The sequence below is a fragment of the Pseudofrankia saprophytica genome (assembly GCF_000235425.2).
GTDB lineage: Bacteria > Actinomycetota > Actinomycetes > Frankiales > Frankiaceae > Pseudofrankia > Pseudofrankia saprophytica.
Window position 1 is genome coordinate 3,088,357 of record NZ_KI912266.1, and the last position, 55,380, is coordinate 3,143,736.

Sequence of the window (55,380 nt, forward strand, 5' to 3'; positions counted from 1 at the left end):
GGTCGGTGAGCACGGACATCCAAAACTTGGCGCCCTCGCCCCCGGTCCCGGCCCACAGGCCCAGGACGTCCTTGTGGCCGTCGATGGTGACCCCGATCGCGGCGTAGACGGGCCGGTTGCCGACCTGCCCGTCCCGGATCTTCACGACGACAGCGTCGATGAAGATCGCCACGTAGACGCGATCGAGTGGACGAGAGGCCCATTCATTCATCTCGGCGAGCACCGTGTCGGTGATCCGTGAGATGGTCTCCCTCGACACCGACGCCCCGTAGATCTCCTCGAAATGCGCCGAGATCTCCCCTGTCGTCAGCCCCTTCGCATACAGCGACAGCACGATCTCGTCGACACCCGAGAGACGCCGCTGCCGCTTCTTCACGATCTGCGGCTCGAACGTCCCTTCCCGGTCCCGCGGAACGGCGATCTCCACCTCGCCAGCCGCCTCGGAAACCACTGTCTTCGACCGGCTGCCGTTCCGCACGTTCGTCGATTCCCGCTCGACCGGGGCGCGGTTCTTCTCATGGCCGAGGTGCTCGGTCATCTCCTCGGCCAACGCCGTTTCCAACACACTCTTGGTAAACAGCTTCAACAGACCGTCCGGCCCGGTCAGCGCCAGCCCCCGCGCCTTCGCGTCCGCGATCATCGCCGCGGCGGCCGCCTGCTCCGGCGACAGCTGCCGCCCCACATCCCGATCTTTCCTGCGAGGGGTCATATCACCCGATGTCATCACTCACAGTGCCCATCCCGCCGGACCCGAGGCCCGGCGTGTCGGGCCGGAAACACCGATCTTGAAGCACTCCCCGCGGCGACCAATTTCGCCGAGTGAGGACCAGCGGAGCGACCATCACGACACGGCGGTCCCGACAGTCCCTCCCGCTGCCTGGCGAGAGCGCCAGGGGGAGTGTCCGGGTCCGGCCCGATGTCCAGGTCGCCAGTGACGTGGGAGTGTCCTGGATGCGTGTGTCGGCTCCTCCGACGATGGCGTGGTGGACCTGGTGTTCGGCGGGCATGCCGTGCATCCCGGAGAGCTGGAGGCGGGGGCGGGGCGGGTTTTGTCCGTCACTCGGTGATCAGGTGGGCGTTGGTGAAGACGGCGGGCTCGTCCATGAGCATCTCGAGGCGTTCGGTGGGTGGCGGTGCGAGGATCGCCTTGACCTGGCTGCGGATTGCCGGGTCCGATTGGTTGGTGGTCCGGCTGATCGTCGTCGTCAGTCTTTGCGTGCGTAGGTGTGCGAGCTCGGCTCGCTGCCGGAGGTAGGCGGAGCGTGCGGCGGGATCCGTCGGTGGGTCGAGGGGATCGTCGATGTTCATGGCAGGCCTCTCTGAGTAGCCTTGAACAGCTGGGCATCCGAGGACCCACGTGGTACGGCGGTGGCAGGCCTGGATCCGCAACCCGCAGGTGAGGTCTGACAGGTCTGACCAGGCCAGCCGCATTGACCGAGGTCCGTTGACCGCGGTGCCGTGTCCGGGCGCTAGATCATCGATCACGCGTGGGGTGGTGCGCGGAGCAGTCGCTGCTCGCCGGGTCTGGAGGGCGGGGTTGATGGGTCGTCGGTTTAACACGGCTGGGCCGTGTCTGCCGGCGGACCATTTCATGATCCCGGCGTTGTCCCGGTTGCCGGAGGCGCCTCGGCTTGTGGATCTCAAGGCGTACTTCGTCGTGCATGCGCCTCGTCAGACGGGAAGACGACTGCGCTGCGTGCACTCGCGAGCGAGTTGACGGCCCAGGGCCGCTATGCGGCGGTGATGTTCTCGTGTGAGGCTGCCAGGGCGGCCGGTGACGACTACGGTGCCCCACCCTCGGCATTCTTGAGCGGATCAAGGAAGCTGCGCGGTGGCAGCTGCCGGAGGAGCTGCGGCCGCCGGCGTGGCCGGACGCGCCGGCGGCGACCCGGCTTGGTACGGGGCTGACCGCGTGGGCGCAGGTGTGTCCTCGCCCGTTGGTTCTGTTTTTTGATGAGATTGACGCATTGCGCGGCCAGTCGCTCATCAGCGTTCTAAGTCAGCTCCGTGACGGTTACAACAGCCGGTCGGCCCCGCTGGTGTTCGACCGTCATCGACAGTGCTGGGAGCTGCCAGGAGGGAGCATCGACCCAGGTGAAACAGCGCGGCAGGCGGCGGTACGCGAGCTACACGAGGAATCCGGCTGTCGGGTCGAGCAGCTGATCTTCGCCGGCTTCGCGCAGTTCCTCCTGGGGCCCGAGCAGCGCGTCGAGTATGCGGCGGTGTACGCCGGACACGCCGCATCGAGCGACCGATTCACCCCTAACGACGAGATAGCCGCGATCACCTGGTGGGACGGCACCGAGCCGCTCGCGGGTCGCATGCAGCCTCTTGACGTGTGCTTGGGACGGCTGGCGCGAGCTGTGATCGTCCGCGGCTGAGAACTGGCTGGGGGACTGGCCGTACGGCCGTTGGCGGTAGCGATGATCTAGGCGCCACCCGGCCGGCTTCCCGCCGCCGCGCCCTATCCGCGTCCTGGTGGCTACGCTCCGTCTACCAGTGCTGGTCGGCGAGTAGCAGTGTGGCGAGCGGTTCGAGGGTGGTCACGAGCTCGTCGAGCTCGTCGGGCCCGAGGCTCTCGTACGGTTTCGCGGCGAGGTCGTCGGTGAGCGCCTCGACCCGCTGCTTGATGGCGCGGCCCGTTTCGCTCAGCCAACCGTCATCTCCGATCAGGTTGCGAGCGCGCATCCCGTCGATCACGGCGGCGAGCTGCGCTGGGGGGAGGTGGTGGATCCGTCCGAACTTCTCCGCGGGCATGCCTATGCCGAGGGCGTGGAGGACGTGAGCCTCCAGGCCGCCGACACCTTCGATCATCAGGGCGGCGATGTGCCCGTCGCCACGGTGCTCGCGCAGCATGGAAGCTGCATGGAAGAGACGAGCCACCACGTCATCGGGGATCGGGATCGCGCGCAGCGCGGCGTACATGGGCCGGCCCTCGAACGGTGCGCTGGTCGCAGCCCGCAGCAACAGTTCGGCGGCCCGTGCGAAGGCGGGCGAGTCGACGTGATCGCCGAGGATCCGCCGCAACGCCTTCACGCAACCCATCTGACGAGCGGCGATCGCCGCTTCGGGCGTGGTCGTGTCCCACACCTTCGGGATGTGGCGGGCGACCTCGCCGGGAGCGAAGTTGTAGAAGAGCGCGTCCACCACCTCCGCCGGGACGAGACCCAGAGGCGCCGCCCGTCCGGCGAAGTAGGTATCCCAGTAGTTGGTGAACCCCAGGGCGAACATCGCCTCATTGGGTTCGTCGGCTGCGTAGGGGATGACACCGATCGGCTCGACCAGCTCGAACATCCGGCGTGCCATCGAGTTCATGGTCCTGATCCTCCTGCTGCCCAGCGCATCGTGCGGACACTCACGATCACTTAGACGTTTGACCCCCGCGAAACTCATCGATGGGCGTGTGGCTTCGTAAGTGGCAACGGGATCTGGCGCCGATCTTGTGGTTGAAGCGACGCCAGGTTGATCAAAAGTTGACGGCTGACTGCGATCATCGGGCTGGTGTGACCTCCTTGGCCTTGGGTCGTGCTGCCGCACCTCGCGGACGTCGTCGTCGAGGGCGTCGAGCGTGCAGTCAGGGGAAAGTAGCTCAGCGTAGCCGCTTGATCCCGGGATCTTGTCGGTAAACGGTCGTCTGTCGACACCGGCGGGCGGCCACCCATAGAGCCTTCGCGCGGCGTCGATAACCCGCGTCGAAATTCAATGTCGACAAACGCCCTGGCCGGTGGCTGTCGGCGCCGGGTTGATCGACTACGCGTGATCGCGGACCAGAATCTCGACCACTAGGTTGACGCGCTGCTGCCTACCAGTGTGACTGGCAGACGAGAGGGCGGGCGGCTTGTGAGCTCGCGGGTGACGATGGCCGGTTACGAGCGAGGCTCGAGGTCATAGGGCGCCGAGCGCGGTGAGGACCAGGATCTTCAACGCGAGAGCGCCGGCGAACGCGGTCCCGCCGCGCAGGACCGCGTTCGCCGGGTGGGCGCCGGCGCGCCGCTCCAGGTAGCCGGCGACCAGCGCCACGCAGACGGACGCGGTGACGCACAACGCCGCTACGAGGATCTTGGCTGTCATCGGGTCGGTGTACATCCGGCGCTCCTTCAGTCCAGTCGCTCGGATCGGCGACAGTCCTGACGGTGGGGCGTCCAAACTGGGGTTTTCGTTGTGCCGGAATGTGACCGGAACGATCGGCTTTGTTCACCATTGGGGCAGACTGTCCGGTGGTTCCGGTACCGGAAGTGCACCGGAACAGGAACGGGGGTTCCTATGGCGGCGAGTGAGCCGAGTCTGGCTGTCAGGGAGATGTGCGCGATCCTGGGTCGGCTGCGCAACAGCGCGGGTCTAACCGATCCGCAGCTCGCTGAGCGGTGCGGGTACAGCGTCAGCCAGCTCAACGCGATCCGCAACGCCAAGATCGTTAATCCTCCGCCGGATGAGAAGATCGAGCGGTGGGTGCGGCCTGCACCGCCAACGAGGGCGCGGCGGATTTCGCCTTGGCGGAGATCCGAGAGCTGATCGCCGTTCATGAGCGCCACCGCGATCTGGCAAAGATCACCGTCGGCTTGCGGCTCCCCACCGACAGGAAGCCTCTAGGCATGGATCGACCCGGGCCGGCGCGGCTGATCGGGCTGTGGCGGCATGGCCGGGCCGCGTCGATCAACAGCGGCGTGAACCGCTGCACCCACCGGAAGATCGTGACGTGATCGACGTCGAGGCCGCGTTCGGCCAGCAGTTCCTCGACGTCGCGGTACGACAGGGCGAACGGTAGGTACCAGCGGACACCCAGAACGATCACGTCGGGCGGGAAGCGGAACCCGGCAAACTCCGAGGCCGGAACCACAGGTCGTACACGCCGACGATGCACTACTCGATCATGCCTGAGCGGATGGCCCGACCGCTGTGCCCCGCCACGCAACAAAGCCGTGCGAGGTCACCAGCCCAGCGCGCTCCTCCGAAACTTCCCTTCTACAGGAGCAGATTGAAAATCCGGCTGGCTCGGGCCCACTCCTCGGTACCAGGGTTGCGCACGTCCGGCTCCAGGATCGTGAAGGCCTCGGCGAGCGCGAGGCTCAGCCCACCGGCGATGAGAGGCAGCCGGGCGGATGTGTCCTCGCTCAGGGCGATCTCGAGCGGAGGCCGGGCGGCGATCTGCTCCAGGATGGGGCTCAGCTCGATCTCCTCATCGAGACTCCGGAAGCGGTGGATGCTCTCCTGAAGGCCCTTGGTGATCGGTAGATCCCATGGCTCGATAACATCACGAAGATTCGCCTTCGCCGTCGCCCGCGCGATCACCAGCAGGTCGTACAACTTGTCGTTGACGAACTCGTTGTGCCGCTTCAGGTCGTTCTTGTCGACGTCCAGTCCCGCGGCGGTCCGGAAAAACCGTTCGAACCTACTGACGCCCATGACCGGCATGTTTAGCATCCCCCGATCTTCCCGTGATGCGAGGCCGGTACGCGGTGACCCGCACCGCCGTCTCGCATCCGCTTCAGCGTGGACATACCTCTATCTAGAATCGGCATTGCCCGCCGAGTGATCCGTACACGTCCCAGACGCCGGCCGCTCCGGGTCCACGGGACGGAGGGGTTCGTTCCGGAAGCCCGGCAATGTACGACCAAGGGCATCGGTGCCCGCTACCTGCGCAGACGGAGCCTCGATTCTCTCCGCTCCCGGACAACGCAAATCCATTTGACCAGGTCAGAGGTTTGTGCGCGGTGGACCCTGTGTGCCAGCATCCGAACCGCTTCGGCGACGCGCAGCCCACCAACCAGTCGGCGAGATCAGAACGGGACAACCGCCGCGCGCCCCAGAGACGGACAAGTCGAACGACAAGCTCAGGCGGCGAGGCCGTGGCGGGCGGGGGCCTTCTCGTAGTTCACGACCAGCTCCCCGTCGTGGGCGTCGATGCGCACGACACCGCCTTCGGAGACCTCGCCGCGGATGAGCGCACGCCCGACCTGGGTTTCGACCTCGTGGGAGATGTATCGGCGTAGCGGGCGGGCGCCGAACACCGGATCGAATCCCTTCTCGGCGATCAGCCGGCGGCCGGCCTCGGCCAGCTCCAGGCTGATCTGCCGTTCGGCGAGCCGGTGGCGCAGCTCCTCGAACTGCAGGCCGACGATCCGCTCGATCTGCGGCAGGGCCAGCGGCCGGAACAGGACGATGTCGTCGATCCGGTTGAGGAACTCCGGGCGGAAGTGCCCCCGCAGCTCCGCCATCACCCGGGCCTCGGCCTCGGGCCTGATCTGGCCGTTCGCGTCCACCCCGTCGAGCAGGTACTGCGAGCCGATGTTCGAGGTCATGATGATGACGGTGTTGCGGAAGTCGACCCGATGCCCCTGGGCGTCGGTGATCCGGCCGTCATCCAGGATCTGCAGCAGGACGTTGAACACATCCGCGTGCGCCTTCTCGATCTCGTCGAAGAGCACCACCGAGTAGGGCTTGCGCCGGACGGCCTCGGTGAGCTGGCCGCCTTCCTCGTATCCCACGTAGCCGGGGGGAGCGCCGACCAGCCGGCTGACGGTGTGCCGCTCCTGGTATTCGCTCATGTCGAGGCGGATCATGTGCTCCTCGGTGTCGAAGAGCGCCACTGCCAGGGTCTTCGCCAGCTCCGTCTTCCCGACACCGGTCGGGCCGAGGAACACGAAGGAGCCGATGGGCCGGCGGGGGTCCCGGATCCCGGACCGGGCCCGGATGATCGCGTCGGCGACGAGCGTGACGGCCTCGTCCTGGCCGACGACTCGTTCCCGGAGGATCTCGTCCAGCCGCAGCAGCTTGTCCCGCTCGGTTTCCTTGAGCCGGGTGACCGGGATACCGGTCCAGACCGCGACGATCTCGGCGATCTCGTCCTCGGTGACGACCTCGCGCAGCAGCCGGTGCTCGCCCTGCTTGGCGGCGAGCTGTTCCTCCTCGGTGGCAAGGCGCCGTTCCAGCTCGCCCAGCCGGCCGTAGCGCAGTTCGGCGGCCCGCTCGAGGTCGTAGGCCCGTTCGGCCTCCTCGGCTTCGCGGCGGACGCGTTCGAGCTCCCCGCGCAGCTCCTGGACTCGGCGGATCGCCTGGCGTTCGGCCTCCCATTGGGCGCGCATCGCGTCCGCCTCGGCGCGCACGTCGGCGAGCTCCCGGCGCAGCTGATCCAGTCGCGCCTGGCTGGCCGGGTCGGTCTCCTTGGCCAGGGCCGCCTCCTCGATCTCCAGCCGGGTCACCCGGCGGCTGGTCTCGTCCAGCTCGGCGGGCATCGAGTCGATCTCGGTCCGTAGCCGGGCGCAGGCCTCGTCGACCAGGTCGATCGCCTTGTCGGGCAGGAACCGGTCGGTGATGTAGCGGTGGCTCAACGTCGCCGCGGCGACGAGCGCGCGGTCCTGGATCTTCACTCCGTGGAAGACCTCGAACCGCTCGCGCAGTCCGCGCAGGATCGAGATGGTGTCCTCCACGCTCGGCTCGTCCACCATCACCGGTTGGAATCGCCGTTCCAACGCGGCGTCGGACTCGACGCGCTTGCGGTACTCGTCCAGCGTGGTCGCGCCGATCATGTGCAGCTCGCCGCGGGCGAGCATCGGCTTGAGCATGTTCCCGGCGTCCATGGCCCCCTCGGCGGCGCCGGCGCCGACCACGGTGTGCAGCTCGTCGACGAACAGCAGGACCCGCCCCTCGGCGGCCTTCACCTCGGTCAGCACGGCCTTGAGCCGTTCCTCGAACTCGCCGCGGTACTTCGCTCCCGCCACCAGCGAGCTCAGGTCCAACGCGAAGACGGTCTTGTCGCGCAGGCCCTCCGGCACGTCCCGGCGGACGATCCGCTGAGCCAGGCCCTCCACGATCGCGGTCTTCCCGACGCCCGGATCCCCCAGCAGCACCGGGTTGTTCTTCGACTTGCGGCTGAGGATCTGGATCACTCGGCGGATCTCCGTGTCCCGGCCGATGACCGGGTCGAGACTGCCGGTCCGGGCCAGCTCGACGAGGTCCCGGCCGTACTTCTCCAGCGCCTCGTAGGCGGCCTCCGGGGTTGCGGAGGTGACCCGCTGGTGGCCGCGGATCCGGGTGAGCGCGGCCAGGAAGGACTCTCTGGTGACGCCATGCTCATGCAGCCGCTGGCCGGCGGCGGTGGCGGTGCCCTCCTCGGTCAACGCGAGCAGCAGGTGCTCCACCGACACGTACTCGTCCTTCAGCCGCCCCGCCTCGCGTTCGGCCGCGTCCAGCAGCCGGGCCAACCGCTGGGTCACGAACACCTGCCCGGGCGCGGCTCCTGGACCGGTCACCTTCGGGCGCCGGGCCAGGTCGGCCTCCAGCTGCGTGCTGAGGGCGGCGACATCGGCCCCGGCCTCGTTGAGCAGCCGTGGAATCAGCCCGTCGGGCGCCGCCAGCAGGGCGGCCAGCAGGTGCTCGCCGTCGACCTCGGTGTGCCCGAGCGCGGTCGCCTTGGCCTGGGCCGCGGCCAGCGCCTCCTGGGACTTCTGGGTCAGGCGGTTCATGTCCATAGTCGTCCGCTCCTCGCGTTGCTGGCTTCCCGGCTGGCTTCCAGCGCCGACCGCACCCGCGGGGCCGTGCTGCCCCCGAGGGCGGATTCCAGCGCGTCGATGCGGTCGAGCAGATCGAGCACGAGGCCGATGGCGGCGTAGTTCAGGCAGAGACCGGCCCGTAGCCGCTGGATCCGGGCGATCGTCGCCGGAGTGTCCGGCGGGAACCACAGCGTGCCGGCGGCGTCGCGGGACGTGTCCAGCAGGCTGAGCGCGGCGAACCGGCGGACCAGTTCGGGATGCAGCCCGGCCCGGTCGGCGACCGTCTCCAGGGTGAGCCAGGTGGCGACGCCGAACCGTGGGGCCTCGCTTCTCGCGCCTACGGTGCCGCGGCGCGGGCGGCGGACCGGCGTCAGTGGGTAGCGGCGGGAGGCCTCGGGCCGGGACGCCCCACCCTGCGGCTGGGAACGGGTGCTCATCTTCGCCTCCTTACCGTTGCCCGGACCAGGTCCCGCCGTGGGTCACCGCCGTGGTCGCGTCCGGCCACCGGGTCTCGATCGCGTTCTGGTCATGTCCTGCGTCTACGTCCTCGGGTCGAACGTGGAGATCGCCGCCAGTTCTTCGAACAGCGCGCGTTCGCGGTCGGTCAGCTTCGCCGGGACCATCACGCTGACCTCGGCATAGAGGTCACCAGGGGAGCCCCTCGGGTTGGGCATGCCCTCACCGCGCAGGCGCAGCCGCCGGCCGGACGACGAGCCTGCCGGGACGTGCACCTTGACCTCGCCGCCCGGAGTGGCGACGGGGACGGTCGCACCGAGCGCCGCCTCCCAGGGCGAGACAGCCACGGTGAGGTGGATGTCCCGCCCGGACAGCCGATATCGCGGGTGCGGCACGATTCGCACCCGCAGGTACAGATCCCCGGCCGGGCCATCGCCGGTGGCACGCCCGCCCTGCCCGACCAGCCGGATCCGCTGCCCGTCCATCACTCCGGGCGGGATGGTCACGGTGTAGCCCCGCGCGCCCTCGGGGCCAGCGAGGGTGACCTGACGGCGGCCGCCCCGGTACGCCTCCTCGACGCTCAGCGCCAGCTCGGCCTCCTGATCGGCGCCGGGAATCGGACCGGTCGCCCCACGTGCGCCGCGACCCGCCCCGAAGAGGTCTCCGAACAGGTCCTCGAAGCCGCCGCCACCGCCGAAGCCCGCCTCGAAGCCCGGCGTCACCCGGACCCGCTGACCCGAGCCCCCGCGCCCGGCACCGGCGCCCCCGAAGCCGGCACCGACGCCCGCGGCCATCCGTTCCTCGTAGTCCTCGGGTATGCGCCGGAAGTCCGGCCCGAACCGGTCGTACCGGCCACGGGTCTTCGGGTCCGACAGCACCTGATAGGCGTCGTTGATCTCCTTGAAGCGCTCCTCAGCCGCCGGATCCTTGTTCACGTCCGGGTGGTAGCGGCGGGCGAGCTTCCGGTAGGCCTGCTGGATCTCCTCCGTGGTCGCCGCGCGGCTGACGCCGAGAGCCTCGTAGTAGTCCCGGGCCACGGCGTCACTCCGTGGGCTTGCTGACGGCCACGCCTACCGGGCGCAGCTGCCGTCCGGCGTCGCCGTAGCCGGGCCGGACGACGGCGACCACCGTGCCCGGCGGCTTGCCCGGCTCGTCGACGACGCTCACCACGTCATGCCTGGCCGGGTCGAAGGGCACGCCTACCTCGTCATGGCGGGGGTAGCCGAGCCGGGCCAGCACGTCGACCGCCTGGTCGCGCACGGCCCGGACGCCGGTCAGGATCGAGTCCGGATCGGCCCCGGCATGCGCCAGCGCGAGCTCGAGGTGGTCGAGCACCGGTAGCCAGGCCGTGGCCGCCCCCGTGCGCGCGGCCTCCCGTTCCCGTTCCACCTCCCGGGCGCACCACTTGCGCTGGTTGTCGAGGTCCGCGAGGGCCTGGCGCCAGCGGGCCGTGAGCTCCTCGATCCGCGCGGCGAGCGCCGCCGGCTCGTCTCGCGGGTCGGCTCCGGCCGGCTGCTCCACCCTGGCCGGCTGCTCGCCGCGACCAGGCCGCGTCTCGCTTACCGGCCGATCGGTGGCCGCCGCCGACTGGTCCGCGCCCACGGGCCGGTTCCCACGCGGATGATCATCCCCGGTTTCTGGTGATGGCCGACGGGCAGACGTCATCGCTCAGTCCTCCGCTCGCTCGCTCACCGCTCCCGTTCGCCCGTTCGCCTCGCGGGACCGCTCTGCTCGCCCGCTCCGACGCTCAGCTCCGGTCGAAATCGGCGTCGATGACGTCATCCGGGCCGCTCGACGGCGGCTGCCCGCCGCCGGCCGGGCCGTCGGGACCCGGCTGGCCACCTCCGCCCGGCTGGACGCTCGCCAACGCGTGGTAGAGCTGCTGGAGATCCGAGCTGAGTGACCGGACCCGGTCGAGCGGCGCTTCGTCCTTGACGGCCTGCCGAGCGTCGGTGATGAGCATCTCGGCGCGGGCCTTCTCGTGCGCCGGCGCGGCGTCACCGAGGTCCGCCAACCGGCGCTCGACCTGATAGGCGACCGAGTCGAGTTCGTTGCGGGCGTCGATCGCGGCGCGCAGCGCCTCGTCCTCATTCCGGTGCCGTTCGGCCTCGCTGATCATCTGCTCGACCTCGCTCTTGTCGAGTGTCGAGCTTTCCGTGATGGTGATCTTCTGCTCGGCTCCGGTGTCCTTGTCCCGCGCGGTGACGTTGAGGATGCCATTGGCATCGATGTCGAAGGTGACCTCGATCTGGGGCTCGCCGCGCGGGGCCGGCCGGATGTTCTCCAGCCGGAAGCGGCCAAGCACCCGGTTGTCCGCGGCGCGTTCCCGCTCGCCCTGCAGCACGACCACGTCGACAGCGGACTGGTTGTCCTCCGCGGTGGTGAACACCTCCGATCGCCGAACCGGGATCGTGGTGTTCCGCTCGACGATCTTCGTCATCACGCCACCGCGGGTTTCCAGGCCGAGCGACAGCGGGGTGACGTCGAGCAGCAGCACGTCCTTGACCTCGCCCTTGAGTACCCCTGCCTGGATCGAGGCCCCGAGCGCCACCACCTCGTCCGGGTTGACGCTCATGTTCGGTTCCTTGCCGCCGGTCAGCCGCCGGACCAGCGTCTGCACCGCCGGCATCCGGGTGGCGCCGCCGACCAGGATCACCTCGTCCAGGTCGTCCGGGGTGACCTTGGCGTCCTCCGTTGCCTGGTTCACCGGTCCCATGGTCCGATCCAGCAGATCGGCGGTGATCTGCTCGAACGTCGAGCGCATGACCGTGGTCGTCAGGTGCGTCGGCCCGGACGCGTCCGCGGTGATGAACGGCAGGTTGACCTGGGTCTGGGTCACCGAGCTCAGCTCGACCTTCGCCTTCTCTGCGGCTTCGAAGAGTCGCTGCAGCGCCTGTGGATCCGCACGCAGGTCGATGCCCCGGTCACGCTGGAAGTCGTCGGCCAGGTGGTCGACCAGCCGGCGGTCGAAGTCGTCCCCGCCCAGGTGGCTGTCGCCGGCGGTCGAGCGCACCTCGACCACCCCGTCGCCGACGTCGAGGACGCTCACGTCGAACGTGCCGCCGCCGAGGTCGAACACGAGCACGGTCTCGTGCTGCTTCTTGTCCAGCCCGTAGGCCAGCGCGGCCGCGGTCGGCTCGTTGATGATCCGCAGCACCTCCAGGCCGGCGATGCGGCCAGCGTCCCGGGTGGCGGTGCGCTGCGCGTCGTTGAAGTAGGCGGGCACCGTGATGACCGCTTCGGTGACCTTCTCGCCGAGCTGCTTGGCGGCGTCGTCGGCGAGCTTGCGCAGCACCAGCGCGCTGATCTCCTCCGGCGAATAGAGCTTGTCCCGTACCTTGAAGCGGACGGAGCCGCTGGGGCCGGGCACGACGTCGAAGGCGACCGCCTTACTTTCCTCGCTGATCTCGTCGTAGTGCCGCCCGACGAACCGCTTCGCCGAGGAGATCGTGCCCTTCGGGTTGAGGATCGACTGCCGCCTGGCTAACTGACCGACGAGCCGCTCCCCGCTCTCCGTGAACGCGACCACGGACGGAGTCGTCCGCGATCCCTCGGAGTTCGGGATGACCCTGGCTTCACCACCCTCCCACGCGGCGATCACCGAGTTGGTCGTGCCCAGGTCGATACCTACTGCCTTGGCCATGAACCTGCTCCTAAGCTAGGAGCGAGCGGAAACGGTCAGAAGTCGAACGAGCCACCACGGGCCGTCCAAACCATCCCGGCTAGAGATGTCCTGGCTGAGCCAGTCAGACGAAGCCGGCCACGCCGCCCGATATCGGCCCAACGGGTGCTACCCGCGGGTTCACCGCTGGCTGCCCTTCCCTACCGGTGACACCCCAAACTTTGGGCAGGATCGCGCCCCGCCGATAAACATGACGCGAATCATTATCGCGTGACGGCTCACCTGTACGGGCATGACGCCGAGATGTCTGGCTTCACCATATTCTTCGGGCGAGGAAGGTGTGAAGCATCGACCGCCCGTCTCCGCCTCGCGCCATGGGGCCGCCGGGTCGATCGGAGCCGCCACGTTTTGTGGACGGTAGGCACGGGATCCCAATGTGGGACCGCCCACACGCACGCGGCCCGGGGTGAGAACGCCACGTCCAGGCCGCGAGGTCGCAACGGCGAACGCCCTCGTTCCCGACCCGGACGCCGCTCAACATGGGCGAAGATCTGCACGGTCCGGTTTCGCTTCGCGTTAAAGCGCCCACCGCGGGATGAACATTCACCAGCGAGCGCTCCAACCGGATGCCCCACGGGCCCGGTGCGGTGCGTCGGGCCGGCGCGATCGGCGTGCACACGCTCCGCTCCCCGGCGGGGGAGCAGCCCTTGGCGAGGCGGCACGTTCCGCCGGACGTCACCGGGACGTAGGCAGGCCCCTGACGCCGGCCAGACAGGCAGGAGAGATCATGAGTACTCGGCTGCCGCACGACGACGGGCGATCCAGGCGGTTCGGCCCGGTCGAGCGGCCCGGCGACAGCGAGCGCCGCGAGCCTGGCGAACGGCTCAGCCGGGTTGGACGGCCCGGTGCGGAGTTCCTCCGCACCGCCCTCGGTTGGTTCAGTCTGGGTCTCGGCGCCACCGAGATCGGCGCTCCGCACTCGCTGGCCAGAACGCTTGGCGTCGACGACTCGGCCACGAACCGGTCTGTTCTGCGGTTGTTCGGGGTTCGGGAGGTCTCGGCCGGGGTCGGGGTTTTCGTGAGCAGATGCCCGGAACGCGCGCTGTGGGGTCGGGTCGCGGGAGACGTGCTGGATCTCTCGGCGCTCGGGCTCGCGTTGAGCCGGTACCGCTTCCATCCTCGGAGCGCGACCCGGCTGAGCGTCGCCACCGCGGCGGTCGTCGGCTGCACGGCGCTGGATGTGATCGCCGCCAGAAAGCAGGCCGCCATGACCGAGGCGGAACGCAGGACAGCCGGGTCCAGGCACCCGGTGCATGCGACGGCGAACGCCACCATCCGGCGGTCTCCGACGGAGCTCTACGAGGCTTGGCATGACTTCGAGCGGCTGCCGAGATTCATGTACCACCTGGACTCGGTGCGGGTTGTCGACGGGCATTCGCACTGGAAGGCCAAGGGTCCGGCGGGGACTCACGTCGAGTGGGACGCCGAGGTCGTCGAGGACGGCCCGGCGAGGAAAGCGACCGCCCCTTCGCGCTGCGGCAGGCGATCCGCAACTGCCGCAACGGCGGAACGGTCTCCGTCATCGGCGTGTACGGCGGCTTCGTCGACAAGTTCCCGATGGGGTCACTGATGAATCGTGGGCTGACCCTGCGGGCGGGGCAGTGCCACGTTCAGCGGTACACCAAGCCGCTACTCGAACGCATCCAGGCCGATCAGCTCGACCCGAGCTTCGTCATCACCCATCGCATGGGCCTTGACGATGCGCCCTCCGCCTTCGAGACCTTCCTCAACAAGGAGGACGAGTGCGTCAAGGCCGTCCTGACGCCCTGACCGCCGCCAGCCGGCGTGTCCCGCCAGGCGCCGCGGGAACTCTTCGACGCTGGCCCACCCCACATGAGACACGCTCCCAAGGGATCTGCCATGGCCACGACGCGGTCGCCGACCACCGCGCCGGACCCGGTCGTCCTGGCCTGTGACCCGGGATCATCGAGCCTGCGGCTGGTCCTGGCCGGGCCCGGAGATCGGGTCGTAGCCAGCCGCCACCTCGAGCAGCCGCCCGGATCGCCGGCAGCGGCCGCGGCGGTCGACGCATTTCTCAGCGAGGTCGTATCGCGGCCGGTGCGCGCCGTGGGCTACCGGCTGGTGCACGGTGGTCCGGCCCTGACCAGGCCTTCTCTGGTGGACGACGAGGTGCTGCGCGAGGTCAGGGCGGTCGCCGGTCTGGCGCCCCTTCACCTGCCGCCCACGCTCGACCTGCTGGACAACCTGCGGCGCAGGCTGCCGGACGTGCCGCACGTGGTCTGCCCGGACTCCGCGTTCCACCGGGGGCTGCCGGTGGTCGCGGCCACCCTGGCGCTGCCCGCCCCGTGGCGGGAGAAGTATCACCTGCGCCGTTTCGGTTTCCACGGGCTCTCCTACGCCTGGGCGCTGCGGCGCACCGGGGACCTGCTGGGTCGGCGGCCGGATGGACTGCATCTCGTCATGGCCCACCTGGGGGGTGGCGCGTCGGTGACCGCGGTCCGGGACGGCCTCAGTGTCGACACGTCGATGTCGATGACGCCGTTGGATGGCGTGCCGATGTGTACCCGGTCGGGTGCGATCGACCCGGGTGTGCTGCTGTGGCTGCTCGAGGGCGACCGGCTGACCCTGCGGGAGGTCACCGACGGCCTCTACCATCGGTCGGGCCTGCTCGGCCTGTCCGGCCTCTCGGACGACACCCGGGACCTGGTCGTCGCCGCGGACTCCGGCGACGAGGCGGCGCGCCTGGCGCTCGATCACTACAGCCACCGGCTCTGTCGCGAGATCGCGGCGGCGAGCGCCAGTCTCGACCGCCTCGACGCTCTTGTCCTGACCGGCGAGATCGGCTGGGACCAGCCCGAGATCCGCACCGCTGTGTGCGCGGGCCTGGGCATCCTCGGTGTCCGGCCTCCCATCCGCGACCGGCTCGACGCCGATGGACCGGTAAGCGCGCCGGACGCCCCCGTCCCCGTGCTGGTCATCGAACCCCGCGAGGACCTCGAGCTCGCCCGCGAGACCCTCGCCGCGCTCGCCGCCCTTGACGACCGGAGTCTTTGAGCCCATGCGTAGAGCGCACCACAGCAAAGAGCTGCCCGAGCCCATGGGCCGCCGGGGGATCGCCGGCCGGCGGGGTCGGTGCGCTGCTGGGCCGCCGGCATCCGCCTGGAGACCTGTCGTCAGCGCGCCGCGCTTCCGGTCCGCTGGAGGTGGTCGTGGAGCATCTGAATGGCGGCGGCACCGTCGCCGACGGCGGAGCCGACCCTTCGGGTGGCGCCGTGTCGGACGTCTCCGGCGGCGAACACCCCCGGTCGGCTGGTTTCCAGAGGGTGTGGCGGGCGGCCGAGACGCCGCGAGTGGTCGCCCCGGGGGGCCGAGACGGCGTCGGTTCCGGTCAGGACGAATCCGTCGGCGTCCAGCGCGACGATGTCGCCCAGCCAGTCGGTGTGGGGCCGCGCGCCGATGAACACGAAGAGCATGTGGACGGCTATCGACTCGTGCTCGCCGGTGTGGAGGTCCTCCAGGACGAGCGCTTCCAGGCAGCCGTCTCCCTCTGCGCGCTGCAGGCCGGTATGAGTGCGGACAACGATCCGCGGATGACGGCTGATCCGGTCCACCAGGTACTTCGACATCTTCTGATGGAGATCGTATTCGCGGGCCAGCAGGTACACGCGCGGCGCAACCCCCGCGAGAAAGACGGCGGCCTGCCCGGCCGAGTTGCCGCCGCCCACGACGGCGACGGGGTGACGGGCGCACTGTCGGGCTTCCATGAAGGTGGCCGCGTAGCACACGCTGGTTGCTGCGAGCTCGCTGATACCGGGCACGTCCAGTTCGCGGTAGCGGGCGCCGGTGGCGATAACGACGGTCCGGCTGACGATCTCAACCCGCTGGCCGTCGAGATCCAGCGACGCGGCCTGCAGCTCGCCGTCCGGTACCAGCGACACGGCCTCGGCCGGTAGGTTGATCTCGGCACCGAACCGGCGTGCCTGGATAGCGGCCCGCTCGGCGAGTTCCGCCCCCGAGATCCCGGCGGGAAACCCGAGGTAGTTCTCGATCCGGGAGGACGTCGCCGCCTGGCCTCCGGTGGCGGTCGCGTCGAACGCGGTGGTGGTCAGGCCGTCCGCGGCGCCATAGACGGCGGCGGCGAGCCCGGCTGGTCCCGCTCCGATCACGAGCAGATCCCGAACCCCACTGTCCGGGCGCGGGGTCGTCAGCCCGATCGCCTGCGCCAGCCGCGCGTTGCTCGGGTTGCGCAGGACTTTTCCATCCCGCCAGATCACGACTGGTGTGTCCTCGGGAGTCAGGCCGAGAGAGCGCAGGGCCTCCTCCGCGTCGGTGTCCTCCTCGAGGTCGACGTACCGGTGTGGCAGGCGGTTTCGGGCCGCGAACTCGCGCAGCCGTCGCGTGTCCGCGCTGTAGCGGGAGCCAATAATCCGGAAACCCGCATCGAGGCCGACGAGTATCTCTCGCCGGATGAAGAAGGCCCGCACGATCAGGTCACCGAGCCGGGTGTCGCACTGCAGGAGCTCCGCGAGCTGCTCCACGGGCACGACGAGGACCCTGGTGCCCCCGCCGGCGACGGCGGTGTAGAAGGACGCCTGCCCGGCCAGGAGGCCGAGCTCCCCGAGGAAACGCCCAGCTCCGTGGACAAGGAGCCGCCGGGGCTCGTCGCTGCCATAGCCCGTGATCACCTGCACCGAACCCCGCAGGATGACCACGAACCGATCGCTCGGTTCGCCCTCCCGGATCAACACTTCGCCGGGCGCGACGTCCCGATGGTCGCCCCGGGTCGCGAGGGTCTCGATCTGGCCGGCCGACAGCCGCGGATACGCGCCGTAGCTATCCGGAGACTCGGTGACTCCGACTGTGTCCGTAATCGTCATGGGCTTCTCCGATGCGGGTGTGCCGCGGGGCGGTCTCGGGAGCCGGCAACCGCGGCCGTCCTTGGTCCCTGTCGCTGTGCCGCTACCGGACTTCGGCAGTTCGCGACATCCAGCACCGCATCTCGGCAGCAATCCGAAACCCGGCCAGATGACATACGTTGCCAATGACGGACATCCGTCTCGTGTTAGACCGAACGCACCAGGCTCGAAGCCCCGAATATTGGCCGATGCTACCCACTTCATCGACCCGTACACGTCGACTGGCCACGTCCTGTCCGACTACCACCAAGACCACCGGGTAAACCAAGCTAGGTCGCGCCGAGGGTACACATTCGGCTTTTTTCCGTGCTAGCCGTAAGTGCGCATGTGTTCGGAACGTCGAGGAGGCCGAGAGCGGCAGCGACCCGTTCATCGTGCTCGATGACAACAACCTCGACCGCACCGTCGAAGCGGCCCTGGTCGGCCGCCTGCACAACATGGGGCAAAGCTGCGTCAGCGCCAAGCGGGTGATCGTGGTATCCGAGGTATTCGACCGGTTCGTGACCGCGCTGGCCGAACGGATGCTCAAGCTGGTTCCGGGCGACCCCGTTGACGAGGCCACCACGCTGGCACCAGTGTGCTCCGAGCAGGCCGCCCAGACGCTGGTGGACCAGGTCCGCGACGCGCTGGACAAGGGAGCGACCGCGGTCGTCGGCGGCGGGCACGCCGACCACCCCGGAGCGTTCGTGCAACCCACGGTCCTCGTCGGCGTGACGCCGAAGATGCGCGCCTTTCGCGAAGAGCTGTTTGGACCGATCGCGGTCGTCTATCGGGTACAAGACGATGACGAGGCGGTCTCCTTGGCGAACGACTCGCCTTACGGTCTCGGCGGTGCGGTATTCAGCAGCGACATCTCCCGGGCGCGTGCAGTCGCCAGCCGGATCGAGAGCGGGATGGTGTGGATCAACCATCCGACGTCCTCCGAGCCGGAACTGCCCTTCGGCGGCATCAAGCGGTCCGGCTATGGCCGAGAGCTGTCTCACCTCGGCATCAAGGAGTTCGCCAACCGGAAGCTGATCGTGACGATGGGGACGGACGCGCCGATCACCGACGCTTTGGGCTGACGCCTGCTCGGACGATGTGCCCCAACTACCCCGGCCCAGCGTCTCCTCGTCTCGCAAGCTTGGTCTGACGTCGACGACCGCGCACGCACGGTACACGTCGTCGTAGGGGTTCCCCCGCGCCGTCTGCGAGCATGGTGGGTGTGCGTTTGTTGGAGGACTCGACGGGCCGCGCGCGATGACGCACCCCATACCAAGGCCTGAACGAGATCGCGACGACGGCGGCCGGGCGCGGAACGCGCGGCCGCGCGACGGGCTGGGCAGACCGCTGCCACGAGGCGCCGAGGGGGTCGTGTGGCAGTCCGAAGTCGTGGGGTACTCGCCGGATGAGGCCTTGACGGCGGCGCAGCGGCTGCTCGATGCGGGAATGCCGTTCCACGCCCACGAGGTCCTGGAAAACACCTGGAAGACCGCGCCACCCGACGAGCGCGCATTGTGGCGGGGATTGGCTCAGTTCGCGGTCGGCCTCACCCACGCGGCGCGCGGCAACGCTAGGAGCGCGGTGGCGCTGCTGTCGCGGTCGGTTGACGCCATCGCCCCGTACGCGGCCGCCGCGCCGCATGGCATCGACGTCGTCGGGCTGGTTGCGTGGGCGCGCGCGCGAACCGGGGATCTCGCTTCGGACGCGGCCCAGGCTCTCCGGCCGCCGCCGCTGCGCCGGCACCCCCCTCGCCCCGCCCTTCCCGGGTGAGCGTCCGGGCGGCCAGCTCGGCGCGGAAGCCAGGGCGCGCCGCCCCCGGCAGTGACGAGGACACGGTCACCGCCGCGTCGGATCTGGCGGCGACGTTGCGGGCGCAGGGGGATCATCCGGCTGCTCGGGCGCTGGATGAGGACGTGCTCTCGTGGCGGCAGCGGGTGCTTGGTGAGGATCACCCGCACACGATTGGTGCTGTGGCGAACCTCGCGGTGACTCTCTCTCGCCTGGGCGACGCTGCGGCCGCGCGGGTGCTGCGAGCGGAGGTGGTCGCGCGTCGGCGGAGGGTGCTTGGCGAGAACCATCCCGCCACGATCCAGGCCGAAGCGGCGTTAGTCGATCTTGATGGCAGTTGATCGCGTGCCGACGGGCGCTACGGGGCGAACCTCGGGGCGATGCTCCCTGGAGCACTAGCGATTTCTTGCGATGAGGCGAGGAACCGAAATTGCTCATCTAGTTGGACTGATCGATTGTGATGCTCGTCACTGCGTCGTAGAGATCCGTGTGCACTGCCTGGGGTGCGCGGCCGTCGTTCCGTTCCGGTGGGATGATGTTCATTTGGGTCACTGGTCTGCCACGGCTGGTGGCTGGTCGGTGACGGGGGTGGCTGCCGGTGGGTGGCTTGTCGGCGGGTGGGGTCGCGGAGTTCGCGAGGGTGTTCCCGGATGCGGGTTCGGCTGGGCGGGTTCTGGCGGCTGCGGGTGTGCCGGTGGAGTGGTTTCCGGGAGACCGGCGCGGCGGCCTCATCCACGAATACCTGCAGGCAGCCTGACCGGACCCGATTTCGGGCACCCACCGGCGCGCCCGAACCCGCACCACTCGTCGTCCAGAAGATCGAACACGTTTCTCGACGATCCTCGCCTGATCGATTTTCGATCTTTGTTTTCTTGTTCCTGAACAGATGGCCCCGGCCGGTGCAACAGACTCGCCGGCCCGTACCACGCCTCGGTCCGCTTCGACGCAACAACGTCGCCACGAGGTCCTCCTCCCGGGAGCCTGATTCAGCACAACTGCAGGAATCGTTCCAGGATGGCGACTCCGGCGCGGATCGCGTCGACCGGCACACGCTCGTCCACGCCGTGGAAGGCCGCGGGGAAGTCGAAACCGTCGGGCAATTGCAGTGGAGCGAATCCGAAACAGTTGATGCCGAGCTGGCTGAAGTGCTTGGCGTCGCTGCCCGCGGGCAGGAGGTAGGGAACGGTGATTGCGCCGGGATCGGTGGCGATGACTGCCTGCGTGATCGCCTCGCTGACAGGCCCGCTGAATTCGGTCTCCACCGCGATGGCGCGGTAGACGATCTGGTGGTCGACGCCCGGCCCGATCAGCTCGCGCATGCGCGCCGCGCAGGCTTCTTCGGAGCCGGGCAGGAACCGGCAGTCAAACCGCGCTGTGGCGTGCGGCGGTATGACGTTCGTCTTTCCGCCCGCGGCCAACTCGGTCGGCGAGGCGACGTCGCGCAGTGACGAAGCGATCATGCGGGCGGCCGGGCCGAGGTGGTGCAGCAACGCTTCTGGGTCAACCGGATCGAACGGTTCGCCGACGCAGTCGGCGACGGTCTGCAGCAGGGCGCGCGTGGTCGGGGTGAGGCGATACGGGAACTCGTGCCGGCCGATGCGGGCGACGACCTCGGCTAGGTTCACCACGCTGTTACCGTCATTGATCATCGATGCGTGCCCGGCGGGACCGCGCGCGGTGACCTCGAACCAGAGGACGCCCTTCTGCGCGGTCTCGATGAAATACAGTCGTTGCCCGGTGGGCAGCCGCGCCGAGTACCCGCCGACCTCTCCGATGGCCTCGGTGCAGTCGTCCAGTAGGTCGCGATGATGCTCGACCAGCCACCGCGCGCCCAGTCGGCCGCCGTTCTCCTCGTCGGCGACGAAGGCGAGCACGACGTCACGGGCCGGCCGCTGCCCGCTGCCTGACCAGGCCCGGATCACCGCAAGCACCTGGGCCACGAAGTACTTCATGTCGACCGCACCGCGACCCCACAGGCATCCGTCCGCCAGCTCGGCGCCGAACGGGTGCCTGCTCCAGATGGCCGGTTCCGCCGGGACGACGTCGGTGTGGGCGTGGATGAGGAGCGGTGGCCGTGTTCGGTCCAGTCCGGGCCAACGCGCCATGACCGTGGTGCGTCGGGGGCGGGGTTCGATGATCTCGACAGGCAGGCCCGCGTCGGCCAGAACGGTCGCGCAGTATTCCGCGGCGGTGCGCTCGCCCGGGCCGTCGTCGGTGCCGTAGTTGGAGGTGTCGATCCGCAGCAGGTCGGCGCAGATGGCCACGGCGACGTCGGCCGCGGAACGGGGGGCGCGCTCGCCCGCGGCGACCGCGGCGATCCCGGCGGCCGCGACCGGGGCTGCCGGGGTCGCGCCGTCAGGCATGCCGCGGCCCACCGGGCTGGTCCAGTTCCAGGGCCGGTGTCAGTTCGCGCGCGGTGGGTGCTGGCGCTGGCCGCCGTTGGGGCAGAGCGGCGGCCTGGTCCACCGGCAGTCCCGTGGTGCGTGGCCCGAGCGCGAGGACGTCGAGGGCCAGGATGACCAGGGCGGCGGCGACCACGGTGAACACGGCTCCCGACCCGGCGTGGTCGAGGACGGGGATGAGGACGAAGGGCAGCGCGGCGGTGACGAGCCGGCTCAGCGCGTACGCCGCGCCGACCGCCGTGGCACGCACCGCGGTCGGGTACAGCTCGGCCGTAAAGACGTGGTAACCATTGGAGTAGACGTTGCTGATCAATGTAAACAGCGTTCCCCACAAAACCACGGTGGTGCCGGAGCCGGCGAACCCGAACAGCAGCCCGGTGACGGCCATTCCACTGGCCGAGACCGCCACGACGGCACGGCGCTCGAAGCGTTCGATCACTGGCAGCGACAGCAGTGAGCCGAGCGGATAGCCAACATAGGTGAGGGCGAGGAAGCTCAGCGAGGTAAGCACCGTGTAGCCCTTCGCGACCAGCACCAGGGTCGCGATCGTGCCGAATCCGTAGTAGCCGATCGCCGACATCACATTCATGATCCAAGCCATCACGGTGCGCCGCAGGAACGGCCCGGTGAACAACACACGGAACGGCGGGCGCCGCAGTGCTGTCTCGGGAGGCGCCGTCGGGGCCGGGACGGGGACCGGTTCGGAAAGGGCGTGCCCACGCCGGACGGCGTCGGTCTCCCACGCGGTGACGATGCGGTCGGCCTCCTCATGCCGCCCGACCGACTCCAGCCAGCGCGGCGACTCGGGCAGCACCCGCCGCAGCGCCCACACCAGCACGGCGCCGAGAGCGCCGAGGAAGAACATCCAGCGCCATCCGTCGACGCCGACCGGACTGCGCGCCACGAGCCCGCGGCCGAGAAACCCGGCGGCCGGGACGCCAAGGAAGCCGATCGTGTACGCGACGGCAATGAGCCGGCCGCGCACCCGCGGTGGCAGCAGATCGGACAGGTAGGAGTCGCCGAGCGTGAGCTCAGCCCCCAGCCCCATCCCGGCCAGGAACCGTGCGCCGACGAGGACCTCGACGTTCGGCGCCAGTCCGCCGACCAGCGAGAACACCGAGTAGATGAGCAGGTTCAGCAAGAACGAGTTGCGGCGGCCGATGCGGTCGGCCAGCCGGCCGAGTACCAGCGCGCCGGCAAACTGGCCCACGAAGGCACTGGCCAGCAGAAGCTTGAGCGCATCCCCTCCGAATCCGAATCTCTCCTTCAGCACGACCGACAACGTGCCGGCCAGAAACACCTCGTAGGTGTCGAAGAAGAACCCGAGCCCGACGCAGATGACCGCGACGAGGTGGATCCTGCCAACCGGCAGGCGATCGAGCCGAGCCGCCAGGGATGGTTTGCCGACGTCGATAGAAGATGTCATGGCCTTTTCTCCAGGTCGCTATAGCCGCGTTTCCGCGGCAAGGAAATGGGCTCTGCTAGCCCAGCGGCGTCGGCGACGCTGGCGTGTCAGTTAACGCGGGAAAGGCGCTATTCGCGGATAGCCGAGGAGGCTCGAGCGGAACGGTGTTGTCCGCTCCGTGGCTGCCGCAATGAACAGCACGCGGTTTCGGCTCCGGGCGGCGCCTAGGACGACATGGTGGCGTCGGCTGCCGCCGCCCGAGCCCGGTCCAGCTCGGCGTCGAGCAGCCCGGGTGGGTCCTCGGGAACCATCTGTCGCATGGGATGGACGACGACGGACTCGAACACCCCGGCCCGGTGGTAGGGCTCGCCCGCGAGGAACCGCGAGGCTTCGGACGTAGTGGCCACTCGCAGGGCGAACACCGCACCGATGGCGAGCCCGTCCTCGGCGGTCAGCGGGCCACCGAAGACCAGCCTCGACCGGGCGGCCATCATGTACTCGAGGTGCGCGGGCCTGATCGCGCGGCGGAGTTCCTGGGTGCCGGTCCGGTCGCGGCACAGAACTAGCACGATCATGGCTGCTGCCTTCCGTGATGACCGTCGCTACCACCGGGGCTCGGGACGTGCGCGGGGCCGCCCCGAACGGGGGCCGGGCGCCGCAGGGTCGAAGCCGCGAGGGCGGCCGCGACGGTATAGGCGGCCGCCACCGCGATGAGCGCTCGGCCGATACCCGCCCGCTCACTTCCCGCGCCCGCGACTACTCCGCCGAGCAGCGCGATGCCGAGGGTTCCGCCGATCTGGCGGGCGGTGTTGTTCAGCCCGGACCCTAGGCCGGCCCGCGCTCCCGGGACGGCCGCGACCGCGGTCGACACCACCGCCGGCAGCGCCAGCCCGATGCCCACGCCCGCGAGCACCAGACCGGCGGTGGCAGCGACTCCCGACGCCCGGTCGGCTGCGACGAGCGCGACACCCGTACCGGCGGCCAAGCCGCCAAGCGTCCCCGGGACGCGTTGGCCGAACCGGTCGGCGATCCGCCCGGCGAGCATGCTGACGGCGGCATAGGCCGCGAACAGCGGAGCGATGCGGACGCCCGTAGCGGTGGCTGACCGGCCGTCCACATGCTCGAAATCGAGGCTGAGCAGGTAAAGCAGGCCGAGAGTCGCGAAGTTGACCAGCAGCGAGGCGAGGTTGGCGCCCCGGAAGGTTCGCGAACGGAACACCGACAGTGGCACGAGTGGCGTCGCGCACCGGCGCTCCACCGCGACGAATCCCGCCGCGAGCAGGACCGAGGCGCCGAGCGCCAGCCATCCGATGACCGACCCGGGCTCCGCGGCTGCCTCGGACAGCCCCCAGGCCAGGGCGCCCAGCATGAGCACGGCGAGGATCTGGCCGCCGCGGTCGAGGTGGCGGTCGTGGCCGCCGCGACGCGACTCGCGCAGCACCCTGCGCCCGGCCGCGATGCTCACGAACGAGATCGGCACGTTGATCCAGAAGATCCACCGCCACCCCAGTCCGTCCACGACCAGACCACCGACGAGTGGACCGACGACCAGGGCGATGCCGGCCACGGCCGACCACACGCCGATCGCGCGGGTGCGGTCGGTCCCGTCGAAGGCGTCAGTGAGGATGGCGAGCGAAGACACGAGGACGGCAGCGCCGGCGACGCCCTGCAAGGTGCGGAACAGGATCAGCCAGCCGACTCCGGGCGCGGCCGCGCAACCAGTCGACGCGGCCGCGAAGCCGGCCAGCCCGGCCAGGAAGACCCGCCTGCGCCCGAACAGGTCGCCGACGTCGCCAAAACCGATCATGAACGCGGCGAACGTCACGAAATACCCGTCGACCACCCAGGTGACCGCGCCGGTGGACGCGTGCAGCCGGCGACCGATCGCGCCGACCGCCACGTTGACGACGGTCAGATCCAGCTGGGTGACGAACAGCCCGACGCAGGTGACGAGCAGCACCGACCAGTCCCGGCGGCTCCAGCGTCCAGCCACGGACTGGTTGGCGCCAGCGTTCCCGCCCACGGCGGTCGCCGCCGCTGTGCTGGGCGTCCGCAGGCTCACCGGCTGACCGACCATGGCCGGCGTGGCACCGTTCGGGCCGGCGCGATCTCCCCGGTGTTGCGTCCATCCCGGCCATCCCAGCGGCGAGCGCGGCACGGACGGTGCGACCGGGTGGCAAGCCATCTGATCATCATCGCGCCTAGTCATGTTCGGTGGACGGACGGACGTCGACCGACGGGGCCGGTCCCCGGCACAGCAGAAGCAACGCCACCGCGACCTCGCTGCCGGCTGGGCCGAGCGCGTCCAGGAATCTGCGGGTGACCTCGTACTCGCGGGTCATCTCGATCCGCCCTCCGCCGGCGGTCATCCGCAGCTTCTGTATCCGCCAGGCCACCCGACGCCGCAGCACGATCACGTCGCGGATCAGGTCGTCGAGCTCGTCGATGATCTCGCGACCCTCAGTCACCGAGTCGATCGTGGAGATGTCCGGGGTCTCGGGGCCGAGCAGGTCGAGGCCGGTCGGCCAAGACCGGCTAGGTGCCGGGTGCGGTCGCGCGTCGAGTTCGCCGGCGGTCACCGCGGCACGTCCCGAGAGCAGGTGCGGCCGGTCTTCAAGCGCATGGTGTGTCTCCTTCGTCGTCGTTCGTGACTGCCGGTCTCGGCGGGGCCAGCCGGCCTGGCAGCGCCCCGCAGACCAGCGCGGCCAGCAGGTAGGCGGCCGCGGCCACGGCCAGTCCGACCCGCGTGCCCGCGGCGACCGAGTGGGAGCCGGCGACGATGCCGCCGAGCAACGCGACGCCGCGGGCCGGCGTGCGGGGGCCGAACCGTTCGACGAGTCGCCCGGAGAGAAGGCTGATGATCAGCAGCACGCCCCAGGCGCCGCGGTCCCAACGAGCCCGGGGATGCGTCCACCTTGGTCACCCGGCCTTCCTGGGCCGGCTGGGCGTGGGCCGGCTGGGCGTGGGGCGGCTCGGGGCGGGCTCGTCGAAGGTGCCGAGGACGCGGACCCGGACGCCGTGCTCGGCCAGCTCGCGCAGCACGGCCCGTGGCGGCGGGTCGTCGGGATGGCCGTGCCACTCGATGAGGAAGTAGAAGCGGCCCAGCCCGTCGCGGGTCGGCCGGGATTCGATCCGGAGCAGGTCGATGCCGGCGCGGGCGAACGGTTCGAGGACGGTCATCAGCGATCCGGGCCGGTCGCGCCGCTGGAAGCAGGCGATGACCGTCCGCTCGCGTCCGGTGCGGGCCGGCTCGTCGCGGCCGAGGACGACGAACCGGGTCTCCGCTGTGGCGGTCTCCCCAATGTCGTCGGCCAGAACGCTGAGCCGCGGGGCGGCGAGGCCCGCCTTTGGCGTGACCGCGGCGGTTCGGCCGGTCGGGTCGCCCAGGGCGAGCTCGAGCGCGGCCGTCGTGGACGGGGTCGGGACCAGGCTGGACCGCGGGGCGTGCTCGGCCAGCCAGGCACGGCATTGGTCGAGCGCGTGCGGATGTGAGGAGACCGTGCGCAGTGCCTCGGGGCTGGCACCGTGCCGGCCGACGAGCTGGAACCGGACCGGGATGACGACGTCGCGGTGCAGGCGGACCTGGCTTCGTTCGGACGGGTCCACGGCCTTTCCGGTGCCCAGGCCGGCGAGCAGGTCGGCCGTCGGCCCGACCAGGCCGGCGACCGAGTTCTCCCAGGCCAGCACGCCGTAGGTGACCGAGCCGTCGCTGAGCCGGGCCATGAGTTCGTCGGGGTCGGCGCAGGGGACGTGCCGCAGCGCGGCCAGGGCCGGATCGGCCAGCACGGTGCGGTGGGTGAAGGTACCCGCCGGTCCGAGGTAGGCGACGGACGCGGCTGGGGCGGGATCGAGTGTGGTGGTCACGGCCGACTCCTGGAGGTCTCCACGCGCGGGACGGGTCGACGCCGCCGGTGCCGCCGGGGGCGGCCCCGGCTATTGGGTGAGGCCTTCGGGCGACTAGCGGGCCGCCAGCGCGTCCGACAGCAGGTCGGGCCCGACGACCTTCCCTGGATTGAGCACGTTGGCCGGGTCGAACAGGTCCTTGATACGGGCCATCCACAGGGCCGCGTCGCCGTGCTCGGCGGTCAGGTACTGGCGCTTGCTCAGGCCGATGCCGTGCTCGCCGGTGCAGGTGCCGCCGACGCGCAGCGCGTGGCGGACCAGCTGGTCCGAGAACAGCGCGGCGGGGGCGTCCTGGCCCTCGGCGACCGCGACGACGGTGTGGATGTTGCCGTCGCCGACGTGACCGGTGGTGACCACGTCCAGCCCGAGATCGGCGCGCAGCTCGCTGATCACCTGCGCGTGCTCGACGATCGCCGACAGCGGCACAGCCGTGTCAGTGATCAGGTATCGCCGGCCGGGGAAGGCCCGGCGGATCGACCAGTACAGGCGGTGGCGTGCTTCCCAGATGGCCTCCCGCTCCGCCTGCGCGGTCGCCGTGCCGACCGTGCTCGCGCCGGCGTCGAGCAGGACTCGGCGGGCGATGTCCAGCTCGGTGGCCAGGCCGGCCGCGGTGGAGCTGTGCAGTTCGACGAACAGGGCAGGGGCGTCCGGGACCAGGCCGGGCACGTCCTGGGCGAGCAGGCCGGCGGTGATCTCGTCGAGCAGCTCGAGGCGGGCGATGGGCAGCCCGGTCCCGACCGCGGCGAAGGCGCCGGCCACCGCGGCGGCGACGTCGGGGAAGAACGCCCGCAGAACCGCGATCTCCTCGGGTACGGGGTGCAGCGCGACGGTGAGTTCGGTGATGACGCCCAAGGTGCCCGCCGAGCCGATGAACAGGTCGCGCAGGTCGTAGCCGCTGCTCGACTTGCGGACCGGCCGGCCCAGCCGCAGCACCTCACCGCTGGCCAGCACGACCTCCAGGGCCAGAGTGTTGGCCCGCATGCCGCCGTAGCGGATCGTGGTCGTGCCGCTGGCGTTGGTCGCCGCCATCCCGCCGAGGCTCGCGTCCGCGCCCGGGTCGACGGGAAACGTCAACCCGAACTCCCTCGCCCGGGAGTTGAGCCCGTTCCTGGTCAGGCCCGGCTGGACGACCGCGCGGAAGTCCTCCGGGCACAGCGCGACAAGCCGGTTCATCCGGGAGACGTCGAGGCTCACCTCGCCGCCGAGTGGCACCACATGGCCCTCGGCGCTGGTGCCGGTACCGAACGGGATGAGCGCCACGTCGTGGCGGGCGGACCATCGCATCGTGGTGACGACGTCGTCACGGGTCTCGGCGAACACCACCGCTCGCGGCGGGATGCTGTCCAGGTGGTTCTCGTCGCGGCCGTGGGTGTCGAGGTCGGCGGGCCGGGTCGACACCGTGCCCGCGAGCCCGGCGGCCAGCTCGGCGAGGGCGTCCGCGTCCGGGACCACCCTGGCCGGCCGGCTGACGGTGGTCACCGCGCGGCCGACACGGTCTCGGTGACGGCCTGCACGACGTCCACGGAGGCGGCGCCGGCCGGCGCGACCGGGACGAGCTCGAACAGGACGCCGCCGGGTGGGGCGACGGTGTGGTGGGCCGCGCGGGGCGTCCAGCCGGCCTCGGCGAATGCCTCGCCCCACTCGGCCTCGGTCGGCAGGTAGGTGTGCATGAGCGCGTGGGCGGCCTCGAAGCCGAGCCGGAAGATGGGCGTGTCCGGCCCGGGCGTGTCCTCGGACCGGACAACGTCGCAGAGCAGCATCGTCCGAAGGTTCGGGAAGGCGATCCGCAGGTTGGTCAGCACCCGCACGCACGACTCGCGCGGCCAGAAGTCGTGGCCCATGAACACGCAGGTGACGACGTCGACGTCGGACAGGTCGTCGGCGGGGGTGAGCCGGTGGACGTCGCCCTGGCGCACGCTGAGCCGGTCGGCCAGGCCCTCGGCCGCGATGACCTGCCCCGCCAGCTCGACCGAGGCGGGGGCGAGGTCGATGCCCACCCCGGTCACCCCGGGATTCCGCTTCATGATCCGGACCAGGCGCCCACCCGAGCCGCAGCCCAGGTCGGCGACCCGGGTGAGCTCGAGGCCGCCCAGGACGCGGTCGAACAGCGGCTCGACCTCGCCGTTGCCCATGAGCCGGGAGCTGAGGGCCACCGCGCGCATGTCGCGGTGATAGGTGACCTCGTCCCGGTCGGGCGCCAGGTCGGCCGCGTAGGTGAACACCTCGCCGTTGCCGCGCACCAGCCAGTAGAAGTAGCCACGCAGTTCGTACGCGTCGGCGAAGCGCGGACCGGGCCGGACCAGCAGGGCCGGGTCCGAGGTGTCCAGCTCGACGATGCCGGCCCAGGCCAGCGCGTTGAGCAGGGCGCGCGCGACCCAGGGCGACACCGGCTCGCCGCCACGGCGCAGGTCGTCTGCCCGACAGGTGCCGCCGTCGGCGAGCGTGTCGAACAGGCCGAGCTCGACGGCGGCTGAGATCGCGCTGGCGGCCACGTAGGAGGAGAAGATGTCGGCCACCGGGCCGATGGTCGCGGGCGGCGGCGCGGCGGGGGCCGCCGAGGGAGCGGGCTGTGGCGAAAGGGAGGCGCACATAGCAATTCCTTCGCTGGGAGCCGGTGGGGGAATGGGGATTACCAGGGGTGGGTCGTCGCGAATATGAGCACGACAACGGAGCGTTCACCGCAGGCGCCTATTGCGTGCCGCGGTTCGGCGTTGACCGAACGAGAATCGGACCAACGAACTGAGAATGTCTTTTCATTTATGGTGCGGACGGCGGCCGCCGAGTGTCAAGCGAAGGAATGTTAACATTCTATATCGGCATGTTACACTTGGTGCATATTTCTGCCTCGTTTCGGCGGGACTGGACGATGGAAAGGGTGGTTCACACGCCTACGGCGAGCGGTTCGATCCGCGGCGAGGAACCGGGCAGCCGCCGGATCAGGCGGGATTACCTGGCGAGCCGGCGGGATCTTCTGGATGCGGCCGAGCGATTGCTCGCGAAACACGGCGGGCGGTTCAGCCTCGTGGATCTCGCGGCCGAGGCCGGTGTGTCGACCGCCACTGCCTATCGACATTTCCCGGACGTGGACGCGGCCCTTGACGCCTATTACACGCAGCTCGTGGAGACCCTGGTCAGCCACATGGAGGCGGTGCCGGCCGCGCCGGATGTGCTGCGCCGTTTCGTCGCCGTGTGCGAGCTGTGGGTCCGCGAGGCCGTGAGCTGGGGGCCGGCCGTGGTGCACGTCCGGTCCTCCCGCGGTTTCCTGCAGCGGCTGCGCGCGGACGACCCGGTGATCGGCCGGCTGTTCGGGGCGCTCGCGCCGCTGCTGGCCGCGCTGACCGAGGCCGGTTTCATTCCTCCCGGGCCCGCCGAGTACGGGGTGCTCATCTGGGTGACCGTGTTCGACGAGCGGGTGGTCGTCGATCTGCACGACAGCCTGAGCTGGCCGTCCGCGCGCATCGCGGCCGAGCTGACCGGCAGCGTGCTGCGCGCCCTCGGCCGGCCCGCCGGGGCGGCCGAGTAGCACTCGGCTACCCGGCCGCCCCGGCGCTCAGCCGAGCACGGCCGTCGCCTCGATCTCCACCAGCAGGCCGGGCCGCACCAGCCCGCAGACCACGGTCGTCCGGGCCGGCGGGTCGACCGGGAAGGCCTCCCGGAACGCGACGTCGAGCTCCGGCGCGGCGGCGGCCTCGGTCAGGTAGCACACGCAGCGCACCACGTCGGCGAGGCGGCCACCCGCCCGGTCCAGGACCTCGGCGATCTGGCCGAAGATGTCGCGCGCCTGGCTCACCGTCGTGCTGCCGCGCGGCCGGCCGGTCGCCGGGTCCAGGGCGACGCAGCCCGAGAGCACGACCAGGTCATCGACCCGCACCGCGGCGCTGATCGGGGCCAGGCCGGCGAGCCCGGGCGGCAGCGGCACGGTCGTCCTGGTCGAGCGTGGCCGGTCGACGGATCCGGTCCTCGCGCCGATCACCATCGCGACGCCGCCGACGGTCTGATCATCGTGTCGGTCAGCTCGTCGACGCCGCTTGCTCCGAGAAGCTTGATGGTCGTCGAGATCTCCTCGCGTAGCAGTTCGTGCAGCCGGCCGACGCCTTCCTCGCCGCCGGCCGCGAGCGCCATCGCCGCGGCGCGGCCGATGACGACGACGTCGGCGCCGAGCGCCAGTGCCTTGACGACGTCGCTCCCGCGGCGGATCCCCGAGTCCAGCGCGATGGGCACCCGACCGCTGACCGCCGCGACGACCTCCGGAAGCTGGTCGAGGGCCGCGGGCACCGTGTCGAGCTGCCGGCCGCCGTGGTTGCTGACCAGCACCGCGGCGGCTCCGGCCCGCACGGCCGCCTCGGCATCGGAACCGGTGAGGATGCCCTTGGCCATCCAGGGCAGCGGCGAGTCCGCCATCCGCCCGGCGAGCTCGTCCCAGGTCCAGATCGGCTCCCGGCGGACGAACAGTTGGCCGAGGGTGTCGGCCAGGTCGGCCGGACCGGCGTGCGGGTAGTTGCCGCTGACCACGTCGACGGCCACGTCGAACCGGTTGCGCATGTTGCGCTCGCGCCAGCCGGCCGTCGGGCAGTCCAGCGTCAGGCAGAGCGCGCTGAAACCCGCGGCGGCGGCCCGGCGCAGCATCGCGGCGAAGTTCGCCGGGTTGCCCATCGGGTGCAGCTGGGCCATCCGCGCGGCGCCCGGCGCCGCCGTCGCCACCTCCTCCCAGGAGTACGACCCGGCCTCCGGCACGATCGAGGCCACGCCGGCCTTGGCGTTCGCCCGGGCGACGGCGAGCTGGCCGTCCCGGTGCATCAGCCGGTCGGCGCCGAACGGGCTGGTGAGCACCGGCATCGACAGCTCGATGCCGAGGAAGGTGCGGGCCAGGTCCGGCTCGCCGGCCCCGGTCATCAGCCGTGGCAGCACCGCCCACTGCTCGAACGACGACAGGTTGGCCCGCAGCGTCTGCTCGCCGCCCGAACCACCGTCGAGGAAGTCCCACACCTGCGGGGGCAGCGCGCGACGGGCCTCCTCGTAGATCTCCCCGACCGTGGCGAACCGGTCGGCTGAGGTGAAGGAGACGAACGGGCTCGGGTCGGTCCCGGTCGGGGCCGTCGCGTCCCGCGGCCGGGCGGGCCGCGCCGGCGGGACCGCGGCCTGGGTCGAGGCGTCAGTGGCTGTCACGTGTCACTCCACTCCACTCCTGTCTGATCGGCGGCCGTGCCGGGCGATCAGGACGTCGCCGCGCGGACGGCCTGCGTCCCGGCCGCCGCTTCGGTAGAGCTCGATCTCTGTCGGCTGGCCCGATCACCCCGCGAGCAGCTGCCGGTCCGACGGGGCGTCCCCGAGCCCGGACACGATGTCGACCAGGTCGGACGGCGTCAGCGCCGTCTTAGCGGGCCCGGCCACGTCGTAGATGACCCGGCCGCGCGACATCACCAACAGCCGGTCGCCGACCTCGATCGCGTGGCGCATGCTGTGCGTGATCATCATCGAGGCGCAGCCCAGTCGTTCGTGCATCTGGAGGGTGAGGTCGAGGACCCGCGTACGGGTCCTGGGGTCCAGCGCCGCCAGGTGCTCATCGAGCAGCAGGAGCTTGGGTTTCCGTAGGCCGGCCATCAGCATCGTCACGCTCTGCCGCTGCCCTGCGGACAGCAGCGTCACCGGGTCGGCGAGGCGGCGCTCCAGGCCCAGGCCGAGCACGGCGAGGTCCTCGCGCATGCCCGAGCGCCGGCCCGGGGTGACCGCGGGCGACAGCCGCCGCCGACGGCCGCGGGCGGCGGCGAGAGCGAGGTTGTCGGCCAGGGAGAGATCGGGCGCGGTGCCCGCGAGTGGGTCGTCGAAGACGCGGGCCACCGCGCCGGCGCGGGCGTGGACCGCCAGCCGCGTCACGTCCCGGCCGCCGAGCAGCACCCGCCCCCGGGTCGGCCGGTAGACCCCGGCCACCACGTTGACCAGGCTGCTCTTGCCGGCGCCGTTGCTGCCGACGACGGTGACGAACTGACCAGCCGGGATCTCCAGGTCGACGTGGTCGAGCGCGACGACCTCCGTCGGGGTGCCCGCGCCGTGGACCAGGCGCACTCCGTCCAGCCTCAGCATCAGCCAGCCTCCTTCATCGTCGCCGAGGCCGAGGCCCGCCCGGCGGCGGCGGGCTGGCGGGCAGGAGGGACAGTCGGACCGTCGTCGGCCACCGGCCGGCCACCCGCCACGGCGGCGGTCCTCGGGCCGTCCAACGCCACCGCCCGGCTGCCGAGACGGCCGCCCGCGCCGAACCGGCCCAGCGCTCGGCCGATCTCGGGCAGGTAACGGTTGAGCGCGACCGCCGCGACCAGGGTGAGTGCGGTGATGCCGGACAGGTCGGTCGCCTGCAACCCGGCCCGCAGCGCGCCGACCAGGATCAACCGGTACAGCAACGTGCCGGCGACCACGGCGGCGATCACCCGGCCGACCCGGGACGCCCCGCCCGGCCGGGCGATCAGCTCACCGAGCATCACCGCGCCGACACCCGCCAGCAGTGTGCCCGTGCCCGTCGACGAATCGGAGAAGCCCTGGGACTGCACGGTCAGCGCGCCCGACAATCCGGCGCTGGCGTTGGCCAGCGCCAGGCACAGCGCCAGCGAACGCCGGTCGTCGACGCCCTGAGCCCGGGCCATCCGGGGGTTGACCCCGGTGGCCCGCAACGCCAGACCGATCTCGGTGAGCAACAGGTAACCGACGGCGGCGAGGAACACGGCGGCGAACGCGGCGAGGATCGCGATCGTCAGCCAGTCCTGAACGTCCGGAGCCAGGCCGATCAGTCCACCGAACAGGGTCCGGCCGCTGTCCAGACTGATCGACGGCCGTCCCAGCACGTGCAGGTTCAGCGTCGTCATGCCGATGCTCATGACCAGCCCGGCCAGAATGACCGGGATGCGAAACGCCAGGTGCAGCCCGGTCGTGACGAGCCCCGCGGCGGCGGCCCCGGCCACGGCCACGAGCATCGCCAGCGGCACGCCCAGTCCGTGATTGAGTAGCACAGCGGTGATCGCGCCGCCCAAAGTGAAGCTGCCGTCGACGGTGAGGTCGAAGTCCTGCCTGATGCGGACGACGAGGTAGATGCCCATGACGACCGGCAGCAGCGGCAGACCGGCGATCAGGGTGTCGGTGACGAGGAATCGCATGGCTAACCCATCGCCGCGGACGGCATGGTGACCTCGAGCGCGCCGAGCGTCGAATGGTTGACGTCCCACTCGAGCGCACCCGGCCGGCCGAACGGGGTAGCCGCCGGCTGGGCACCGTCGAGGACCTTCACGGCGACGTCGGCGCCCTGCGAACCTAGGTCTGCGTAACTCGGCCCCAGCGTGGCCAGCACCCCGCTCGTGGTCGCGTCTCCCGACGTCAGGTACAGCGGGATCTTGTTCGACAGGGCGACCGCGCCGACCGCCGCGATGCCCGACGCCACGGCCGCATCGGGTCCGACGAGGATCGTGTCGGTCCGGCCGACCAGGGATCGGGCGGCGCTCTGCACGTCACCGGCGCCCGCCACGGTTGCCTCGACCAGTGAGAGACCGGGCCGCGCCTTGATCGCCGTCCGCAGCTGCGCGACCCAGACCTGGCTGTTCTCGTTCGACGGATCGTAGATCGTCCCGATCCGCCTCGGCGCCGGGGTGACCTTGGCCAGCTCGCCGAGGAGCTCGGCGGGGTCGACGAAGTCGATAGTGCCCGTGACATTGCGCCCGGGGCGGTCCAGGCTGTCGGCCACCTTGCCGCCGACCGGATCCCCCATCGCCAGCGCGATGATCGGATGCGTCTTGTCCTGCTGCGCCATGGCGATGACGGCCGGAGTGCCGATCACCGCGATCAGCGAGGAATTGGACCGGGAAAGGTTGCGGGCGATGCTCTGGATCAGGGACGGATCGCCGTTCGCGTTGCTGACGCTGTAGCTGACCGTCCGTCCGGCCAGCTTGGCCGTGAGCTCCTTCTTGAACGCCGTCTCCAGGGTGGTGACGACGTCGGCTTGCGCGACCTCGAAGATGTTGACCTTGACCGTGCCCGAACCGGCGCTCGACGAGGTCGTCGATCCGGACGAGCTCCCGCAACCGGCGATCACACCGATCATGCCGATCGCGCCCAGTAGCGCGCCGGCCATCCGGCGGCGACGCGATGTCCCCAGCTTCATCCGACCTCCCAATCTGAGAAGTTCTTCTCAGGTCAGGTTGGGAACCTCGTGTTTCTTACCGATAAAGGTTTCTGATCGTTCTGGTAACGACTCTGTGGGCTGGTGTACTCACTGTGAGCATCGATTCAACTCCGGCGACTCTGTGTAATGAAGGCGGCGTTCCTAACGCGTAGGCGGCGTTGACGGTGACCGTCTGCCGAGGGCACGGGGACGCGGCTCGCCCGGTCCGGATGCCGTCTTGGTCACGGAGGCGTGGGGACTGTCCTACATCCCGTCTGAGCCAACCCAGCTCAAGGCCCGGCTGCGGCCGATGCGCGGGCTCAAACGCCTACGCTCCGCCCAGACGATCAGCACTGGACACGCCCTGATCCAGAACATTCGCCGCGGCCACTACGAACTCGCCACCGACGCCGACCCACAGCTGCGGCTCGCGACGGCGTTCACCGAACTCGCTCACGCCATCTGACCAGCGAGCCAGCGACGGTCCAACGCGTCCCGACTCCGCCCAAACGCAACAGCCCCGCCGTCGCTGGTTGGCATTCGGCTGGGGACTGTCAAGTTAACGGTGTAACGGATTGTTATTGAGTTGCTACTTTCGGCCGGCGGTGAGGCGCCCGTCGAACGCGAGGTCGAAGGCGTTCAGCGGTGCCTTCCAGCGGATCATCCACTTTGCCCGGCCGCGTCCGGTGGGGTCGAGGCTGGTCACGGTGAGGTAGAGGTGCTTGAGTGCGGCCTGTTCGTTGGGGAAGTGGCCGCGGGCCTTGACGGAGCGGCGGAACCGGGAGTTCAGCGACTCGATCGCGTTGGTCGTGGCGATGACGGTCCGGATCTCGGCGTCGAAGCGCAGGAACGGGACGAACTCGGCCCAGGCGTTCTCCCAGAGCCGGATGATCGCGGGGTATTTCTTCTCCCAGATCGCGGAGAAGTCGGCGAACCGGTCGAGCGCGGCCGCCTCGGTCGGGGCGGTGTAGACGGGCTTGAGGTCGCGGGCGAGTGCGGGCCAGTCCCTCTTGGACGCATATCTGAACGAGTTGCGGAGCAGGTGCACGATGCAGGTCTGGACGATGGTGTCGGGCCAAACCTGGGCGACGGCGTCGGGTAGGCCGGTCAGGCCGTCGCAGACGAGGATGAGGACGTCGGCGACGCCGCGGTTCTTCAGGTCGGTCAGGACAAGCTGCCAGTGTTTGGCGCCTTCGCCGCCGGTGCCGGCCCAGAGGCCGAGGATGTCGCGTTCGCCGTCGGCGGTGACGCCGATCGCGGCGTAGATCGGCCGGTTCGCGACCTGCCCGTCGCGGATCTTCACCATGATGGCGTCGATGAACACGACGGCGTAGACGGCGTCCAGGGGGCGGGCGCGCCAGGCCTCCATGCCCTCGATGACCCTGTCGGTGATGTCCGAGACCTGCTGGCGCGACACGGTGGTGCCGTAGATCTCGGCGAGATGCGCCTGGACCTCGCCGGTCGTCAGTCCCTTCGCGACCAGCGAGACGACGAGGTCCTCGACCCCGCCGAGGCGGCGTTGGCGCTTGGCGACGATCGTCGGGGTGAAGGTGCCGTCACGGTCACGGGGCACGTCGATCTCGACCGGTCCGATCTCGGTGACCACGGTCTTCGTTCGAGTGCCGTTACGGGAGTTCCCGCCGTCACGGCCGGCCGGGTCGTGGGCCTCGTAGCCCAGATGCGAGCTCAGCTCGGCGGCGAGGGCCTTCTCCAGGACCATCTTCGTCAGGGTGCCCAGCAGCCCGCCCGGCCCCGTCAGCGACAGCCCCTCAACCCGGGCCTTCTCCACGAGGCTCTGCGCGAGCGCCTCGTCCACGACCACGCCCGCCGGCGCCCCATCGCCATCCACCGGTCTGACCGGGATCGCCCCAGCCGCCGTGTCAGCCATCGTGTCGGTCATCTGGTGTCTCCTCTACCTGCACAGATGCACAGAGTGTCACAGGGGAGTTACACCGTTGTTCTTACAGGCCCTTCGGCTGGCCATGGACGTGGTCGGTAGAGGGTGTCAGCTCCTGCTGTCGAGGCGGACGCGTTCGGCCTGTTGCTTGATGATGGCCAGGACTCGTTCGTCGCCGGGTGTGCTGGGAATGGTCGCCAGGATCCGGTCGAGTGTGTCGGTGACGATGGTCGACGCGGCGCGCCGTCGTAGGCCCCATCTGGTGGCTTCGTCGATGAGGTGGACAGTGGTCACCTGCTGGATGTCGGTCTGGCCGCCGACGCGTTGGCCCATGCGGGTTTCGGCTCGCATCGGTTGTCCGAGGTGGTCGCGGAGTTCGAGGGCGATCGTGGACAGGACGTCGTACAGCGGTGCGAGGCGTACCGCTGGATCATCTGTCGCGTGCAGGATCGAGAGGTTCTTGGCATGTGCGTCGACGTTGCCTATGGCGATGTTGCCAAGGCCACGGTGTCGTTGGTGAGGAAGTCGCAGGCCAACACGCCGCGGGCCTGGCTACGCAGGAACTGTGACCATCTTGGCCCGGCGCCGCGGCGGGGTGCCGGACCGAGGCCGTGGCGGCGCAGGAGGTTGCGGACCGAGGTGGCTGACACCTGGACCTGCAGCTTGCTGCATTCCCCGACGATGCGGACGTAGCCCCAGCGGGGGTTCTCCCGGGCCAGGCGGAGCACCAGCTGCACCGTGGCCTCCTCAAGTCGGCGACCACGATGCGGCTGCGGGTAGGTCCAGCGTCGGCGGCCCAGCTCGCGGTGCCAGCGCAGGAGGGTGGCAGGGGTGACGAGGAACGCCGACCAGCGCGGTCGGGGCAGGAGCTGGGCCAAGGTGGCCAGCAGCATCCGATCGGATGAGGTGTACCGCGGCCGGGCGAGCTGGCGATGCAGGACCGCCAGCTGGTGGCGCAGGACGGCGATCTCGATGTCCTTCTCGTCCGGCCGGCCACCGAGACCGGCCACGCCGGGCAGCCTACGGATCAGCAGGAGCACGACCGTCGACACCATGTCCACCATGATCCCCGCCGTGCTGTTCGCCCAGCTCAGCGCCCCTGATCGCCTACTTGCACCCCACAGGTCCGGTACAAAGGCTGACCAGGGCGAAGGAGAAGCCGCCGTCAGACAGGACCGGCCACTGGCCGTAACCGCGCTGTGCCGAAGCCGCCGGATCGCCCGCCGGCAGGCGCCCATGGATCAGGCGATGGACTCTAGCCAGGTGTCCACGAGCGCGTTGAACTCGGCGGGGCGTTCCTGGTGCAGCCAGTGGCCACATCCTTCCCAGGAGACGGCCTTGGAGCTGGCATCGGCGAACAGCGTCGTCTCCACGGACACCCGCGAAGGGTCGGCGTAGAACGACAACACTGGACAGCGTCGCCGTCGTAGGTAGCGCTCCCCGCTGGAGCGCATCGACGTCACCTCGGACCCGGCAGCCATGTTGGTGAGTGTGTCGCGGAGAACGTGGTTGGGCATGCCGGCGACCCGGCGAAGGTGCCAGGCGCGAAGCGCGGGAACTGACGCCGGGGTGTCGCTCGCGCCCAGCAGGCCTTGGACGAATGGCACAGGATCGCTGGCATCCATGACGGCCGTGAGGGCGGGGATGGCTTCGACGAGTGCGTCATCGACGAGATAGCCGGGATCGACGGCGACCAGCGCCTGGACCATCTCTGGGTGTTCGACGGCGAGGGCGCTGACCACGAGGGCGCCCATCGAGTGGCCCACGGCGACAACCGGCCCGCATCCGAGATGCTTGACGAGGCGAGCCACGTCGTCCGCGAAGACCCGCGGCTCATAGCCGCCCTCGGGGGTGCTGGAGTGCCCATGCCCTCGGAGATCCAGGGCGATCACCCGATGCCTGGCCGCGAAGTGCGGCAGCTGCCAGGTCCAGTCGTGCGAATCACAGGTGTACCCGTGCACGAAGAGCATCGGCGGGCTGCCGGTCCCCTCGTCGGTGAAGAACAGCTGCGCATCACCGAGGTCGGCGAATGCCACATCCACTCCTGTCCTCGACGCTCGCGTCGACGCCGGCTCCCGCGCCGTGCGCCGGCGAGGTTCCTCCCGTACGTCAGCCAGGACGACCTTCACCCCGGACGCGCCGAGGGTGTCGGCCATGCCGAGGCCGTTTGCCGCTTGCGGCGCGGGTCATGACCGCGACGCGCCCGCCGAACTTCTCCATCGGTACCTGCCCCCGACGTCAGTGCCGGTTCAGCATCCGTACGAGTGTCGAGCAAACGTATCCAATATGCAATAGTCGGAGGGCGGGAGAGCGGCTCGATCCGGCCACGGGCAGCCAGTCCCGCTCCTGCCTGGCTAACGGCCCCAGGGGCTCGGCGGCCTCGTCGTCCCTTCGGGCGTGGGCCAGGTCGCCCAGGACGTGGTCGATGCTCCGCCATCTCGGGCGTCTCCACCAGAAAGTCTCGCGCGGCGACATGTGGTCTTGAGGCGCGGATTGTGGTGGATGCCGCCAGCGCTGGAGTCTGATCGTGTTGGAGGGAGCGGATGGGCGTCGATGACGGAACGCCACGGACTTCGGCACCGCTTCCTCCAGCGTGCTCAACCCCGGCGTCCGCCTCGGCGCCCACACCACCAGCAGTACGCGGTGGTCGGCTTCGGCGAGACGCTGCGGATGGAACTCGAGCAGGAGGGGATCGGGGTGTCGATCCTGTTCCCGGCCAGCATGTCCACCCGTCACCTGGAAAGCAGCAGGCTGGCCCGACCAGCACAGCTGGGACCGTCCCTGCTGCGGAACGAGGATGTCGCGGCGATGCTCGCCAGCCGCGACATGGACGACACGACGAACGTCGTCACGCCGGAGTTCGCGGTCCGCAACCTGCTGGACGATCTCGCGCGCAACGAGCCGTACATCGTGACACACGGTGGCTACCGGGATGCGTTGGTCCGGCGCCAGCAGGCGTTCGTCGCCACGTATGACCGGATGACCGGCTCGAACGATGTGACGGAGCCGGCCCGGTGAGCCAGGAGGAGTTACAGGAGGGGAGTTAGCCGTGGACGCCGGCACCCTCGTCGAGATCGAGAAGATCAAGCAGCTCAAGGCCCGTTACTTCCGGCTGCTGGACACCAAGAAGTGGGACGACTGGGCCGAGGTCTTCACCCCGGACCTCAACCTCTGGGTACAGGACGTTCCGGACGTCATCTACACCAGCCGGGAGGAGTTCCTCGCCGCGATCGTCCCGATGCTCACCGGCGCGGTCACCACCCATCACGGGCACATGCCGGAGATCGACGTCACCGGGTCGGACACCGCCCGTGGCGTCTGGGCCATGTTCGACTACGTCCAGCTCCGCACCCCGGACCGGTCGATCCAGCTAAAGGGCTTCGGCCACTACCACGAGGAATACCGCAAGGGTTCGGACGGCCAGTGGCGGATCAGTTTGCTGCGGCTGCACCGGCTTCGCGTCGACTACAGCCGACGTGTACGCCAACGGTCCGCGTGCCCGCCCTCATCGGTCGCTTGCCAGTAGATGGTCGGGGCGCTCACGATAGCCGCGACGTCCGGGCTTCATCCATCCGCCGCGCTGTGGTCGAAGCGTTGCCGATTGTTGCGCTTGGAGCTGATCCGCCAGTGCCCGTCCGGGCATTTCCGGTACGTCTCGATGTAGTGGCCGTAGCCTTTGAGGCTCAGTCTGCCCTGAGGTCCGTCCAGCTGGACGTAGTCGAACATCGACCAGACGCCTTCGGCCTCGGTGTCGCTGAGCAACGTGATCTCTGGCATGTGGCCGTGATGGGTCGTCACGCCGTTGTCTAGCATGGGGATGGTGGATTCGAAGTACTCCTGGTTGAGCTGGAAGCGCTTCTCCCCTTCGATCGGGAGGTAGTGCTTGCAGTCCGCGGTGAACAGGTCGCGGAACGCGTCCCAGTTCTTCAGGTCAAGGTAGCGGAAGTACCGTGCCTTGAGCTGCTTGATCTGTTCGATGTCCCATAGCGCCTGCACGGAGGGTGAAACAGGCTGCTGACCGGACTCCGCGGCGGTCGCCAGGAGCCCAAGCTGCGTGCCCGCGGCGGCGGCGAGGGCCTTGGCGGTCGCGACGTCCTTGGTGATGTAACGGCCGGCAGCTTCCTGGAGGCGAGCCGACGAGCCGAGCGCGCGCACCGCGCCGAGGGCATAGCTGTTCCCGCTGCAGTGGCTGATCGCGTCGAGAGCTTTCGCTGGGTCGAGCCCAAGTTCCCGAGCCACCCGTTCCGCTTCCGCCACCAGGCCGACGTTCGCCCCGAACAGCGCGTTGTTGACCAGCTTCACCCGTTGGCCGTCACCGAGTCCGCCGACGTGCAGGATCGGGTTGGCATAGGCGGCCAGCACAGGCCGGACCGCCTCCAGAACGCTGGGCTCACCGCCGACCAGCAGCGTCACCCGGCTCGCCGCGGCGTCCGCCGGACCGCCGCTGAAGGCCGCGTCGAGGATCCGGATATCACGGGATCGCCCGGTCTCCGCGAGCGCGGGCGCGGTGTCGGGGCTACAGGTCGTGTGGATCACCACGACGGAGCCGGGACGCATCGAGGCGAGCAGCCCCTCGTCGCCCCCGCACACCTCATGTATCTGCTGGTCGGAGAAGACGCACACAACGACCACGTCGCTGGTGGCCGCCAGCGCGGCAGGCGTCGGTACGCTGCTCGCCCCCGATGCCTCGACCTCGCGCACCACCTCGGGCCGGCGGGCGTAGAACGACGCCTGGAAGCCTGCCTTGACAACTTGCTCCAGCATGGGCCGGCCCATGCTTCCCACGCCCAAGAATCCGATCTTCATGCCGTGCTCCCGGATCCGTCACCGGCGGCCGTCCATGCGTTCCGGTCGAGGCCGAAACCGCCATCAGGGGCGGCCGTGATCGTCTCTGCCAGTTCTGCTGTCATATCCAACCAATCGTCGGGCGACTGTCCTGTCGAACAAGAGCACAAACGGTGAACCTTTTCCATTGCCGTTGGCGGATAGGGCCCGCCGTGGGCAAGGAGACGCACAAATGGAAAAGGTTCAGTGGGAGGCGCCGGCAGGCCCACGCGGTAGTCGCCGCGAACGACCTCGCGCCCGGGTGTTGTCGGCCGAACCCTCGAGGACGGCTGCGGCGCGGCCCTGCCGGTGATGCGGACGCAGGCGTTCCCTCTTGATCAGAGCCGGGAAATCCAGCCGCCATCGACCAGGATGGTCTGGCCGGTGATCCAGTCGCCTGCCTTCGAGCACAGCAGGAGAAGGGTGCCGATCAGGTCCTCGGGCGGCCCGGACTTCTTGCCGGGGATGCCCGAGTAGAGAGCGTTCCGGAGGGCTGAGTCCTTCGGCAGGCTCACGTATCCGCTGTCGTTGTCGACGAGCCCGGGTGCGATCGCGTTGACGTTGATACCGCGTCCGCCGAGCTCGGAGGCGAGGTTCACGGTGAGGCCGTGCAGCGCGTACTTCGAGACGCTGTAGATCCCGCCGGCGATGAAGGCGCCGGCGGACAGGCCGTTGACGATCCGGCCCCCGCCGCGGGCTGTCATCGATTCGAGCACTGCCTGGGTACACAGCAGCGGGCCGCGCAGGTTGACGTCCACGACGCGGTCCCACTCGGGGACCGGCATGTTCGACAGGCCGTACGGGGGCAGGTTGGTCATGATCGCGGCGTTGTTGATCAGGATGTCGATCCCGCCGAAGGCCTCGACCGCGGTTGTCGCCATCGCCTGGGCCGACTGCGCCGAGGCGACGTCGACGTGCGCGGCGGCGGCGTGGAACCCGCTGTCGGTCAGGGTCTTCGCGGTCGACGTGGCCGCTTCGAGGTCGAGGTCCGCGAGGACGACGGACGCTCCGGCCTCGCAGAGCGCGCGGGCATAGACGACGCCGATGCCGCCGGCGCCCCCGGTGATGATCGCGACCTTGCCAGTCAGGTCGAACAGCTCGGTGGGAGTCATGCCATCGACTAACGCATGCGCATCAGGTCTAAGTCAACTAGTGTCGCCTCAAATGCACATGCGTTAGGTAGGCAGGAGGAGGTCGGCATGACGATCGATCGCACGGTCCCAGCGGTGCATCTGCACATCGGAGAGGAAGCGCGCCCGCACGGCACGGGTGGGGTGCACGACCACGTCTTCCCGGTGACGGGCGAGGTCCAGGGGCCGGTCCCGCTCGCGGGGCGCGATGACGTCGACGCCGCGGTCAGCGCCGCGCAAGACGCGCTCGGCGCGTGGCGGGCGTGGAAGCCCGCGGACCGGGCAGCCGTCCTCCTGCGGCTCGCGGAGCTGATGCGCAGCGATGGCGATGAGCTGGCCCGGCTCGCGGTGCTCGACAACGGCATGACGCTCGGGAACGGCCAACTCGCCGTCAGTGTGATGGCGCAGTACATGGCCTACTACGCGGGCTGGGCGGACAAGATCGAGGGTCGGGTGACCTCGGTCCCGGGGCAGTCGCGTGAGCTCGCGTACACCGTCCCTGAGCCCTACGGCGTGGTTGCGATCATCATGACGTGGAACAGCCCGCTGTTCTCAGTCGGCATGAAGCTTGCTCCCGCGCTGGCTGCCGGGAACACGGTGGTCCTCAAGCCGTCGGAGCTCACGCCGTACGCGTGCGAGCGGCTCATGGCACTGATCCGGGAGGCGGGCATCCCCGCGGGTGTCGTCAACCTGCTGCTCGGTGGGGCCGAGACAGGCGACGCGCTGGTCCGCCACCCGCTCGTGCAGAAGATCAGTTTCACCGGCGGTCCGGCCACGGCCCGGAAGATCCTCGCGGCCTGCGCGGAATCGCTCAAGCCGGCCGTCCTCGAGCTCGGCGGCAAGTCCGCCAACATCGTCTTCCCGGACGCCGACCTCGACGCCGCGGCGATGATCAACAGCTACAGCGTCCTCGGCACGCTCGCCGGCCAGGGCTGCGCGATCGCAACCCGCATGCTCGTGCACGAGGACATCTACGACGAGGTCGTCGACAAGGTCGTCGCGCTGGTGAGCACGATGCGGTGCGGCGACCCGTTCGACCCCACGACGACGATCAGCCCCGTCATCACGAAGGCCGCGCAGGAACGCGTCGTGGGGATGATCGAGCGCGCTCGGTCGGAGGGCGCGGGCAAGCTCCTGCTGGGCGGCGGTGTCCCAGGCGGCGACCTTGCCAACGGCTTCTTCGTCGAGCCGACCGTCTTCGGCGAGGTGGATCCGGCCAGCGAGCTCGGTCAGGTCGAGGTCTTCGGTCCCGTGCTCTCGCTGATGCGCTTCGCCTCGGAGGACGAGGCAGTCGCGCTGGCGAACGCGACCGAATACGGGCTCGCCTCCTACGCGTACACGAAGGACGTACGCCGGATCAACCGCCTCGCGACCCAGCTGCACGCCGGGGGCGTCTACGTCAACGGTGCGTCGCCAGTCCTGGGATGCGAGCTGCCGTTCGGTGGCGTGGGCATCTCCGGCTACGGCCGCGAGGGTGGCCTCGAGGGCCTGCTCGAGTTCGTCCGCACCAAGGCGGTGGCCATCGCATGACGATTCCGCTGAAGCTGGACGGAGCAACCGCCGTCCTCACCGGAGCCGGCAGCGGCATCGGCCGCGCGAGCGCGCTGGAGTTCGCCCGCCGTGGCGCCCGGGTCGCCATCAGCGACCTCGATGCCGACCGCGCGGATGCCGTCGCCGCCGAGGTCGAGGCCGCCGGCGGCGCGGCCGTCGCCGTCCGTGCCGACGTCACCAGCGAGGACGATCTCGTGCGACTGCGCGAAGCCGCGTTGACGCGGTTCGGCCGGGTCGACCTCGTCATGAACAACGCCGGGGTGCTCGCCATGGGCGCGCCCGAGTCACTGCCCGACGAGGCCTGGCAGTGGGTGCTCGACGTCAACCTGATGGGCATCGCCCGCGGCAACCGGGTGTTCCTGCCCCTGCTGATCGAGCAGGGCAGCGGCCACCTGGTGAACACCGCGTCGGCGTCCGGACTGCTCGCCTATGGCTTCGACCGGCTGCCGTACGTTGCGAGCAAGCACGCGGTCGTCGGCGTGTCGGAGGCTCTCGCGTCGTATCTCGGTCCGCGGGGGGTGGGTGTCACCTGCCTCTGTCCATCAGGAGTGATCACCAACATGCCCGAAGGGTTCCGGGTCTACGGGGAGACCTCCACCAGGCCTCGCGCTCCTGAGCACGAGATCGTGACGGCGGAGCGGGTCGCCGAGCTGACCGCGGACGCTGTCACGCTGGGCCGGTTCCTCGTAACCACCGTGCCGGACGTCGAGGCCGAGCTCGTCGAGCGGGCGCGAGACATCGAGGCCTACCTGCAGGCGCGCATCACCGAGCAGACCGCCGACCGAGAGGACTGACCATGACTCCCGACGAGGTCTACCGCACCGTCATGACCATCGACCCGCCAGCGGTCGAGACGCCGTTCGAGGCCGCGAGCCGGGAATTCCTCTTCGGGAACGTCTGGAACCGTCCCGGCCTGAGCATCCGCGACCGCAGGCTGGTGTCCCTCGCCTGCGTCGCGGCGGCGGACGCACCCAAGCCGATCGACGACCATGTCTACGCGGCACTTCGCAGCGGCGACCTCACGATCGAGCAGATGAACGAGGTGACCCTGCAGTTCGCGGTCTACTGCGGATGGCCGAAGGGCTCGCACCTGGAGATGACGGTCCGCACGCAGTGGCACCGGATCCACGCGGAGCGCGGCGAGCAGACGCCGCCGTGGCCGACGCGAACGCCGGAAGATCTCGGTCCCGCCGATCCTGCGCAACGGATCCTGGACGGCCAATGGGAGTTCGCCGACGTCAACGTCGTACCGGCTCCCCCGTCGGACTCCCCATACTTCTATGCCGGCATCCTCAACTTCGTCTTCGGGCACGTGTGGCGCCGCCCGGACCTGTCACGTAGAGACCGGCGGCTCGTGACCATCCCGTGTGTCGGGCTGTCCGACTCGCCCGCGCCGATCCTCTCGCACGTGGGTTCCGCGCTAGAGACTGGCGACGTGACCTACGACGAGATGCAGGAGATCTGCCTGCAGTTCAGCGCGTACTACGGCTTCGCCAAGGGCGAGGCACTCCAGGACGCCGCTGAACGCTGGCGCCTGGGCAAGGCGTGACCCACCCAGCCACCACCCCGCTCAACGCGACGGCGCTGCAGCTCCTGGCCACCGCCGAGCGGCTGTTCGCCGAGAACGGCATCGCCGGCGTGTCCCTGCGACAGATCGGCACCGCGGCGGGGTCGGCCAACAGCTCAGCTGTCAACTATCACTTCGGCACCAAGGACCGGCTGATAGAGGCAATCTTCGCCTACCGCCTTCCGCACCTCCTCGAACGACGCGCGCTGCTGAAGGAACGCGTCGACCCGGATGACCTGCGCGCCCGCCTCGAAGCCCACCTGCTGCCCGTCCTCGAACTCGCGGAATCGCCGGGCAACTCCTACGTCTCCTTCGTCGAACAGCTACAGCGAGGCGCGGACTCCTGGCGGCTCTTCGCCACGCAGCCCGACATCCGCCAATCGCGGGAAGAGTTCCTCGTCGACGTGCGGCGGCTACTGCCGGACATCGGCGAACCGACACTGGCCATCCGGGTCGGACAGGTGCAGAACCTCAGCCTCAACGCCGCGGCCGAACGGGAACGCGCCATCAACAGACAACAGAAGGTGATCCCCTTCGGCCTGTTCGTCACCACAACCCTCGACGGTTTCACCGGCTTCCTGACCGCACCGGTTTCCTCCGAAACTCGACGATTCCTCGCCCGGCCGCCCACGACGGTTACTCCGGAACCCGCGCAGCAGACGGCGCCTCACTAGACGACGTCAGGGCCGCGCCGCCGCGGTTTTCCCAGCTCCGCCGGAGCCGAGCGCCAGCCGGTCCGCCTCGCCGCCGAGGATGGCGGCGAGCGCGGGCACGGCGGTGACGAACGGGGAGTGCGCGGTATCCAGGGTGTGGACGGCGTCGACCCGCGCGGCCTGGTGCATCCGGCGCTGGCATGCGATCGGGAGCGCGAGATCCTGCGCGGTCTCGACGTAGACCTTGCGGACCTGTCCCCATCGCTCGTCGGTGAGTGCTACGGGTTCGGCGGTTACGAGGGGTGATTCGGGTACCAGCAGTGCCCCGAAGCGGCCGTAGTCGGTCTCCGGGACGTCGGTGTAGAACGTCTCGCGGCCGAGCTCGACCGGTACATAACTGACGCGTCTTTCCTCGTCGAACCGCTGGCTGGTGATGACCAGCGAGTCGGCGAAGTCCTGGTGGCCGCCGATGTCGATCAGCGACTGGCCGTCTGCCGGGACGAACGCGGCCAGGTAGACCAGGCAGCCGACCAGGTCGGGCACGATCTCGGCCGCCTGGGTGATGGTGAGGCCGCCCATGCTGTGCCCGACCAGGATGACCGGCCCGCGGGCGGCGTGGATCCGTTCGACGACGGTCTCGACGAAGTCGGCGAGGGTCGCGGTGGCGGCCACGGCGGGATCGTCACGGCCGGGGAGGTCAACGGCGTCCACCGTGTATCCACGTCGCCGTAGTTCCGCTGTCAGCGGCTGCCAGCTGGCGCCTCGGTGAAATGCGCCGTGTACCAGCAGTAAGTGGCCACCCGTGGCCTCTGCGCTCATCGTCGGCCTCCGTCGTTCTCGCTGCTGCTGTTTGGCGTTCAGCGGTGTTCGGGTGACGCCCGGCGGGCGATCAACGCCCCGTGCCCTGCCTGGCGCGGGTCACGGTCCGACGTCTTCTTCGTGGCGCCGCCGCCGCCCGCGGGCGGCGGCGGCGCCACGAACATTTGATGCGTCCCGGCCCTGGTGGGGCCTACGGCGCCGGTGTGATGACGCCGCAGGTCTCGGGAGGCGCGGTCCAGGTCTTGTCCTTCAGGTGGGCGAGGGTTCCGCAGGGTGAGGGGGCGATGTGGTTGAGCGGCCAGCGCGTCTCGGGCAGCGCTCCTGGGACGTAGTTGGTGAAGTTGTCGTTGAGTACTTTCAGGAAGCTGTCGACGGTGAGATTGCGCCCGACCTTCCGCAGCGCGCTGATGACCAGGTCCGCTGACCAGTAGCCGGCCATGACGGGCGTGCTGAGCGCGACCCCGGGGGCGTAGGCGGCGAGGTCCTTGACCATCTGCGCGATGGCGGGGACGTCGGTGGAGATCCCGGGCTGCCACCCCACGATGGCGTAGGTGTCGTCAAGCTCGGCCACGCCGGCGAGGCGGGGGTCGTAGATCGGGGTGATGAGGATGCCCTTGTAACCGGCCGCCTTGAGCGCGGAGACCATTTTGACGGAGTCGGCGAACTGGAGGACCGTGAACACGGCGGCTGGCGGCTTTCCCCCGTCCGCCGTCATGATCGCGCTGACGATGGGGGTCGGATCGGTCAGGCCGGACAGAGGTACCGGTGACTTCTGGTAGACGACCTTGAATCCGGCGGACTCGAAGCCCTGGCCGATGGTGATGTTGCCCTGGCGGGCGGCCTCGACGTCATTCCCGACCACGGCGATGGTCTTCGCGGCGCCGGCGGGCAGCAGCTTCGCGACGGCGATGGGTGGGCCGGTGCTGACCGTGCGCTGGGCTTTCGGCGCCGGTGTCTGGCAGCCGGTGATGCCGAAGCCGATGGCGTTGCCGCAGAAGGCGGTGTTCGTTCCCCAGCCGACGAACGGGACGACCTGCTTGCAGAACGTGTCCAGGAAGTTCGGCGCCGAGACGGCGACCGGGGCCACGGCGAACACCTGCTCCTGCTGGACGAGGACACTCGCCTGTTGGCCGTCCCGAGCCGCGTCGCTGCCGTCGTCGCGGACTCCGACGAAGTCGATCTGGCGGCCCGCGACACCGCCTTCCGCGTTCGCCCGCGCGAAACGCGCCTTCGCGCCCGCGTCAATGTCGCCGAACACCGCGCCAGCCGGGCTGGTCAAGGACGCCAGTCCGCCGATCTTGATTGAGGTGTCCGTGACACCACGGTTCGGGTTTGGCGCCGCCCCCTGGCAGGCGAGCGTCTTCGGATCGAGCGTCACGTTCGTCTGGCTCCAGCCGTGGTCGGGCCCCTCCTTGCTGAAAGCGGGGTCCGCCGAGACCACCCCGGCGCCGCCAGATCCTCCGTCCACCCCACCACCACCACCACAGCCGGCGATCCCGACCAAGGAGACGATGGATAAGACAAGGGCCGTTCGAATTCCACGCTGCATGAGCTTCTCCTTCGAGACTTGATCCGCTCCTCGACGCCGCCGAGGCGCGGGGTTGTGGGGGGCGCCCAGGGAGCGGCGCTCAGGAGACCTCCTTCAGGTACTCGTCACGCAGCTGGCCCTTGGCCAGCTTGCCGGTCGCCATCCGGGGCAACTCGTCGCGGAAGCTGAACATCCGCGGGACCTTGTAGTGGGCGAGGTTGTCGCGCGCGTAGCGGTGCAGCTCGTCCGCGAGTTCCTCGTTCGCCTCGACGCCGGGCGCCGGCGCGACGACGGCCTGCACGAACTCGCCCATCTCGGCGTCGGGTAGGCCGAAGACGGCTACGTCGGCGACCTTCGGGTGCATCACGAGGCGGGCCTCGACCTCGGCCGGGTAGATGTTGACGCCACCGGATATGATCATGAAGCTCTTGCGGTCGGTGAGATAGAGGTAGCCCTCGTCGTCGAGGCGGCCGATGTCGCCGACCGCCGTCCAGTTCGGGTGGTCGGGATGCCTGCTCGCCGCGGTCTTCTCGGGATCGCCGTGGTAGCTGAACGGGGCGTCGGGTTGCTCGAAGTAGAGCAGGCCGGGCTGGCCGGCGGGCAGCTCGGCGCCCTCGTCGTCGCAGACGTGGGCGATGCCGTTCAGCATTTGCCCGACCGAGCCGGGGTGCTTCAACCAGTCCGCCGCGCTGATGTAGGAGATTCCCGCGCCCTCGGTGCTGGCGTAGTACTCGTCGACGATGGGTCCGAGCCAGTCGATCATCTGGCGCTTGACGTCGGGCGGGCACGGCCCCGCCGAATGGATCACTCGCCGCAGGCTCGACAGGTCGTGGCGCAGCCGTCGTTCCCCAGGCAGCTTGAGGACCCGGACCAGCATCGTGGGCACGACCTGCGTGTGGGTCACCCTTTCCCGCTCGATGACCTCGAGCAGACCCTCGGCGTCGAATTTCTCCATGAGCACGAGGGTGGCGCCGAGCTCGTGGACACCGGTCGACCACTGGATCCCCGCCGAGTGGTACAGCGGGGTGGGACACAGGTAGATCGAGGTCTCGTCCATCCCGAACACGTGTCGGGCCAGGATCGACGTGCCAACGTCCTTCGGGTCGTCGACGGTCCGGCCGCTCAGCGGCCGACGCACGCCCTTGGGCCTGCCGGTCGTACCCGACGAGTAGAGCATCAGACCGCCGCGCGGCTGCTCGTCGAGTGGCGTCGCGGGCTGGGCCGCCACCGCGTCGTCGTAGGGCTCGAAGCCGTCGGCGGCGCCGTCGACCACGAACCGGTGGATGCAGCCGCGCGCGGCGGCCACCGCGGCGACGGCCGTGGGCGCCAGGGCCCCGGTGGTAACGATCGCCTTGGCGCCAGCGTCGTTGAGGATGTATGCCGCCTCGGCCGGTGACAGGTGTCGGTTGATCGCCGTCAGGTATAGCCCGGACCGCCTCGCCGCCCAGACCACCTCCATGAAGCGCAGGTGGTTCTCCGCCAGCAGAGCCACGGCGTCGCCGGGCCGCAGACCGCGTTCCCGTAACAGCCGTGCGAGCCGGGTCGACCCGGCGTCGAGTTCGGCGTAGGTCATCCGGGCTCCGGAGCCCGCCATGATGACGGCCGGCTTGTCCGGCGAGGTGCGCGCGTGCGCACCGGGATAGACCATGTCAGCCCTCCAGCAGAGGCAAGTGGCGTCCTCCGCGGCCGCGGAGCAGAGGACGGTGTGCGTTCGGCGAGGAGCCCGCGGCCGGCACCGCGCGAGCGCCGTCGGCCTCGGTGAGGCGGTCAGCGACACCGAGGCCGACCAAGCTGAGCCCGGTTGGGCCCGCGTGGACAGGTCGCCGGCGCCGACGTCCGCGAGTGCTCAGCCAGGGTGCGTGACGCCGTGGTGACTGTGCCCGCCCGAGGCGGCGGACATGAACGCTTCGAGTTCGTCGATGACGTCCGGGGCCGCGGGGGCGTAGACGATCTCGGTGATGCCTGATTCGCCTGCTTCGTGGATGCGGGTGGCCACCGTCGCGGCGTCGCCGGTCCAACCGGTGCCGAGGATGGCGGGGCCGGCCGCGGTGACGGCGGGGCGGTCCCGCTCGGTGATGACCGTGATGTGGCCCTCGTGTACGGCGAGGTGGCGCTGCTCCGGCGGGCGCGCGGCCAGCATCGCACCACGCCAGACCGTGCCACCCGGAACCTGCTCGACCAGGTCAGGGGACAGGTCCCAGAGCCCGTGGAACGAGAGGGTCGCGAACCACGGGCCGGCGGCTTCGACCAGGCGTGGTGTGGTGTGGTCCTCGCCCGGGCGGACGATCGTTCCGTGGGTCAGCAGCGCCGTCGGTCTCCCGGTGCGCTGGTGTGGCTCCGGCACCGTGGGGACGATGACGCCGGCGACGTCCAGCTCCTGGGCTGTCACGTGGCCTTTGGGCCCGCTGGGGGCCAGCCACAGGGGGGTGGTGATGGGGCGCGGCGGCGCCCAGCCGGCCGCGTGCAGCAGCTGGCAGGGCACGCCCTCGATCTCGACGACCTCGCCGTCCAGCAGGCCGCGTAGCTGGCGGATGTACGTCGCCACGTCCGCCCACTTCATCGCGGGCTTGCCCATCGCCTTGCGGCCGGTGAAGCCGGTGCCGAAGGCGGCCACGAGTCGGCCGGGCGCGAGGTCCTCGACGGAGGCGATCGCCGACGCGGTCACCATGGGATGGCGCAGGCTGGGGATCGCGACGCCTGTGCCGACGCCGATGCGCCGGGTGGCTTCGGCGATGCGCGCGAGCGCGATCCAGATGTCGCCGTAGAGCGCCGGCGAGTCATACACCCACACGCGGTGGTATCCCAGTCGTTCCGCTGCCCGCGCGTACTCGACGATGCTCTTGCTCGGAGGTAACGCGACGGAGATTTCCGGTCGTACCATGGTCGCCTCGACACGCCTTTCTCGTCGTCTGAACCGGCTGGCGCGGACCGCTTAGGGCCGGCCCGTTCCTGGCACTTCCACCGGTAGTTGGACGATCGATCCGGTCGGCTCGGCGTGCCGGTCGCGCTTGAAGGCCACCGTGTTCATGCAGACGAACAGAGTCCGCCGGTCATCGCCGCCGAGCACGCAGGCGAGGGGAATGTCCTCGACGTCAATCTGCTGGTCGACGCCGCCCGGACCGACGTGCAGGATGCGCCGGCCCCAGGGGTCGGCGACCCACACGTCGCCCCGCTCGTCCAGGCAGATCCCGTCGGGGGCCACCAGTGCCTCGCCACTTCGCGGAGTCAAGGGGACGTGGGTCCGGTCGACGAGTTCGCCGTTTTTGATCGAGAACCGGGACAGCCGGCGGCCTGCGGACTCGGCCACGACCAGGGTGTCGCCGGCCGCGGTGACGGCCGCCCCGTTGGGGCACAGCATCTGGTCGGCGCCGACCGACACCTCGCCGTCCGGACAGACACGGACCAGGACCGTGGGCTGCCCGGTCGGGGCGCCGCCCATCGGGAATCCCAGCTGGGTGACGTAGGCCGTCCCGTCCGGGGTGACGATCATGTCGTTGATCCCGTGCGGGGCGAGGTGGGAGACATCCGCGTGCGGGTGGGCGGTGCCGTCCTCGATCCGGTAGACGACGCTGTGTTCCATTCCGGCGACCAGCATGCGGCCGTCTGGCAGCCAGCCGATGCCGCCGGGGTCCTCGTCGTCGGGGAAACGGTGCACGGCGGTACGGCCGCCGGCGTCGTCGAACCGGTAGACGGTGTGCGCCCACATGTCGGATAACCACAGCGCGCCGTCGTGCCAGCGAGGGCACTCGACAAACTCGAGGTCACGGGCAAAGATCTCCATCTGGGACTCCCGTTCAGGCTCGTTGTGCGGCGGGTGCGCGCTAGGACAGCCGCGCTAGGACAGCAGGGGGTCTCGGGGCAGGCCGAGAATCCGTTCCGCGATCTGGTTCCGGGCGATCTCGGACGTGCCGCCAGCGATGGTGAGCGCACGGGTCGCCAGCAGCGACCTTCCGGCGGTCCCGCCGAAGCCGTCGTCGAGGGCGACGTCCTGGCCGGCGAACTCGGTCAGCAGGGTCGCGGCGCGTTGCCCGTGCTCGGCCGTGACGAGCTTGGTGACGTTGCCCTCCGGGCTGGGTCCGCTCCCGTCCAGGGCGCGGACCACTCGCCGCAGGTCAAGCAGCCGCACGGCGATCGCCTCGGCGACGTGTTCACCCAACCGGGTCTCGGCTCCTGGCACCCGGTGCCCGTGCTGCCGGTACAGGGCGAACATCTGGTCGGCGGTGGTGCCACCGAGGTTACCGCTGAGGGTGATCCGTTCGTTGCCGAGCGTGGCGCGGGCGACGTTCCAGCCCTTGCCCGGTTTCCCCACCACGTCCGCGTCGGGGACGAACACGTCGGTGAGGACCACCTCGTTGAAGTAGTGGTCGCCGGTGAGATGGCGCAGCGGCCGTACCTGCACACCCTCGGTGGCCATGTCGACGACCATCGTGGTGATACCGGCGTGCTTGCTCGCCGACGGGTCGGTACGCACGGTGGCAAGGCCGTACCGACACCGGTGGGCGTCACTGGTCCAGACCTTCTGGCCGCCCAGCACCCAGCCGCCCTGGACCCGTTCGGCTCTGGTCCGCACGGCGGCGGCGTCGGACCCGGCGCCGGGCTCGCTGAACAACTGGCACCACTGCTCCTCGCCGTAGAGCGCTGGCCGGACCCAACGCGCGACCTGGTCCTGGGTGCCGTGTTGGACAAGGGTCAGAATCACCCAACCAGTGATCATCAGGTTGGGGACCTTGAGGTCCGCGGCCCGGAACTCCTGCTCGATGACGAGTTGGAGTCCCGCGGAGGCGCCGAGCCCCCACGGACGCGGCCAGTGCGGCTGCAGGTAGCCGGTGTCGGCCAGCCGGCGGCGCCGCTCGTCATCGGGGAGCGCCGCCAGCTCGGCGGCGAGCGCCCGGATCTCGGGCCGCGCCGCCTCGGCCTGCGCGGGCAGGTCGAACGCGGGTGCCGTCCGGGAGACGCCCGCGCCGCCCAGACGGGTCACGTCCGCGGCGGCGGTTCCCGGCGGCACGATGGCCTTGCTGGTGATGGCCCGCCGGTAGAGCAGGTGGGCGTCGTGCTCCCAGGTGTAGCCGGTTCCGCCGTGTACCTGGATGTTGAGTTCCGCGTTCCTGACGAAGGCCGGTACCGCGAGGGTGGCCGCCACGGCCGCCGACAGCTCGAACTCCTCGGTTGGTCCCGCCGCGGCGCGCGCCGCGTCCCACACCGCCGCGGTCGCGAGCTCGGCGGCGACCAGCATGTTCGCGAGGTGGTGCTTCACGGCCTGGAACGTGCCGATGGTCCTGCCGAACTGCTCGCGCACCTTCGCGTAGGCCGCGGCGACCTCGACGCATTCGTGCGCGCCGCCGCTCGCCTCGGCCGCGACGAGTGTCCGCATGATCGCCTGGGCGTGGGCCAGCGCACCCGGCAGCACGTCGCCTGGTGCCACCCGCGCCTCGGTAAGGCGGAGCCGAGTGGAGCGCCGCGACCGGTCCAACGATCCGAGGGCCTCGTCCGTCACGCCGGGGTCGGCCGTCGACACCACCACGAGGTCCTCGCCGACCGCGAGGAGCACGAAGTCGGCGAGCGCGCCGCCCGGGACGACACCGGACCGGCCCGACATCCGTCCGTCGCTGTCCAGGTCCAGGTCCCCGCCGAGACCGACGGCGCCGACGGCCGTGCCCGCGGCGAGTCCCGGCAGCAGGCGGGCACGCGCCTCCGGGCCTCCACTGGCCGCTATCACCGCCGACGCCAGGACCGTCGGGAGAACGGGCCCAGGCGCGACCGCCCTACCGGTCTCCTCGAGGATCACCACAAGTTCCGGCAGCCCGAAACCGCCGCCCCCGAACTCCTCCGGCAGATGCACCCCGAGCAGACCGAGATCGGCGAACTCCTTCCAGAAGCCCGGCAGGTGTTCCTCGTCGGCGTCCAACAGGGCCCGGCCGGCCGCGCGTGCGTCGCGCGAGGACAGCAGCGATTGGGTAGTCCGGGCGAGCGCCCGGTGTTCCTCGCCGATTGCTATCCCCATGTCTCCTCCATCCGCCGGTGGGCCAGTTCCGTGGGCAGGGGTCAGTCAGGCATGCGGCGGGCAACGCCGCCTGAGGTCGGCCCGCCGGCAAGGGTCCTGGGAGCTGCGCGCCCCGGTGCCAGGGGGCGGGATGGCCGGCCGCGTCGTCAATCTGTCGCCGGCGCCTGCGGCAGATGTTGACAGATCTGACCAACTGGCACAAGGTCCCACTTGGGACATCGGTCCGGCAGGTGGGAGACGGCGGTGCTGACCAACAGCGATCTGTACCTTCGGAGCACCCCGGAGA

General features: G+C 70.0%; 52 protein-coding genes and 3 pseudogenes (2 of these 55 cut by a window edge). 17 read left to right on the top strand and 38 right to left on the bottom strand.

Features of this window, described 5'->3' with window-relative positions; translation table 11 throughout:
• Together FRCN3DRAFT_RS0212720 and FRCN3DRAFT_RS0212725 are read right to left on the bottom strand one after the other, a co-directional pair.
• Positions 1-709, bottom strand: partial view of an IS256 family transposase gene (locus FRCN3DRAFT_RS0212720; RefSeq protein WP_027140523.1) — the 5' portion only. It extends 572 nt beyond the left edge of the window; only the first 709 of its 1,281 coding nucleotides appear in the window; it begins with the start codon at positions 707-709; the stop codon falls past the left edge of the window.
• A 347-nt stretch (positions 710-1,056) separates the two neighbouring features.
• On the bottom strand, positions 1,057-1,308 hold the full coding sequence (locus tag FRCN3DRAFT_RS0212725) for a hypothetical protein (RefSeq protein ID WP_007515422.1): 252 nt from the start codon (positions 1,306-1,308) through the stop codon (positions 1,057-1,059).
• Between the two features lie 629 nt (positions 1,309-1,937).
• Here FRCN3DRAFT_RS0212725 and FRCN3DRAFT_RS0212730 point away from each other — a divergent pair.
• Positions 1,938-2,381, top strand: a complete 444-nt coding sequence (locus FRCN3DRAFT_RS0212730) for an NUDIX hydrolase (RefSeq protein ID WP_051466242.1) — start codon at positions 1,938-1,940, stop codon at positions 2,379-2,381.
• 112 nt (positions 2,382-2,493) lie between these two features.
• On the opposite strand, the gene FRCN3DRAFT_RS0212735 is transcribed toward FRCN3DRAFT_RS0212730, so the two are convergent.
• Complete coding sequence (locus FRCN3DRAFT_RS0212735; RefSeq protein WP_007515419.1) at positions 2,494-3,315, bottom strand: SCO6745 family protein; 822 nt, start codon at positions 3,313-3,315, stop codon at positions 2,494-2,496.
• Positions 3,316-3,885: 570 nt separating this feature from the next.
• Positions 3,886-4,086 carry a hypothetical protein gene (locus tag FRCN3DRAFT_RS0212740; protein WP_007515418.1) on the bottom strand — a complete coding sequence of 67 codons (201 nt, stop codon included), beginning with the start codon at positions 4,084-4,086 and terminating at the stop codon, positions 3,886-3,888.
• A 359-nt stretch (positions 4,087-4,445) separates the two neighbouring features.
• Here FRCN3DRAFT_RS0212740 and FRCN3DRAFT_RS55030 point away from each other — a divergent pair, with 359 nt between their 5' ends.
• A complete protein-coding gene (locus FRCN3DRAFT_RS55030; protein ID WP_198536191.1) occupies positions 4,446-4,700 on the top strand; it encodes a hypothetical protein in 255 nt (84 codons plus the stop codon).
• Here the strand turns inward: FRCN3DRAFT_RS55030 and FRCN3DRAFT_RS44275 are convergent.
• From FRCN3DRAFT_RS44275 to dnaK, 7 genes and pseudogenes are all read right to left on the bottom strand, one after another.
• Positions 4,655-4,837, bottom strand: a pseudogene (locus tag FRCN3DRAFT_RS44275) (IS6 family transposase); the annotation flags it as partial. The gene FRCN3DRAFT_RS55030 and the pseudogene FRCN3DRAFT_RS44275 sit on opposite strands and share 46 nt — an antisense overlap.
• A 125-nt stretch (positions 4,838-4,962) precedes the next feature.
• A complete protein-coding gene (locus FRCN3DRAFT_RS0212750; RefSeq protein WP_232794025.1) occupies positions 4,963-5,421 on the bottom strand; it encodes a DUF1931 family protein in 459 nt (152 codons plus the stop codon).
• Positions 5,422-5,831: 410 nt separating this feature from the next.
• On the bottom strand, positions 5,832-8,468 hold the full coding sequence (gene clpB, locus FRCN3DRAFT_RS0212755) for an ATP-dependent chaperone ClpB (protein ID WP_007515415.1): 2,637 nt from the start codon (positions 8,466-8,468) through the stop codon (positions 5,832-5,834).
• Positions 8,459-8,926: a chaperone modulator CbpM gene (locus FRCN3DRAFT_RS0212760; RefSeq protein ID WP_007515413.1), complete on the bottom strand. Its 468-nt coding sequence runs from the start codon at positions 8,924-8,926 to the stop codon at positions 8,459-8,461. Before FRCN3DRAFT_RS0212760 ends, clpB begins: the two co-directional genes overlap by 10 nt.
• Positions 8,927-9,028: 102 nt before the next feature.
• Positions 9,029-9,982: a DnaJ C-terminal domain-containing protein gene (locus tag FRCN3DRAFT_RS0212765; RefSeq protein ID WP_007515411.1), complete on the bottom strand. Its 954-nt coding sequence runs from the start codon at positions 9,980-9,982 to the stop codon at positions 9,029-9,031.
• 4 nt (positions 9,983-9,986) lie between these two features.
• The gene (locus tag FRCN3DRAFT_RS0212770; RefSeq protein WP_035924713.1) at positions 9,987-10,547 is read right to left on the bottom strand and encodes a nucleotide exchange factor GrpE; all 561 of its coding nucleotides are present in this window, start codon (positions 10,545-10,547) and stop codon (positions 9,987-9,989) included.
• A 145-nt stretch (positions 10,548-10,692) separates the two neighbouring features.
• Entirely contained in the window at positions 10,693-12,588 is a 1,896-nt protein-coding gene (gene dnaK / locus FRCN3DRAFT_RS0212775; protein ID WP_007515409.1) for a molecular chaperone DnaK, read from the bottom strand.
• 766 nt (positions 12,589-13,354) lie between these two features.
• On the opposite strand from dnaK, the gene FRCN3DRAFT_RS44280 reads away from it, so the two are divergent.
• The 3 genes from FRCN3DRAFT_RS44280 (at position 13,355) to FRCN3DRAFT_RS0212795 (ending at position 15,642) form a co-directional block, all read left to right on the top strand.
• Complete coding sequence (locus FRCN3DRAFT_RS44280; protein ID WP_007515408.1) at positions 13,355-14,197, top strand: SRPBCC family protein; 843 nt, start codon at positions 13,355-13,357, stop codon at positions 14,195-14,197.
• The gene (locus FRCN3DRAFT_RS58120) at positions 14,197-14,397 is read left to right on the top strand and encodes a hypothetical protein (protein ID WP_027140524.1); all 201 of its coding nucleotides are present in this window, start codon (positions 14,197-14,199) and stop codon (positions 14,395-14,397) included. The genes FRCN3DRAFT_RS44280 and FRCN3DRAFT_RS58120 overlap by 1 nt, the downstream gene beginning before the upstream one ends.
• A gap of 90 nt (positions 14,398-14,487) precedes the next feature.
• Positions 14,488-15,642 (top strand): acetate/propionate family kinase, encoded by a 1,155-nt coding sequence (locus tag FRCN3DRAFT_RS0212795; protein WP_007515405.1) that lies wholly within the window; start codon positions 14,488-14,490, stop codon positions 15,640-15,642.
• A gap of 119 nt (positions 15,643-15,761) precedes the next feature.
• On the opposite strand, the gene FRCN3DRAFT_RS0212800 is transcribed toward FRCN3DRAFT_RS0212795, so the two are convergent.
• Positions 15,762-17,465 (bottom strand): FAD-dependent oxidoreductase, encoded by a 1,704-nt coding sequence (locus FRCN3DRAFT_RS0212800; RefSeq protein ID WP_007515404.1) that lies wholly within the window; start codon positions 17,463-17,465, stop codon positions 15,762-15,764.
• Between the two features lie 404 nt (positions 17,466-17,869).
• Between FRCN3DRAFT_RS0212800 and FRCN3DRAFT_RS44285 the strand changes: the two are divergent.
• From FRCN3DRAFT_RS44285 to FRCN3DRAFT_RS0212815, 3 genes and pseudogenes are all read left to right on the top strand, one after another.
• Positions 17,870-18,568, top strand: a pseudogene (locus FRCN3DRAFT_RS44285) (aldehyde dehydrogenase family protein); the annotation flags it as partial.
• Between the two features lie 289 nt (positions 18,569-18,857).
• Complete coding sequence (locus FRCN3DRAFT_RS44290) at positions 18,858-19,256, top strand: DUF309 domain-containing protein (RefSeq protein WP_007515402.1); 399 nt, start codon at positions 18,858-18,860, stop codon at positions 19,254-19,256.
• On the top strand, positions 19,253-19,615 hold the full coding sequence (locus FRCN3DRAFT_RS0212815) for a tetratricopeptide repeat protein (RefSeq protein ID WP_007515401.1): 363 nt from the start codon (positions 19,253-19,255) through the stop codon (positions 19,613-19,615). Before FRCN3DRAFT_RS44290 ends, FRCN3DRAFT_RS0212815 begins: the two co-directional genes overlap by 4 nt.
• A 645-nt stretch (positions 19,616-20,260) precedes the next feature.
• On the opposite strand, the gene FRCN3DRAFT_RS0212820 is transcribed toward FRCN3DRAFT_RS0212815, so the two are convergent.
• From FRCN3DRAFT_RS0212820 to FRCN3DRAFT_RS0212860, 9 genes are all read right to left on the bottom strand, one after another.
• Complete coding sequence (locus FRCN3DRAFT_RS0212820) at positions 20,261-21,637, bottom strand: M20/M25/M40 family metallo-hydrolase (RefSeq protein ID WP_007515400.1); 1,377 nt, start codon at positions 21,635-21,637, stop codon at positions 20,261-20,263.
• On the bottom strand, positions 21,630-23,102 hold the full coding sequence (locus tag FRCN3DRAFT_RS0212825; RefSeq protein WP_007515399.1) for an MFS transporter: 1,473 nt from the start codon (positions 23,100-23,102) through the stop codon (positions 21,630-21,632). The genes FRCN3DRAFT_RS0212820 and FRCN3DRAFT_RS0212825 overlap by 8 nt, the downstream gene beginning before the upstream one ends.
• A gap of 203 nt (positions 23,103-23,305) precedes the next feature.
• Positions 23,306-23,656 (bottom strand): YciI family protein, encoded by a 351-nt coding sequence (locus FRCN3DRAFT_RS0212830; RefSeq protein ID WP_007515398.1) that lies wholly within the window; start codon positions 23,654-23,656, stop codon positions 23,306-23,308.
• The gene (locus tag FRCN3DRAFT_RS0212835; protein WP_051466861.1) at positions 23,653-25,143 is read right to left on the bottom strand and encodes an MFS transporter; all 1,491 of its coding nucleotides are present in this window, start codon (positions 25,141-25,143) and stop codon (positions 23,653-23,655) included. Before FRCN3DRAFT_RS0212835 ends, FRCN3DRAFT_RS0212830 begins: the two co-directional genes overlap by 4 nt.
• 139 nt (positions 25,144-25,282) lie before the next feature.
• Positions 25,283-25,660, bottom strand: a complete 378-nt coding sequence (locus FRCN3DRAFT_RS0212840; RefSeq protein WP_007515396.1) for a chorismate mutase — start codon at positions 25,658-25,660, stop codon at positions 25,283-25,285.
• A 34-nt stretch (positions 25,661-25,694) separates the two neighbouring features.
• Positions 25,695-25,952 (bottom strand): hypothetical protein, encoded by a 258-nt coding sequence (locus tag FRCN3DRAFT_RS54020; RefSeq protein WP_007515395.1) that lies wholly within the window; start codon positions 25,950-25,952, stop codon positions 25,695-25,697.
• A 48-nt stretch (positions 25,953-26,000) separates the two neighbouring features.
• A complete protein-coding gene (locus FRCN3DRAFT_RS0212850; protein ID WP_007515394.1) occupies positions 26,001-26,945 on the bottom strand; it encodes a prephenate dehydratase in 945 nt (314 codons plus the stop codon).
• A 93-nt stretch (positions 26,946-27,038) separates the two neighbouring features.
• On the bottom strand, positions 27,039-28,463 hold the full coding sequence (locus FRCN3DRAFT_RS0212855) for an FAD-binding oxidoreductase (RefSeq protein ID WP_007515393.1): 1,425 nt from the start codon (positions 28,461-28,463) through the stop codon (positions 27,039-27,041).
• On the bottom strand, positions 28,460-29,575 hold the full coding sequence (locus FRCN3DRAFT_RS0212860) for an SAM-dependent methyltransferase (RefSeq protein WP_007515392.1): 1,116 nt from the start codon (positions 29,573-29,575) through the stop codon (positions 28,460-28,462). The genes FRCN3DRAFT_RS0212855 and FRCN3DRAFT_RS0212860 overlap by 4 nt, the downstream gene beginning before the upstream one ends.
• Before the next feature lie 206 nt (positions 29,576-29,781).
• Here FRCN3DRAFT_RS0212860 and FRCN3DRAFT_RS0212865 point away from each other — a divergent pair, with 206 nt between their 5' ends.
• A complete protein-coding gene (locus FRCN3DRAFT_RS0212865; protein WP_232794026.1) occupies positions 29,782-30,507 on the top strand; it encodes a TetR/AcrR family transcriptional regulator in 726 nt (241 codons plus the stop codon).
• A 27-nt stretch (positions 30,508-30,534) separates the two neighbouring features.
• Here FRCN3DRAFT_RS0212865 and FRCN3DRAFT_RS0212870 read toward each other — a convergent pair whose 3' ends face one another.
• The 5 genes from FRCN3DRAFT_RS0212870 to FRCN3DRAFT_RS0212890 all read right to left on the bottom strand — a co-directional run bounded on the left by FRCN3DRAFT_RS0212870 (position 30,535) and on the right by FRCN3DRAFT_RS0212890 (position 35,124).
• Positions 30,535-30,960 carry a RidA family protein gene (locus FRCN3DRAFT_RS0212870; RefSeq protein ID WP_007515390.1) on the bottom strand — a complete coding sequence of 142 codons (426 nt, stop codon included), beginning with the start codon at positions 30,958-30,960 and terminating at the stop codon, positions 30,535-30,537.
• Positions 30,954-32,150 (bottom strand): alpha-hydroxy acid oxidase, encoded by a 1,197-nt coding sequence (locus FRCN3DRAFT_RS0212875; RefSeq protein WP_007515389.1) that lies wholly within the window; start codon positions 32,148-32,150, stop codon positions 30,954-30,956. The genes FRCN3DRAFT_RS0212870 and FRCN3DRAFT_RS0212875 overlap by 7 nt, the downstream gene beginning before the upstream one ends.
• A gap of 123 nt (positions 32,151-32,273) precedes the next feature.
• A complete protein-coding gene (locus FRCN3DRAFT_RS0212880) occupies positions 32,274-33,065 on the bottom strand; it encodes an ABC transporter ATP-binding protein (RefSeq protein WP_007515388.1) in 792 nt (263 codons plus the stop codon).
• Positions 33,065-34,126: an ABC transporter permease subunit gene (locus tag FRCN3DRAFT_RS0212885; protein WP_007515387.1), complete on the bottom strand. Its 1,062-nt coding sequence runs from the start codon at positions 34,124-34,126 to the stop codon at positions 33,065-33,067. Before FRCN3DRAFT_RS0212885 ends, FRCN3DRAFT_RS0212880 begins: the two co-directional genes overlap by 1 nt.
• 2 nt (positions 34,127-34,128) lie before the next feature.
• Positions 34,129-35,124, bottom strand: coding sequence for an ABC transporter substrate-binding protein (locus FRCN3DRAFT_RS0212890; RefSeq protein ID WP_007515386.1), 996 nt, complete (start codon positions 35,122-35,124; stop codon positions 34,129-34,131).
• Between the two features lie 238 nt (positions 35,125-35,362).
• On the opposite strand from FRCN3DRAFT_RS0212890, the pseudogene FRCN3DRAFT_RS0212895 reads away from it, so the two are divergent.
• Positions 35,363-35,590, top strand: a pseudogene (locus tag FRCN3DRAFT_RS0212895) (DDE-type integrase/transposase/recombinase); the annotation flags it as partial.
• Positions 35,591-35,713: 123 nt separating this feature from the next.
• Here FRCN3DRAFT_RS0212895 and FRCN3DRAFT_RS0212900 read toward each other — a convergent pair.
• The 4 genes from FRCN3DRAFT_RS0212900 to FRCN3DRAFT_RS0212915 all read right to left on the bottom strand — a co-directional run bounded on the left by FRCN3DRAFT_RS0212900 (position 35,714) and on the right by FRCN3DRAFT_RS0212915 (position 39,057).
• Positions 35,714-37,024: an IS256 family transposase gene (locus FRCN3DRAFT_RS0212900; RefSeq protein WP_007507620.1), complete on the bottom strand. Its 1,311-nt coding sequence runs from the start codon at positions 37,022-37,024 to the stop codon at positions 35,714-35,716.
• A 105-nt stretch (positions 37,025-37,129) separates the two neighbouring features.
• On the bottom strand, positions 37,130-37,552 hold the full coding sequence (locus FRCN3DRAFT_RS51385) for a HipA domain-containing protein (protein WP_083401870.1): 423 nt from the start codon (positions 37,550-37,552) through the stop codon (positions 37,130-37,132).
• Complete coding sequence (locus FRCN3DRAFT_RS44295) at positions 37,504-38,076, bottom strand: hypothetical protein (protein ID WP_035927703.1); 573 nt, start codon at positions 38,074-38,076, stop codon at positions 37,504-37,506. Before FRCN3DRAFT_RS44295 ends, FRCN3DRAFT_RS51385 begins: the two co-directional genes overlap by 49 nt.
• Before the next feature lie 186 nt (positions 38,077-38,262).
• Positions 38,263-39,057, bottom strand: coding sequence for an alpha/beta fold hydrolase (locus FRCN3DRAFT_RS0212915; RefSeq protein ID WP_007514062.1), 795 nt, complete (start codon positions 39,055-39,057; stop codon positions 38,263-38,265).
• Positions 39,058-39,664: 607 nt separating this feature from the next.
• Between FRCN3DRAFT_RS0212915 and FRCN3DRAFT_RS0212920 the strand changes: the two genes are divergently transcribed.
• Both FRCN3DRAFT_RS0212920 and FRCN3DRAFT_RS0212925 read left to right on the top strand, forming a co-directional pair.
• The gene (locus FRCN3DRAFT_RS0212920; protein WP_007514064.1) at positions 39,665-40,039 is read left to right on the top strand and encodes an SDR family oxidoreductase; all 375 of its coding nucleotides are present in this window, start codon (positions 39,665-39,667) and stop codon (positions 40,037-40,039) included.
• A gap of 31 nt (positions 40,040-40,070) precedes the next feature.
• Positions 40,071-40,547, top strand: a complete 477-nt coding sequence (locus FRCN3DRAFT_RS0212925) for a nuclear transport factor 2 family protein (protein ID WP_007514066.1) — start codon at positions 40,071-40,073, stop codon at positions 40,545-40,547.
• Positions 40,548-40,585: 38 nt separating this feature from the next.
• Here the strand turns inward: FRCN3DRAFT_RS0212925 and FRCN3DRAFT_RS49435 are convergent, their stop codons facing one another.
• Positions 40,586-41,827, bottom strand: a complete 1,242-nt coding sequence (locus tag FRCN3DRAFT_RS49435) for an NAD(P)-binding domain-containing protein (protein ID WP_007514067.1) — start codon at positions 41,825-41,827, stop codon at positions 40,586-40,588.
• A 356-nt stretch (positions 41,828-42,183) separates the two neighbouring features.
• Positions 42,184-42,957 carry an SDR family oxidoreductase gene (locus FRCN3DRAFT_RS0212935; RefSeq protein WP_007514069.1) on the bottom strand — a complete coding sequence of 258 codons (774 nt, stop codon included), beginning with the start codon at positions 42,955-42,957 and terminating at the stop codon, positions 42,184-42,186.
• An 87-nt stretch (positions 42,958-43,044) separates the two neighbouring features.
• Between FRCN3DRAFT_RS0212935 and FRCN3DRAFT_RS0212940 the strand changes: the two genes are divergently transcribed.
• Genes FRCN3DRAFT_RS0212940 through FRCN3DRAFT_RS0212955 form a run of 4 tightly spaced genes read left to right on the top strand, consistent with a single transcriptional unit; the run spans position 43,045 to position 46,767 of the window.
• Positions 43,045-44,505, top strand: a complete 1,461-nt coding sequence (locus FRCN3DRAFT_RS0212940; RefSeq protein ID WP_007514070.1) for an aldehyde dehydrogenase family protein — start codon at positions 43,045-43,047, stop codon at positions 44,503-44,505.
• Positions 44,502-45,320: an SDR family oxidoreductase gene (locus tag FRCN3DRAFT_RS0212945; protein WP_007514072.1), complete on the top strand. Its 819-nt coding sequence runs from the start codon at positions 44,502-44,504 to the stop codon at positions 45,318-45,320. Before FRCN3DRAFT_RS0212940 ends, FRCN3DRAFT_RS0212945 begins: the two co-directional genes overlap by 4 nt.
• A gap of 2 nt (positions 45,321-45,322) precedes the next feature.
• Positions 45,323-46,075, top strand: a complete 753-nt coding sequence (locus FRCN3DRAFT_RS0212950) for a carboxymuconolactone decarboxylase family protein (RefSeq protein ID WP_007514074.1) — start codon at positions 45,323-45,325, stop codon at positions 46,073-46,075.
• The gene (locus tag FRCN3DRAFT_RS0212955; RefSeq protein ID WP_007514075.1) at positions 46,072-46,767 is read left to right on the top strand and encodes a TetR/AcrR family transcriptional regulator; all 696 of its coding nucleotides are present in this window, start codon (positions 46,072-46,074) and stop codon (positions 46,765-46,767) included. Before FRCN3DRAFT_RS0212950 ends, FRCN3DRAFT_RS0212955 begins: the two co-directional genes overlap by 4 nt.
• 6 nt (positions 46,768-46,773) lie before the next feature.
• On the opposite strand, the gene FRCN3DRAFT_RS0212960 is transcribed toward FRCN3DRAFT_RS0212955, so the two are convergent.
• The 6 genes from FRCN3DRAFT_RS0212960 to FRCN3DRAFT_RS0212985 all read right to left on the bottom strand — a co-directional run bounded on the left by FRCN3DRAFT_RS0212960 (position 46,774) and on the right by FRCN3DRAFT_RS0212985 (position 55,094).
• Positions 46,774-47,565, bottom strand: a complete 792-nt coding sequence (locus FRCN3DRAFT_RS0212960; protein ID WP_007514076.1) for an alpha/beta fold hydrolase — start codon at positions 47,563-47,565, stop codon at positions 46,774-46,776.
• 190 nt (positions 47,566-47,755) lie between these two features.
• On the bottom strand, positions 47,756-49,033 hold the full coding sequence (locus tag FRCN3DRAFT_RS0212965) for an ABC transporter substrate-binding protein (RefSeq protein WP_232794027.1): 1,278 nt from the start codon (positions 49,031-49,033) through the stop codon (positions 47,756-47,758).
• A gap of 160 nt (positions 49,034-49,193) precedes the next feature.
• Positions 49,194-50,741, bottom strand: coding sequence for an acyl-CoA synthetase (locus tag FRCN3DRAFT_RS0212970; RefSeq protein WP_007514078.1), 1,548 nt, complete (start codon positions 50,739-50,741; stop codon positions 49,194-49,196).
• Positions 50,742-50,939: 198 nt separating this feature from the next.
• Positions 50,940-51,974 carry an LLM class flavin-dependent oxidoreductase gene (locus tag FRCN3DRAFT_RS44305; RefSeq protein ID WP_007514079.1) on the bottom strand — a complete coding sequence of 345 codons (1,035 nt, stop codon included), beginning with the start codon at positions 51,972-51,974 and terminating at the stop codon, positions 50,940-50,942.
• Between the two features lie 51 nt (positions 51,975-52,025).
• Complete coding sequence (locus FRCN3DRAFT_RS0212980; protein WP_007514080.1) at positions 52,026-52,874, bottom strand: SMP-30/gluconolactonase/LRE family protein; 849 nt, start codon at positions 52,872-52,874, stop codon at positions 52,026-52,028.
• Between the two features lie 54 nt (positions 52,875-52,928).
• Positions 52,929-55,094 carry an acyl-CoA dehydrogenase family protein gene (locus FRCN3DRAFT_RS0212985; RefSeq protein ID WP_007514081.1) on the bottom strand — a complete coding sequence of 722 codons (2,166 nt, stop codon included), beginning with the start codon at positions 55,092-55,094 and terminating at the stop codon, positions 52,929-52,931.
• A gap of 243 nt (positions 55,095-55,337) precedes the next feature.
• Between FRCN3DRAFT_RS0212985 and FRCN3DRAFT_RS0212990 the strand changes: the two genes are divergently transcribed.
• Positions 55,338-55,380 carry the 5' portion of an enoyl-CoA hydratase/isomerase family protein gene (locus FRCN3DRAFT_RS0212990; protein WP_007514082.1) on the top strand. The gene runs 800 nt beyond the window's last position, so the window shows 43 of its 843 coding nt (coding positions 1-43); the start codon lies at positions 55,338-55,340; its stop codon lies off the right edge, out of view.

Bases quoted from the DNA above. Each gene is read 5' to 3' on its own strand.
- FRCN3DRAFT_RS0212900 (WP_007507620.1), bottom strand. From the start codon at position 37,024: ATGACCGACACGATGGCTGACACGGCGGCTGGGGCGATCCCGGTCAGA.
- FRCN3DRAFT_RS0212970 (WP_007514078.1), bottom strand. From the start codon at position 50,741: ATGGTCTATCCCGGTGCGCACGCGCGCACCTCGCCGGACAAGCCGGCC.
- FRCN3DRAFT_RS0212860 (WP_007515392.1), bottom strand. From the start codon at position 29,575: ATGTGCGCCTCCCTTTCGCCACAGCCCGCTCCCTCGGCGGCCCCCGCC.
- FRCN3DRAFT_RS0212830 (WP_007515398.1), bottom strand. From the start codon at position 23,656: ATGATCGTGCTAGTTCTGTGCCGCGACCGGACCGGCACCCAGGAACTC.
- FRCN3DRAFT_RS44305 (WP_007514079.1), bottom strand. From the start codon at position 51,974: ATGGTACGACCGGAAATCTCCGTCGCGTTACCTCCGAGCAAGAGCATC.
- FRCN3DRAFT_RS0212800 (WP_007515404.1), bottom strand. From the start codon at position 17,465: ATGACGATTACGGACACAGTCGGAGTCACCGAGTCTCCGGATAGCTAC.
- FRCN3DRAFT_RS0212870 (WP_007515390.1), bottom strand. From the start codon at position 30,960: ATGGTGATCGGCGCGAGGACCGGATCCGTCGACCGGCCACGCTCGACC.
- FRCN3DRAFT_RS0212825 (WP_007515399.1), bottom strand. From the start codon at position 23,102: ATGACATCTTCTATCGACGTCGGCAAACCATCCCTGGCGGCTCGGCTC.
- FRCN3DRAFT_RS0212950 (WP_007514074.1), top strand. From the start codon at position 45,323: ATGACTCCCGACGAGGTCTACCGCACCGTCATGACCATCGACCCGCCA.
- FRCN3DRAFT_RS0212980 (WP_007514080.1), bottom strand. From the start codon at position 52,874: ATGGAGATCTTTGCCCGTGACCTCGAGTTTGTCGAGTGCCCTCGCTGG.
- clpB (WP_007515415.1), bottom strand. From the start codon at position 8,468: ATGGACATGAACCGCCTGACCCAGAAGTCCCAGGAGGCGCTGGCCGCG.
- FRCN3DRAFT_RS0212735 (WP_007515419.1), bottom strand. From the start codon at position 3,315: ATGAACTCGATGGCACGCCGGATGTTCGAGCTGGTCGAGCCGATCGGT.
- FRCN3DRAFT_RS0212760 (WP_007515413.1), bottom strand. From the start codon at position 8,926: ATGAGCACCCGTTCCCAGCCGCAGGGTGGGGCGTCCCGGCCCGAGGCC.
- FRCN3DRAFT_RS0212960 (WP_007514076.1), bottom strand. From the start codon at position 47,565: ATGAGCGCAGAGGCCACGGGTGGCCACTTACTGCTGGTACACGGCGCA.
- FRCN3DRAFT_RS0212890 (WP_007515386.1), bottom strand. From the start codon at position 35,124: ATGAAGCTGGGGACATCGCGTCGCCGCCGGATGGCCGGCGCGCTACTG.
- FRCN3DRAFT_RS0212820 (WP_007515400.1), bottom strand. From the start codon at position 21,637: ATGCCTGACGGCGCGACCCCGGCAGCCCCGGTCGCGGCCGCCGGGATC.
- FRCN3DRAFT_RS0212945 (WP_007514072.1), top strand. From the start codon at position 44,502: ATGACGATTCCGCTGAAGCTGGACGGAGCAACCGCCGTCCTCACCGGA.
- FRCN3DRAFT_RS58120 (WP_027140524.1), top strand. From the start codon at position 14,197: ATGAATCGTGGGCTGACCCTGCGGGCGGGGCAGTGCCACGTTCAGCGG.
- FRCN3DRAFT_RS44295 (WP_035927703.1), bottom strand. From the start codon at position 38,076: ATGGTGTCGACGGTCGTGCTCCTGCTGATCCGTAGGCTGCCCGGCGTG.
- FRCN3DRAFT_RS0212795 (WP_007515405.1), top strand. From the start codon at position 14,488: ATGGCCACGACGCGGTCGCCGACCACCGCGCCGGACCCGGTCGTCCTG.
- FRCN3DRAFT_RS0212750 (WP_232794025.1), bottom strand. From the start codon at position 5,421: ATGCTAAACATGCCGGTCATGGGCGTCAGTAGGTTCGAACGGTTTTTC.
- FRCN3DRAFT_RS0212935 (WP_007514069.1), bottom strand. From the start codon at position 42,957: ATGACTCCCACCGAGCTGTTCGACCTGACTGGCAAGGTCGCGATCATC.
- FRCN3DRAFT_RS0212725 (WP_007515422.1), bottom strand. From the start codon at position 1,308: ATGAACATCGACGATCCCCTCGACCCACCGACGGATCCCGCCGCACGC.
- dnaK (WP_007515409.1), bottom strand. From the start codon at position 12,588: ATGGCCAAGGCAGTAGGTATCGACCTGGGCACGACCAACTCGGTGATC.
- FRCN3DRAFT_RS0212865 (WP_232794026.1), top strand. From the start codon at position 29,782: ATGTTAACATTCTATATCGGCATGTTACACTTGGTGCATATTTCTGCC.
- FRCN3DRAFT_RS0212740 (WP_007515418.1), bottom strand. From the start codon at position 4,086: ATGTACACCGACCCGATGACAGCCAAGATCCTCGTAGCGGCGTTGTGC.
- FRCN3DRAFT_RS0212985 (WP_007514081.1), bottom strand. From the start codon at position 55,094: ATGGGGATAGCAATCGGCGAGGAACACCGGGCGCTCGCCCGGACTACC.
- FRCN3DRAFT_RS0212940 (WP_007514070.1), top strand. From the start codon at position 43,045: ATGACGATCGATCGCACGGTCCCAGCGGTGCATCTGCACATCGGAGAG.
- FRCN3DRAFT_RS0212880 (WP_007515388.1), bottom strand. From the start codon at position 33,065: ATGCTGAGGCTGGACGGAGTGCGCCTGGTCCACGGCGCGGGCACCCCG.
- FRCN3DRAFT_RS49435 (WP_007514067.1), bottom strand. From the start codon at position 41,827: ATGAAGATCGGATTCTTGGGCGTGGGAAGCATGGGCCGGCCCATGCTG.
- FRCN3DRAFT_RS0212885 (WP_007515387.1), bottom strand. From the start codon at position 34,126: ATGCGATTCCTCGTCACCGACACCCTGATCGCCGGTCTGCCGCTGCTG.
- FRCN3DRAFT_RS44280 (WP_007515408.1), top strand. From the start codon at position 13,355: ATGAGTACTCGGCTGCCGCACGACGACGGGCGATCCAGGCGGTTCGGC.